Origin of the sequence: Legionella fallonii LLAP-10, from assembly GCF_000953135.1 — a bacterium.
Classification (GTDB): domain Bacteria; phylum Pseudomonadota; class Gammaproteobacteria; order Legionellales; family Legionellaceae; genus Legionella; species Legionella fallonii.
Genome location: NZ_LN614827.1, coordinates 3,003,299 through 3,060,969, shown reverse-complemented (window position 1 = coordinate 3,060,969; position 57,671 = coordinate 3,003,299). Strand labels below are relative to the sequence as shown.

The window sequence follows — 57,671 nt, the reverse complement described above, 5'->3', positions numbered from 1 at the left end:
TAAAGTTCCGTTTGCTCAATAGCTCGTTTGGTTGACTCCCGCGTATTTTCATCTTTATAGACACGGATAATTTCCAGCAGACCACCATGCATTAATGACAGTTTTTGTTGCCATTTTGCTGAGAGTAATAAAGCAAGTGGATTTTCAGTTTTGGCATTAAAAGGGCTAAGTAATACTGATAGTGCTTCTATTTCTTGATTTAAATAAAATTGCTGTTTTATCGTTTTAAAAATATCTTCTAATGTTAATTGTTCAACAACGTGCGCTGGATATATTTTTTTAGTCTCTACATTCATGGCTGAATTGCGAGCTATTTGGCTTAAATAACTGGCCTCATTGACTATCATATCTAAGGTGGGGTTCTGTAAATATTCATTAAGATAATCGTGGTAATACGTTTTATCTTGTAATATCTCATCTAAAAGCTGTTGGTCTTTTTTATCAATAGTGAAATTAGCTAAGGCGGCAATCGCTTCTGGATTGATAAGCCATTGTTCTAATCTTTGGCTGAGTACAGTCGCATTTTTACCGTAAACCTGAAATAAAGCTTTCGTAAATTTTATACGATTGGCTTGAGGAAGGAGGGGGTTAGCTAAAATGGCGATCAAGTCAGAAGCGGAGCGTATATAGTTAAATAATTGGCTTTGTTGTATGGGGGATAAATGCTCTAATCCCTTTTCATGAGTCAATAATTCTCTCGCTATATGATTGGAGTTTTCATGACCATCAATTAATTGAAATAATTCAGTAGGCTCAAGAACATTCATTAATACTGACAGTGACTGGATATGAACTGCTGATAGTTGGGGTTGAGTAAACAACTGCCGTGCTAAAAGAATTTTATATTCAGGTTTAAGCCAGGTAAATAGCACTATAAACTGGTCAGGATTAAATGCTTGAGGTGGACTAAATAAGATAAGTTGTAGTAGCTTTTGAAATAGGGGATTGTTCGCTAATTGAGGATCTAATTGTGCCGATTGGCAATTAATAAGTAAACGAACTAAGGGATGGTTATTGATAGAGACGGATTTAAAATCAAGGTTAGATAGCCATCTTAATACAGTTTGTGTAAATGCTTCCTCTTTACAAACTAATTGACTCCAGTTTGCGTCCTTTTCAATAAGCGAGGAGATTAAATTTATCATCAGCTGGTTTAATTCTGCAAAATTGTTGCTATTTTCTGCTTGCTTAACTAGTGTGTTCAGGAATTTTAAATAATTAACAATAAGTTTTTTATTAGCAAATTTAGAGGCAATAAGTGCCGTCTTTTCATCTAGAAGCAACGCTTGGAGGATGTAAAGGAGCATGTTATTTAAGTTAGTGGTTTTTAACTGGCTTAGGGTTGCTTGAAGAAATTGCTGTCTCCAGTCCTTATCTTGAGCGTGTATATAGTGCTGTAAAGCCAGTAATGGAACGTCGCAATTATTTTCAGTAGACAGTTGGCTGGTTATCTGGGCGAATGCGGCAGGGATAGCTAACGTTTTTTTCTTTAAAATCACGTCTAGTAACATGGTATCTGGCGGCAAAAGCGAGAGTATCTTCCCTAAATTGAGTTTTTGCGCACCATGTCTTTCGATTAGTGCATCCAACCAAATAGGAGCTTGTTGTTTTAGCTGAGTAGCCGGAGTATTTTTGATAAGCCAATACCAATGTGCCGGATCGAGTTGTGGCCAAAGTTCGTCAAATAAGACGTGACGTGTAACAAATAGATATGCGTGCTGACTCAATATAGGATTATTATTAGCATAACAAACATTCTCTAATAGTTTTTTTATAAAATTTAATTGTTCTTCCACACTTAATGTTTTCACCCATGCTGTCGCTTTTTTCCAATTAATTAGGGTGTCTGGGGACACGGAGTGGGCGAGAAGAATGATAAGCGACTCGGCATTTATATTAGGGGGTAATTCCTTAGTCTTAGCTATTCTTAACGAACCAAGATATGGCTCTTGCTGGAGATACTCCATTTGGGATACCTGAGTTGATACAGCATTAAAAAACTCAGGGCGAGGAGCTTGAGCTAGAGTAAAAAAGTCCTCTTCTTTATAATCTATTCCTGGCTTTATTAACTCCCAACACGCTTGCATTATTCCGGATAGATTTTTTCTACCAGTAGGTGTTCTATTGTTTTCTGTAGAATGTAAGGTACTAAATACCGCAGTCAATTGCTCCGGATGCGTACGAAAGTACGCTAACCAAATGAGTGCTATTTGCTGTAGCCTTTCTGTTTCAAATTCATAGCAGTTAAGTATCGCGTCCATTCTATGTTTTATTGCGTCTTCAGGACTAGTCCAGGTTACTAAAGAATACATGGTCGAATAATTGGTTGTTAGATGAGCAACACATTGTGGTGTTTCTAAAAGGACATCTACCAACTTTTTTACAAAGGCTTGTTGTGGCCATTGATTAATTAGCGCAGTGGGCTCAGGGTCTCGATACAGGCGTTGGCAAAAGATGAGTAATATTTGATTTATGGTTGATTTATATTGGCTATATGGGTGAGCATGAGTCAACAGATCCCCAATCAAATTAACTAATGTCTTATCATTCAATTGCGCAATGAATTCATCTAACAATTCTGGATGAATAACTGGGGTGTTCCTTAATAAATAAAATAACTGAGCATGGTTTTTAGGATGTTTAAATAGCTCTTTAAAACAGGATAAATAATTTTTATCTAATCCTTGAGCAAACATTGATACGTAGAGGGCTAATAAATCTTCATTTGATAGTCTGCCAAGGATCGATACAATAAGTTCAACCTCATTAGGATGCTCTTTGATAAAGAGCATGCAATGGGGAATTAAAAGGGCATTATTTCTGTTGACCTCTATTAGTGTTTGCAACCATTGGCTAATTAATTTGGGCGATGATAAATGCACTCTCATCACGTCAATAGCTAATTGCGCCGTGTATGTTGGTGATGTACTGACCATGACTGCTAATTGTTTCAATAATTTTTGCGGATCAAGCAGTTTATTAATGTGGGTGCAAAATAAACGAATAAAATCCGTAACTAACTCTTCATCAGGATAATGCCCCATTGGCCCTAATATAGTCATGCGTTTATGGAAGAACCCTAATTGTTCTATATTCATCCTTCTTAAACACAGTTGCCTTAAGGATTGATCTTTAATTTTAGAATGGATTAAGAAGTCAATCGCCATGCAAGACTCACTCTCGCTAGTGGCTTCAAGGCAGCGGGCAATGATATGGGCGTTTTTTGTGACATTGTATACATCATCTAAGAATTGTATTGATCTTGGTGTTGCATTGGGTTGTTGTTGGATGATTTTTAGATAGGCTTGGAACAACTCTTTTATCTCTTGTTCGGGAACTGTTGTGAGTGCGGCGGTTAATATTGATTCAATTTTTTTTATAAAATGAGAATCACTCCAATCATAACATTGGGGTTTCTTTAATAGCCTATAGATCAGTATTTTTTGTTGGGCTGGATTCTTTTCAATTTCAAGTAATTGTCCCATTAATAAATTGGCTAATGGGGGGGGATCATTTAACCTTGTCTGCAACATCAGTTCATTTTGCGATGCCTGTTGCGTCAAAAATGCAAGTAATTGTTGGTAGTTTGATGTGTATATATGATTTAATTTTTTCTGATTAGGGTATAATTTTTTTTCATTTGGTTTCGGTGTATTGGGTTCTGCTTGTCGGCGTAACTGAGCTAACAGAATGCTTTGTTCTTTTCCCTCTAATAATAAAAGCAGTTTTTCTATTTCTGATTGATTTAATAATATTATACGAGAAGTTAATAAAATATTGATTAAGGTTATTTGATGTGTTTTGTCACTCCAAGATAAAGAATGAATGTATTCAACCAATGTTTTTAAACAGGAGTAATTAAAATTATTGGCGTTTAGTAATCTCGAAAATAGAGCCTCAATCACTGTATTGGGTAAGCTGTTTAATATAGCTATTAATGGTTCATGTTGGTAATGTAACTCTATTCCTTTAACTAGAGAGGCTAAGGGTTGCTCCCATGCTGATGCTTCATTTGGTCGTTGACTTTTTAGGTCTTTAATGAGTAATTGGCAAGCATTTATATCTTTTTGGGATAAAGGTAAAACAAAATCAACCATGCGATCCTCCTTGATCCATAAGTGAACGGACTTTCTTGTAATCTCTTCATCCCGAAGAGATATAAGGCCGAAAAAAATAATTTAACCACCTATGTTTTAAATCACTTCTTTGGACTCAATAAATAGCATCCCTTGCATCATCGCCATTATCTGAACTATGACCTGATTTTGCAATTAGTCTAATAAGTAATGGTTGTAACCAGAATAACTGGTTGGAAAAAAAATTCAATAGTTGTTTTAAAATTGGTAAAGGACTGGCAGCAAGGGAATTAAAAACAAAGGGGTAGACCTTCGATAAGGGCTTTCGCTGTTAGCAAGGAATTCCAACATATTTGCAAAAACTACGTTTACTCTATATAAGCAAAGTTGCTTCATAGACAAAAGTAGCTGGTCCTGTAAGTCTTATTGAACCACTCGTTTCCGGCCAATCAATAATTAAATTCCCTCCAGGGAGCGTTACGGTGATTTGCTCTGCTAGATTATAGAATAAGCGGCCAATGGCTGCAGCCGCAACTGCGCCACTTCCACAGGCGAGGGTTTCGCCACAGCCTCGTTCATAAACACGTAAATTGATGTGATTTTGATTAATGATTTGCATAAACCCTGTATTGGTTTGCTCAGGAAATCGTGGATGTAGACTTATCTGTTGCCCTAAGAGTCCGACTGGAGCGGTTGTGATATCGGATACTAATAACACGGCATGAGGATTGCCTACACTGATGGCGTGAATGGAAACATGTTGATCGTGATTGAGTGTAAGAGAATATTCTGACATTTGCTTTTCAGCAATGAAAGGAATTTTTTCCGGTGTTAGCGCCGGAGTACCCATTTCAACACTGACGCTATTATCTTGATTAATATGCAATTCCATTTGAGTGGTACTGGTCGCTATTTTTAGTGTATTTTTGGTGGTTAAGCCATAATGCTTAGCAAAAAGTGCTAGACAGCGAGCACCGTTGCCACATTGTCCTACCTCGTGGCCATCCGCATTAAAAATACGGTAATTAAAGTCTATTCCATCTCTCCGACTAGGCTCAATGAGTAAGCATTGGTCAAAACCTATGCCTGTATTACGTATGGCAAGTGCGCTTATTTGTTCTGGAGTAAGATGTATCTTTTGATTAATGCCATCGATAACCATGAAGTCATTCCCTAAACCATGCATTTTTGTAAATCGTAGGCTCATTGTCCTTCTCTCTGATAGTTGTTATAAGTTCTCTTTGGGGGGTGTTTTACTGACTCAGCTTTTTCTGGCGAGGGCAGATATAAAGGCCCTTTTTGGCCACACGCCGTTAAACAAAAAAAAGCAACGCTGACTAGCAACGCTAATTTAATGCATCTCATTAAAGTAATCCTAAATTGATTATAGCCATTCGTCTTGTGCTCCTAATAAAGTAGCTTATGAAAGAGCTTATTACCACAATAAGGAAATGCTTGGTTGTTTTCATAATGACAGAAGGAAAGAGTAACTATAAATTTATTATATGAAATTTATAGTTAAGATCAAAAGTCATCACTTATAAATGGCAGGTAGGTCGTTCATCATCTTCTTCATCCTCGGCGAATATGCTATTATTGCGCTCATTACGTAGCATTTTTATAGTGTCATGTACCGTTTTCGTAAAGCGATAAGATGATTGAGGGAATATATAAAAGTCCTCATGACAGTCTAACGTAGCTCCCATATCGTTTTTTTCTGTCCAACTGAGAGCATAGGTTAGTAAATCAGGAATTGTACCTTCCCCACTATATTCTGGCGTGACACGAATGTGAATTTGCGCTGTCTTTTTATCAACAAGTGTTTTCCTGATAAATAATTCGATTGCTTCTAAGGTATTGTAGTTTGCAGCTGCAGTGGAGGGAACCATATTAATAATTTCTTCGGTAGAGTCCGCAACAATAAGATCTTGTGTGTCTCCCAAAAAATTAGCGATGAGGTGTGCCCAATGAATTGATCGGCCTCCTGTGGGGCTAATTTCTATCTCGTGAGCTCTAAACACGTCAGCGGCACTAGCCCCCATTATAGAGCGAGCGCTTTGCCGTCCTACTCCGATGCGATCGATAATAATCGGAAGGGTGGCAACATATTCAACTGGTTCCGCCCTCTTAACGAGTAAGTTGGAGAGATTCTTACAAATGTCGTCGCTTGAGACATCACTAACATTGACTCGCCCTTGTCCAAGTGATTTACCGTAAGGAGTTAAGTGCTTAAAGAGTGTATGTCTGTTGTTCCCTGTATGTATATTACATACAGGCCTTACTTTGCCTCCTCCGGGAGTTTGTCGCAACTCTAATCCAGGATATCTTTTTTCCGGTGTGGCACATGATAACGGAGTAATCCTTACTCCCTCGGTTTCAAGTTTTTCTGCTACCTCATCTTCAGCTGCAGTACTTTCATAAATTAGCGGATTAATACCACCATCATCTACATAAAATGAACGGATATTTCTGACTTGTGGTTTCGTTTCTATATATTTTCTTTTAACACTTCGCAGGGGACCTGAGGTATTTAAACCATCTAGCAATTGGTCACGACTGATTTTTCGTATAGTACATAATGCTTCGATGATAAATGAGTTCGTTACTTTCTTTCTGTTTTGTTGCTCAAATTTTGCAATGAAGGCATTCCATTCCGTTCGGGTAATAAATAGACTCTCTAATTGCCTTGTTTTTAAAATAGGATGATTTTGTAGAAATTGAGCAATTTTCATTGTGTTGAGCGATTGGGGTTCTTGAAGCGCAAGGATGATTTTTTCTTGATCTGCCGGCATTATATCTGGGGCGATTAATGCATTAAAAGTAAGGCGGATTTGAGCGATGGGGGTGCCACTATGACGAGCAAGAGCCTTGAGAAAACTCGTTCGTTTGGATTCATTTTTTTCTTGCTCATAGGCCTTACTGTAATCTAACCATTTTTGTGTGCTGATTTCATGGAGATAATCTTTTGGTACAAATTCATAGATAAGCGAATCTAGCATACGACAATACTCTAAAGGTTAAGTAGCCATTTTAATGTAATTTAAAGTGTATTCTTGGTATTATTGGGAAAGTTCTACTTAATAGCCTTTATTTAACCCCTTAGAACACATCGCTTCCTAAGAGCAGATAATTATATCCTAAGGAAGTTTTTTTAATTATACAGGACGATAATATTTTAATCACTAGTATTGCCCGACATAATTTAAAAATTTGGTTTATTATTGAGTAAATTTGAAACCATGAGGTAAGATATTGGTTTTTCAGTGTTTATTTGGTCGCTGTGATGAATGTTTGTTGTATCTTTTTAAGATACTAAACTTGCACTACTTTCATGCATTGGCGATAATTTGTTTTTTTGTGGAGACCTGGTTTTGAGCGTTTATATAAGTGAACCTAAAGAGCCGGCGCAAGCATGTGTCATTTGGATGCATGGTTTAGGTGCTGATGCTTCTGATATGGTTGGTTTAGCCGAACAATTGATGATAAACGATGTGTCGTTACGCCATGTCTTTATCGATGCCCCTTCGCGTCCAGTGACTTTGAATGGAGGCATGGTGATGTCTGCTTGGTATGATATTATAGGAGCGGAATTAGTCGATAGAGAAGACAAACAAGGAATAGAGCAATCAGAAGGATTAATTCGGCGAGTTATTGATGCACAAATACAAGATGGTTTTGAACTGGGGCGGATTATCTTAGCAGGATTTTCGCAAGGTGGAGCTATGGCCATGCATACTGCACTTCGTACTCCTGGCGGATTTGCTGGGGTTGTTGCCTTGTCAGCTTACTTGCCCTTGGCATCTGATACTAAGCCTGTATTAGACCTTAGTACTCCATTTTTTATGGGGTCCGGGCAATTTGATCCTCTTGTTACACCAACGTGGACACAGCAGAGTCGAGATTGGTTATTAGCTAATGGGTATGAGCATATTTCCTATCATCAGTATCCTATGGAGCATTCTGTTTGTTTTGAAGAAATAAAAGACCTTAGTCTTTGGCTTAGTAAGCAGGTTCAAGGAGTTTTACAATGACTACAGTAAGAAGATCACGAACAGTCTCTTATTCCTGTGAGCAAATGTACGGTTTGGTTAATGAAGTAGAGCTTTATGCAGAGTTTTTACCTTATTGTTTTGAGAGTAAAGTGCATCATAGGAATGTTGATGAAGTACAAGCCACTTTGGTAATTGGGGCCGCAGGCATGAGCAAATCATTTACCACGCGCAACTTATTACAAGAAAATAAAATGATAGAAATTCGTCTAGTTGATGGACCTTTTAGTCACTTAGAGGGATTTTGGCGCTTTGATGAAGTCGCAGGTGGATGTCAAATTTCTTTTGATTTGGAGTTTGAATTTGCGGGAAAGATATTTTCTATGTTACTAGGTCCAGTATTCGATCAAGTGACTGATAAAATGGTTGATGCCTTTTGCGATAGAGCTTTAGCTGTATATGGTAAAAGTTGAATTAGTGTATGTGCCTAAGGATAGGCCTGCGATACAGATCACAATGGATTTAAAACAGGGCACAACAGTAGCTCAAGCGCTAGCTGAATCTGGTATCTACAATCTATATCCTGAAACTAAAGACGTGTCCGTAGGTATTTACGCAAAGAAGGTGTCTTTAGATACCATCCTTAAAAATGGCGATAGATTGGAGCTATATAGACCTTTAGTATCGGATCCTAAAGAGAAAAGACGTCAGCTTGCGCGTGTGAAAAAATAGAATTCAATTAATGGCTCATTTTGATGGTTATGGGCTACGGAGTTACCTCCCTTTATTTTAATAGGACAATGATATTCATGTATAAAAATGAATCAATCATTGTCTTAATTTATCCAAAATATGATTTTACCTTACTCTCATGTGAATTCCATATGTTAATTAATTTTGTTTGACGCTATGATAAAGCATATTTAAGACAGGTGATTGAAATAATGGATTTATTTCTGCTAGTGTTGGTTGCTTTCTTTTTTTGTTTATGTTTTGTTCTAATTCTTTTTTTTGATTCTCTATCACGGAGTGATGAATGATTTTTTATATCGTTTGCGGAATAGTAACTGTGCTCTTAGGAGGGTATTTATTAACGGTGTTATTTAAGCCTGAATGGTTCTGATTAATATGCAGAAAGGACGCTGTAATGACTAAAATAAGTATTTTACAGATAGCTATATACTATCTGGTTCTTCTGGCCTTAGTTAAGCCTTTGGGTTGGTATATGGCGTGCGTCTATGAGGGAAAAGACTGTGCCATAGGCCGATTCATTTCTCCTATTGAGCATTTTCTTTATCGATGCTGTGGTATTGAGCCAGAGCGGGAAATGAATTGGAAAAGCTATTTATCAGCCATGCTGATTTTTAATCTTATTGGTTTTTTTGTTGTTTATTTGATTCAGCGTGTCCAGTTCTATTTACCGCTAAATCCGCAACATTTTTTTGCAACTTCCTCTGATCTCTCTTTTAATACAGCAATAAGTTTTGTGACCAATACTAATTGGCAATCCTATAGTGGCGAAACCACTATGAGCTATTTTACTCAAATGATAGCGCTCACAGTACAAAATTTCCTTTCTGCAGCGACAGGTATGTCTTTGCTCGTTGCTTTAATTAGAGGAATTGCACGGTGCGAAAGTACTAATTTAGGTAATTTTTGGGTTGATACCGTACGTGGCATACTTTACATCTTACTTCCTCTTTCATTGTTTTTAGCTATCGTTTTAACCTCCCAAGGTGTCATTCAAAATTTTATACCTAACCAAAAAATAAGCCTTCTTCAAGAAGGTAGCTTTTCGCAGGCTAAGCTCGATGGTTCAGGGCAAATTGTGAAAGATGAGCATGGTAATCCCTTGATGGAGTCCAAGAAAATAACAGAACAAGTGATTCCTATGGGGCCAGTGGCCTCTCAGGTGGCTATCAAACAATTGGGTACTAATGGGGGGGGCTTTTTTAATAGTAATTCAGCACATCCTTTTGAGAACCCGAATCCTTTAACCAATTTTCTTGAAATGTTGGCTATATTGCTTATTCCCGCTGCATTTTGCTACACCTATGGAATGATGGTTAGCGACAAAAGGCAAGGATGGGCATTATTTGCGGCGATGTGCATTATTTTAATTCCATTAACCTTTCTTGCTGTACATATTGAAATTAAAGGGAATCCTGCATTTAATGCTCTAGATGTTAGTCAGTCGAGCGATCATCATTTAGCTGCTATCGGAAATATGGAAGGCAAAGAAACACGCTTTGGTGCTGCTACTTCAGCAATTTGGGCGACCGTTACTACAGCAGCGTCTAATGGTTCTGTCAATGCCATGCTGGATTCATTTATGCCTATGGGTGGTTTTGTTCCGTTATTTATGATGCACTTGAACGAAGTCGTATGCGGTGGGGTGGGGTCTGGTTTATATGGAATGCTGATGTTAGCTATTGTGACTGTATTTATTGCCGGTTTAATGGTAGGGAGGACGCCAGAATATTTGGGTAAAAAAATTGAACCATTTGAAATGAAAATGGCTTCCTTAACTGTTTTAGTGATGCCATTAATCGTTCTTCTTTTTACGGCAATTGCAAGTGTCAGCGCGGCTGGAACTAGTTCGCTTGCTAATCCCGGTGCTCACGGGTTTTCTGAAATACTTTATACCTTTACCTCTATGGGGAATAATAACGGTAGTGCCTTTGCCGGACTCAATGCTAATACTTATTTTTATAATGTAGTTGGTGGTTTGGCCATGCTTATTTCGCGGTACTGGATTGCCATACCTACCCTTGCCATTGCTGGTTCTTTAGTGAGGAAAAAGAGGATTCCAAGTAGTTCTGGTACTTTGCAAACGTATACTCCATTGTTCATCATTCTCTTAGTTAGTGTAATCTTTATCTTTGGAGCACTTTCATTTATACCTGCACTAGCCTTAGGTCCAATTGTTGAACATCTTCTGCTTTGGGGGCAATATGGCCACTAAATTATCTTTGTGGGATTTTAATATTATAAGATCCGCCATAGGCGACTCATTTGTAAAATTGACACCGCGTCATCAAATAAAAAATCCGGTCATGTTTACCGTATATATCGGTTCTATTTTAACTACCATATTGTTTATTCAATCTTTAATTAGTCAGGGTGAAGCTCCGCCAGTATTTATTTTATCCATCACACTTTGGCTGTGGTTTACTTTATTGTTTGCTAATTTTGCGGAGGCTATGGCTGAAGGTAGAGGAAAGGCGCAAGCGCAGTCATTACGTAAAGTTCGCGGTGAAATTCAAGCAAAAAAATTAGCACATCCTTCCAAAACAGCAAAGTATATTTTAGTGAAATCTACCCTTTTACGGATGGGAGATATTGTTTTAGTTGAGGCGGGTGATTTTATCCCTAGTGATGGTGAGGTCATAGAAGGAATTGCTTCGGTGAATGAAAGTGCGATTACTGGGGAGAGTGCCCCTGTGATTCGTGAAAGTGGTGGCGATCGAAGTTCTGTTACAGGGGGGACACAAGTCATTTCAGATTGGCTTATCGTCCGAATTAGCTCAAATCCCGGAGATACCTTTTTAGATAGAATGATTAGTTTAGTTGAGGGAGCGAAACGACAAAAAACACCTAATGAGCTTGCTTTAACTATCTTGCTGGCGTCACTTACTTTTGTTTTTTTGCTTGTTTGTGCCACCTTACTTCCTTTTTCCATTTATAGTGTTAACACAACGGGGTCCGGTCATGTAGTTACTATTACTGTGCTCATTGCCTTATTTGTTTGTTTAGCGCCAACTACTATAGGGGGATTACTTTCTGCTATTGGTATTGCAGGGATGGATAGAATGATTCAGGCGAATGTAATCGCTTTATCTGGTCGTGCTGTTGAAGCAGCTGGAGATGTAGATGTTTTGTTGTTAGATAAAACAGGTACTGTGACCCTAGGCAACCGTCAAGCCACTGAGTTTATTCCTGCGGAAGGAGTCTCTATTGAGGAGTTAGCAGATGCTGCGCAAATCGCATCTTTAGCTGATGAAACACCGGAAGGACGCAGTATTGTTATTTTAGCTAAAGAAAAATATGGTCTTCGTGGCCGTGAAATTCATAAATTAGAAGCGACTTTTATTCCTTTCTCAGCTGAGACGAGGATGAGCGGGGCTAATTTGGCGGGGCGACAAATACGTAAAGGTTCTGCTGATGCGATTATGGAGTATATTAAAGAGCGGGGGGGGGCGTTTCCCAATTCAATACAAGAAAATGTGGAGCTTATTTCTCGTAAGGGCGGAACAGCTTTGGTTGTTGCTGAAGAAGCTCGAATCTTGGGGGTTATTTATCTCAAAGACATAGTGAAAGGGGGAATACGAGAGCGTTTTGCTCAGTTACGTCAGATGGGCATAAAAACTATAATGGTGACCGGGGATAATCCATTAACGGCGGCCGCCATTGCCGCAGAGGCGGGGATTGATGACTTTCTTGCTTGTGCAAAACCCGAAGATAAGTTGAATCTAATTCGTAAACTTCAAGATCAAGGACATTTAGTTGCAATGACTGGTGATGGCACTAATGATGCTCCTGCTTTGGCTCAGGCCGATGTCGCTGTAGCAATGAATACGGGTACCCAGGCGGCAAAAGAGGCGGGCAACTTAGTCGATTTGGATTCTAATCCAACAAAACTTATAGAAGTCGTTGAAATTGGCAAACAATTATTAATCACTCGCGGGGCATTGACAACTTTTAGCATTGCAAATGATATTGCTAAGTATTTTGCTATTTTACCTGCTGCGTTTGCTACAACATATCCTTTATTAAACGTATTAAATATCATGCATCTTGCAACACCTCAAAGCGCTATTTTATCAGCAGTTATTTTCAATGCCCTAATTATTATTTTTTTGATTCCCTTTGCTCTTCGGGGCGTTAAATATCGTAGTTTATCCGCTTCACGATTATTGCGTTCGAATGTATTAATTTATGGGATAGGAGGACTTATTATTCCTTTTATCGGTATCAAGATAATAGATCTATTGTTAGTGGGGCTAGGTTTGTATTCCTAAAGGATAAGATATGAAGAGATTACAGCTGGAAGTAAAAGACTTAAAAATAGCGTTGCGATTATTTTTTTTCTTGACGATATTGACTGGGATTATCTATCCACTTGTAGTTACTGGGCTAGCTCAAGTTTTCTTTCCACACCAAGCTAATGGGAGCCTTATCAAACAAGGCGATAAAGTCGTTGGTTCTCGGTTAATCGGGCAGTCATTTACTGAAGCAAAGTATTTTTGGGGGAGACCGTCTGCAACGAGTCCTTTTCCTTATAATGGTGAGAGTTCCTCTGGGTCTAATATGGGACCTTCCAATCCTGCTTTTATTAATCAGATAAAAGAGCGCGCTCAAACGTTTCGCCAATTTAATACCAATAAAAACTTATCCGTACCCGTTGAGTTGGTTACCGCCTCAGGCAGCGGCTTGGATGCAGAAATTAGTCCCTGGGCTGCTTTTTATCAGATCCCACGAATTGCAAAGGCGCGTCATCTGCAAGAAATAAGCTTAGCTCACTTGATTCATCAACACATACAACGCCGTACTTTGGGCATCTTAGGAGAGCCCCGCGTCAATGTATTGCAATTAAATTTAGCTCTTGATGAATTGGGGGCGCAACATGGGTGAGTCTCGTCCCGATCCAGAAAAAATTCTGCGTAAAGTACATGATGAGGAACGTCGGGAGCGACAAGGTAAGCTTAAAATTTATTTAGGGGCTGCTCCTGGTGTTGGCAAAACTTATGAAATGCTACGTGATGCTTTTGCTGAGCGGAATAAAGGTTTGGATGTGGTTATCGGTGTCGTTGAATCTCATGGACGGGAAGAAATAAAACATATGATGATGGATTTTGAAGTCTTACCACGCCAAGTCATTTATTATCATGAGAATAAATTAGAGGATTTTGATATCGATGCGGCGCTAAAAAGGAATCCTGGTTTAATCCTTATTGATGAGATGGCTCATACCAATGCTCCAGGGCAGCGTCACTCCAAGCGATGGCAAGATATAAAAGAATTACTTGATAGGGGCGTTAATGTTTATACAACGCTTAATGTGCAACATATAGAAAGTCTTAATGATGATGTCGCACAAATTATTCAAGCACCTATAAAAGAAACCGTTCCTGACTTCATGATCGATAGAGCGGATACCATTGAGTTAGTGGATATTCCTCCTGAGGATTTATTGAAACGCTTGCATGAAGGAAAGGTTTACTTTGCACAACAGGCAGAAATTGCGGCAGAGAATTTTTTTCGTATTGGCAATCTTATAGCTCTTAGAGCCTTGGCTCTACGTGTGACTGCCGAACGAGTGGGGGCGGAGGTTATATCATATAGACATGACAAGCATATAACTAAAATTTGGCCCACGAAAGAAAAAATATTAGTTTGTGTTGGGCCGGGTAATGAGTCCTTGAAGCTTATTCGTGCAGCAAGGAGAATGGCTACTAATTTACATGCAACGTGGATGGCCGTTTATGTCGATATTCCACGTTTAAGATCATCTGAAGAAATTAAAAACAAAGCAATTCAAAATTTACGTTTTGCTCAGCAATTAGGGGCAGAGACACGTTTTTTGTCGGGAACCGATATTGTTAAAGAGATAATGAATTTTGCTCATGAGCAGAATGTCACTCAAATTATGGTATGGAAAACAATTCGTACTCGACCCCGAGATTTATTTTTCCGTCATTTAGCCGATGAAATCGTTCGTTATAGTGGTGAAATTGATGTCTTTATTATGACGGGTACTCGAGAGCAGACAAAGCTAGCTAAAGAGTTTAGGACGGAACCAGAGGTTTTCTGGTCAACCTATGTTTCCGCTATAAGCATAGTCGCAGTGGCAACATTGATAAACTCTCTTTTATCCCCTTATGTACCCATGCTCAATTTAATCATGGTGTATTTACTCAGCATCATCATTGTATCTCTTTATGGGCAGCAAGGGCCTTCTCTTGTTGCCTCTCTTTTAAGTGTATTGGCCTTTGACTTTTTCTTTGTCTCGCCGACATATAGTTTTGCAGTTAGCGATCTGGCCTATATTTTCACTTTTGTTATCATGTTTTTTATGGCTCAAGTCGTTAGCTCATTAACTATTATGATACAGCGTCAAGCTGAGGCCGCGCGTTTTTCTGAGCAACAAGCGTCCGCATTGTATAAATTGACTCGCGATTTGGCGAGTACTCGAGGTACCGATAAATTGTTGGAAACAGGACTTCATTTTATTTCACAACAATTTGCTAATAAGGTAGTCATATTTTTTGCCGAAAATGGTCATTTGGTTTTTCGGGATAAAGCTCATAACTATGAGCCCCCAAGTCTTAAGGAGCAGAGCATTGCTCAGTGGGTTTATGATTTAGGACAGCCTGCAGGTTTAGGGACTAATACATTGTCTTCTGCAGAAGCGTTATATCTACCGTTAACCGGTGCGGAAAACTCTATTGGTGTTTTGCGCCTTGGTCCTATAAAGCAAAAAAGATTATTGACTCCTGAACAAATGCATCTACTAGAGGCCTGTACCAGTCATCTTGCTCTAGCTATAGAGGCGGAAAGAACTCATGAACAAAAAGGAAAATCGGCTTTGTCTCGAGATAAAAATTTTATGGATAATGCCTTATTACGTTCTATTGCTCATCAACTACGAGCCCCTTTGGCCGCGATTATGGTTGCCGCAAATAATCAAATTGAATTAGCTAACAAATTAAGTACTAACAAGATTAGATCATTAGGAAAAGATATTTATTTTGAATCAGAGCAATTAAGTCGTTTAATTAATAATTTCTTACAAATTACTTATCTTGAGTCTAGAGCTGCAAGAGTAAATAAGCAGCTTAACTCTTTAAATGATACTCTGAATACAGTACTGGAATTATCTCGTTTAAAACTTGGAGGTAGGACCATTAATATTAATATACCAGATGATTTTCCTGTTCTTTATTATGATAATGCGTTAATTCAGGATGTGCTTATTAATTTGATAGATAATGTGGTTCAATTGACCCCTAAGGATTATCCTCTTGATATTACAGCCGTTCAAAAGGATGCCCTAGTTGAAATAAGCGTGGAGGATAATGGGGCTGGGATCATGCCTGATGAGATGCATAAAGTATTTGAAAAATTTTATCGAGGACGAATGATAACCTCTGAGCGCGGCTTAGGGTTGGGGCTTACCATTTGTCATCGTATTATCAAAGCACATGGAGGTACCATTTGGGCTGAGAATCGTAAGCAGGGTGGAGCTGCTTTTCGTTTTACATTACCGTTGAAAATCAATCACGATCTGCCAGAAGTTTAGGCAAAAGCGGTTAAAGCTCCGTCTCTTTAATATACGTTTAATAGTGATACATTAATATATTGAGTCTCTAATGTTATTTATACTTGATGAGCTCGTTTCTGTTGTACAAAGAAATATGCGAGATCAAATTTAAATAATTAACACCTTAGCTCCAGGATTGGCTTTTACCCAATTAGCCACATACTCGATATGGTTATTTTTGCCAACAGCAATGCATCCACGCGTTGAGTTTGGTAAGTTGCTTAACCAGCTAAATAAACTAGATGACTGAGTTGGTCCATGGATCCCTACATCTCTACCTGTATATCCTGCCGCTAATTGCTTTGTAGTCGGATAGAGAATTGGAATAAAGACTTTAAATTGATTGGATTTTCTTGGATGAGCTAACCCATATAAACCAATTGGAGTTTTATTATCCCCCGCGTGTTTTTTACCGACACCTTTGTATCCTAGAGCTACTTTAAAGGTCTTAATTACAGTGCCGTGTTTACAAATATTTAAAATTTGCTTTGTGGTGTGTACATTGATTCCGTTTGATAAAGGACAAGTCGCAGTGCTAGCGAATAAAGCGACAGGAAAAAAAATAGAGATCATTAAATAAATTGCCTTTATTTTCATATAAGTAGACTAATATTATTAAAATTGGGTAATAATTATTCCATAATATTGCATTTATTCATAGGGGTTGGTAGGTTAAATCTTTCACCAACAGTCATAGCGAGAAAGCCTAATTGGCGCTAATTCTTTGATTTTAACTAGTGTTTTCGGAGGAGATCGCAACCATGATGCCTTGGTTCGAAGTCCATTTGAACAAGAATAAATATTAATAGAATCAGCAGATTGTGAGGTAACAATTTTGCCAATTACTGCCTAAAACAGTATAGTGCGGTCACAGTTACGTCATGTTTCCGTCATCTGCTTAGTGCACATGGCGAGTCATTGTTAAATAATGCTTACGAACTTGTAGTTAAAACTATTAAGCAAGAATAGGGGGTAAATGAAGAGTAATCATTGCGAGGATAAGCGTTATAATTTTTTTAGCTGCTAACTGGAAATTTAATTATCCTAAATTTGGCAGTGTAGTCATGGTTCGTAGTAGATTCAAGGATTATAGGCTTTTACTCTATCTTTACCCTCTTCTTTAGCAGCATAGAGTGCATGGTCTGCGGCCTTTATTATCTCTTCAATAGTAGCACCATGTTGTGGAGCTTCTGCTATTCCAATGGAAATGGTAATGTTCGGCAATGGCCTGTCTTTATAATAAGCCATTATATTTTTTAACTGCTCACGGAATTCATCCATTTTATTAACGGCATTATCTAAGGTGATATTGAGTAATACCACGACAAACTCCTCGCCACCAAAACGAAAAGAAATATCAGTTTCACGAAAATATTTAGTTAATAATTGCCCAAGTGATTTCAGCACCTCATCACCCGCCAAGTGACTATAAGTATCGTTAAATTGTTTGAAATTATCGATATCTAGCATGGCCACGCATAGTGTACTTTTCTTTCGTGCAATTCGAACTAATTCTCGCGATAAAAATTCATTTAAATATCGTCGATTATATAAGTTGGTTAATGGATCATGTAATGTGAGCTCGCTTAATGAGGCGCGTAAATTAATATTAGCTAACGCCAATTTAACAATATTGCCAAATGAAGTTGCCATATCCTGTTGGTGTTGTGTTAGTTTTTTACCTTTTGGTGCCAACAAATGAATTACGCCAATTAATTCATTTTGTACCATTAGAGGTAATGCAATATAGCCTCCTTCGGGGAGTGTTAAATAATGATTACAAGGTACTGCTTTTTGGGGATCTTCAACAAGATTAGTATTAGCTTCACGGATCGCAAAACAATCCATTGGAGAAAATAGCTTTGGTAATAATTGATCTTGTCCCCATTGAATTACGGTTTCCATTTGGTTGGACGACTTATTAAAAACAGATAAACCACCACTTAATTCAGGGAATAAGTCTTGTGCAATTAAATTGATTCGTGGATAAGCCTCTTCTCCTGTAACACAAATTTGCAGGGAGCGATTTAACTTATTTAATAAATTTTCATCATGTTCGAGTAGCTTTAATTCATTTAAAGTCTCCATCGTTTTCTTATTAAGTTGACGCATTTTTTCTTCATTTTGAATGCGATCACTGACATCTTTCATTTGCATAATAAAATTAATCGGCTGACCTTGGTCGTTTCGAATCAGTGAGGAACTTACCATGGACCAGATAATACTGCCATCTTTGCGGATATAGCGTTTTTCCAGGTGAGCAATACGCAATTCCCCATTGATGAGTTTACTCATGGCATCATTAGTCATAGCTATATCAGCAGGGTAAGTAATTTCTAACATGTTTTTGCTATGTAATTCATCATCCGTATAACCTAATATTTCTTGTAGCGTCTGGTTGGCATGTATAAATTTTCCTTCTGGCGAGACAATCGCCATGCCAATGGGGGCATTTTCAATAGTATTACGAAAACTTTCTTCGCTGCGCTTTAAATCAGATAAAAGAGTGGTACTGTATATTTGTAAGTAAATTGATTTTATTAATGAGTGATGAGCCGCAGCGGCGCTCAGGAGCATTACAGTAAAATAAAGCAAGGCAGCCGGCAATAGAATAGGTGACAGCGAAGGTAAAATAGACACGGATAAAAAGAGCATTACCAACCAAATTGGGATCATAAAACTAATGTAAGCTAAATGGAATGATATCAATTTAGATATTGGTGCTCCGAGCAAACCGGTGAGATATATAAAAATAACTAAACGAATAAGTGGATCTTCTACAAGGAGAAATAGTAATCCTCCTAAAGCCCACAAAATGCCTGATAGCAAATGATTCAGTATGAAATAATTTTCCCAAAATCGTCGATGAGGCAAATTACCTTGTTTTGTTCGTTGGCAATAATTAAGATAAAATATAGCTTTTAGTAGATGATTAAAAACGAACATCAACGTAAACCATATTGCCACAAAGCGAGGGTTACTAACTTTATTCCAGAGAATAGAAGCCAATAAGATAGCTGCAAAAAAATCACCAACGATTAAAGTCGAATAATTTTTATAGGCCTCGGTGACCAGTTCGTCTTCTATTTGTGATTGGGGAACACCTGGGAAGTCCATTTAAAATTTATCCTTATGAGGTATTTTAATTTAATTATAGCCTTAAGTTATTTACTGAAATTAAAATGTTTAGCGTTTGTCCCCATTTAGATTTTTACCTATAGGCTTATTCAGCAGATGTCCATATTCTGTAAAGGTGATAATGTATATTCAGAGATCTCATGTTTTCCATTATTAATTGATAGGCTTCGTTGCAAAAATGAATCGACTAAAAAAATCATAAGTTTTGGACATCTCTTAACTGTATTGAGCAAATGGTTCATCAATAAAAGACACTTCAGTACGTGTATCATACATCCAACTATTGAACTTAAACATACGCATGATTTCAAATCCTTTAATAGTAGCGTAAGCCGTTTTCATGGACTGAAATCCTCGGAATGGATTAATAAGGCTCTTAAGCTTTCCATGATCTGCTTCCAGACGATTATTACGATATTTTATTTGTAAGGCAATGAACACTAATTTTTGAATTTGTTCAATATTTTGACATTTTTTGTTGGTTTTATTATAATCCGGAATGCTTTTATTTTTAAACCTATTTTGAAATGAAAAAAGAAATGTCTACTCCAGCACCAAATTCCCAAACAAGTAATGAGCAGTTTGCAAAAGCTATACATGAGATTGTAATAAAAAAGGAAAAAAAATTTACCAAGTGTGAAAAATGGCTTGCTAATGATGCAAACATTAATAACAGATTTATGTTTCCAATCCACATGTATCTTAATCAACCAACCACTTCGAATGTAACTTATGAGTCAGCGTTAAGCTATGCTGTTAGAGCAAGAAGATTAGATTTAGTGACTTTTCTTTTAAGAAATAAAGCCGACCCTGAATCAAGAGATAATGCAGATAAAACTCCTCTCATGCATGCTTGTGGTAATGGTGTCGCTAACTCTGTATCTGGCCTTAAAAAATATTTTCCAATTATTCGTGAGCTTTTAAAATTTAAAGCCAATCCCAATGCCACTGATAAAGACGGGCGTTGCCCAATGTATTACACATTTTCAACTTTCCACAAGGAGTTTCTTAACGGTCAGATTGTGGCAGCTGAACTCATTGCAAAATTATTAGTTAATAATGGTTTTGCAGGCGAACCTACAAATATAATTAAAAAAATAGGCAATGTGATTTTGACGGATGGAAAGACCGAAGTAATCACGGCAGTTGAAAACATTTTAAACCCTCTACGACCTGCTATTGAGCGCAATAAAGCGTACACAGAAGGGGCATTGGTAGGTGCATTTGATAGAATTTTTCCAGCAGAGATATCTATGCATATTTCTACTTTTTTCGGTGGCTATGTTGGAAAAGCTGAAGGCATGAAAATTGCAGCAACGTGCAAAAATGCCAAATATTATGCAGAAGAAGCTCTGATAGGTAGCGAGCCGGAAGGATTAGAGGGATGGGATGAATTAGAGGAAGACCAACCAAAGAGAAAATGTGTCATGCAATAACATCAGTGTTACATAAGTACTATCAGTATAGGACTTAACTCGTTACTAAGAGTCTCATTCAGAAGTAGTTCAATATTTATTTAATTCCGTTAACTTTTGGCATGGGATTTTTTCTTCATTAGGGCGTAAGTTCCGGAGCACTAAGCCTTTTGTGACTATTTCTCAGGAACAAGTCGCGGCACGTAGGCGGTGGAGTGTACATAATATTTATTTCTTATTTTAGGCAGAATGAATTAGAGTAATAAATGAAACTTTCGTTAATCCAACTGAAAGATAGTCATTACTCCATAATCTTGCTTGAAAAGGATATTTACTATGAAAAAGGAAACAGAAAAAAAGGAAACGGCTCTAGTCTCTGGAGTTGCTCATTCGTATGCAACTGGCTGGCCAATTAATGGTGCAACGATAACAGTGATTGAAGATGAAACTATCAAATTGACGACGGATTCAGCAGGGAAATTTGGCCCTTTTGAATATCCTATTGGACAGCCTATAACTCTGGTTTTTGAAAAAACAGGTTCTCTTTGGTCAGGATATAAAACAACACAAACTTCCACGATGATTGTTACATCAGAAGGCTTCAATAATAAGGACTATCTAAAAAATATTACATTTCAAGTGCCATCCAACATAGTTTACAAATTCCTTTTTTTGGCTATGGGGGTAACAGAGAATCCTGAATTATGTCAGATTGCAACCACAGTGACCGCGCTAAATAAAACTATTGAAGATATTCCACAAGGGATTGCGGGGGTAACAGTAGAGATAACCCCGAAAATAGATAAGAATCCTTTTTATTTTGGTACAGTACCAATTCTTGATATAACAAATCCCTTTGTCAGAACATTAAGCGCTACAACAATGGACGGAGGGGTTGCTTTTCTCAATGTTCCTGAGGGTAAATATGTACTAGAAGCCCGAAAAGAGGGGATGACTTTTTCTCAAGTAGAAATTCAAGCTCGCAAAGGAGTTCTTGTAAATGCAAGTCCGCAGCGTGGCCTTACTCAGCAGCAAGAATTCAAGCCAAATTCTTATGTTTTTTTCCAGCCAGCGGACGCAACCGAAAATATTTGCATTTCAGACGAATACCAAGGAACTTTTGCTCTTGATAGAAACCATTAAAGATAGCTATCGCCATTTGATTACTAGTATCCATAGGATGGTGAAATTGCTTTAAAAGTTGCAATCGAAGGATTTATGTTTTATTGGCTATGATTTTATTTGGCTCATTCTCAATAACTACGTGGATAGTGCTTTTGTTAGGTGTTTCATGCTTCATGGTATGATCAAGCGCATTAGCGTAAGACTCAGAGTTGTTGAAAATGAGGTCTAACAATAAAAGAGTAGATAAGTACCGCTTAAGGTATGCTCCTAATAAGTTAATCCCATTACATAAACAACATGGATAAGGCCATTCCAAGCATCATTAAGTTTTCGGTGAGTGAAATAAATCCGAGAGGTACGTTACTGTCACCGCCAACACAGGCGCATTTCAGTTCACGTTTATCAATATAAACGGCTTTAAACACGGAAAGAGCGCCTGCGGTTCCGATGAATAAGGCAACTGGAATGGAAAGCCAATTTAAAGCACCTGAGATCATCAATATCCCTGCTAAACATTCAGTAAAGGGATAAATGTAGCAGTAAGGAATCCAGCGTTTAGCTAAGAGGTCGTAATTTAGAAACATCGTTGAGAAACTTTCGATATTCTGTAGTTTTAGCAGAGCAAGAACTGTCATGCTAAAGGCAATAAACCGGCTTAAAGCACCTGGCGCAAACGGGCTGCCAGAGAAAGCATAGCTTGTCGCCATTGCCATTAGCGCAGTAACTGCAAAAAGTGCAATAACTGGGCGATAACTTATCTCTTACTTTCTTTCCAAAGTGACGTCGTAAATCGTCATAACCACCAATTCGTTCACCGTTGATAAAGGTTTGCGGAGTAGTTTTTACATCGTGCTTTTCCTTAGGAAAATAAATGAACTCTTCAAGAAAAATCCAATCTATTAACGACATTCAGGAAAAGATTAAAAGTTGGGTCTGCAGTGTCGGCATAATCAAAAAATTACTGCGATATTCTTATAAATGATATTTCGTATAGCATATTTAAGATGTTAGTGGAGTCTCAACCTCGTGTCTCACAGAGAAGGTACTCTAATAGCTAGTTCAAAGTCTATTCTACGCATTCGAATCTAAAAACTCTTCCAGGGCTGATTGCGGCCTGTTTCCCATAAAATTGTTTTTCATATTATTTTTAAATGTGACAGGAACACCTCTAATAGCAGTACCACAAACATTTTCAAATTTATCATTTTCCAGTTGATAGAAAATCCAATCTCTGTATTTTTCTTTGTCAGAAACTTGTGCGTAAACTGGCAAAAAAGCCTTGCAGTGTGAGCACCATGATGCATGAACTAATAAGACCGTTTTAGGCATTGCTAAAGCAGGGCAATCTCTGCTAGTGAATTGTCTTAGGGTGGCGAAAGACAGGGTCGGAGTCAGCGTTATTAGAGATATAGCTAGCAACTTTGCTACATTTTGCATTTATTTCTTATTCTGGATTTTATTTCGATGAGAGATGATAAAGTATATGAGCGTTCAGATCAATTAGAAGGAAATAGCTCTATAAAGAGGGCAGGGAGCTTAACCCGCGGCGAATTTAATTCGTTAGTGCTACATTTAGAGGGGCTTGGCAGGTATTGCTTTGGGCTGAATGAGCTAATTCATCTAAATCAATTGCTTTAGCATTTATAATGGTCTAAGTGATTTTTATATTGCATTTTGTTGCAATAAAAGTACAATGTGATGCATAATTTTCATTGTCCATGAGTAGTAATGACATTCACTGTCTCTTCTAATCCAATTACCCCTGATTTTGAAGAGGTTTGCTCTCAACAATCGAAGAGTAAAAATGTTAAGGAGCAATTATTTCCTGCGAGAAAATTATTTTATTCGTTCTATCTCATAATAGATGCTAGTAAATTGTCCTTTAGTACAATTAGATATCTATTTGATATGTATTTTTCTAATACGGATGCCGCGACGCAAGCAATGCAAGAATGGATTAGTTCACCCGTTGGCTTCTCAACGATAATGCTCAGTACATCCTCATTTATTATTCTTTCTTTATTATCCAATCATCTTAAAGAAAAAGACAAAAATTACTTAATATTACTTTGGCCCTATGCTCGTGAGGCAATGAAATGTTTAAGGAACACCTACCGTGCAGTGCAAAGTACTTTGACCTTAATTTGTTTTTTGGATATGGGGGATCTGCGTAATTTTATTGTTTCTACTAGCCTATTATTAGGTGCCGCGGCTGTTCTTAATCGAGTTTGGTTTCGATCTATTGCCTCACAGCGTACAAAGATAATGGATGAAAATAAAAAGCTTTTAGCTGAAATACAGGCCGCTACAGAGTTAGATGAACTCAAAATTAGTCAGTTTATTAACCGTATACAAGTACAATCGCAGCAATTGAGAACACAATTATTGTGTTCTGCTCTAGTTAGCGGGCTAATTGATGGTTTAAATCCTTATATAGGTATTTTAATTCTTGGTTCTGTAACCCCTTCTTCGTTAGCAGTAATTACCGTTTTTTGTATTATCTATTTCATCGCGACTGTGGCAATCAAAATCTATGACGAACTTAAGACGCAAGAGCAATTAGAAAATCAGGAAAGAGAAATTCATCTTGCTTTACTTGAAAAGCAAAATCTCACTATTGGTCATAGACCGGTTATTGAAATCGCACCAACACCAATACTAATTAGCGGTTTAAAAAATGGAATGACGGGCTATAAATGCATCATGCTTACTATCAGTACCATTCTTTTTCTTTCTCCTATTAAATTTAAATCTATAGAACCTATCAATCGAGCTATATTAGGTCTTGGCTCATTATTCATTTTCTTAACTCACGCTTGTTTTTCCTCTTTTATGAGCCAAGTAAAATGTGATAAGGATCAAGTAATGAACGTTGACTCGTCCCTTTCATCGCCTTTAGTTCAGAGCGAAAGAGAGCTTGATTTAAAGACAACGGATGATTTTTGTAATACTAAGGCTCGAACATACACTGAGGTAGATAGGATAAATGGCGACTTGTTCCTTGAAGAGAAATCAGAGTTTTATTTGAAGAAGAACAGTGTGTTTTCTACTAATAAGAATGCTTTTTTTCCTTATAGGTCTAATGAGAATGAAATAGAGGTTTATCAACCTGCATTAAATGTAAGGGTTGGTCTTTGAGGGAACCGCTTAGGTCAGGATAATGTAAATTTTAAGTAATAATTCCTATAGGAGCCCCCAGCGAACTAGAGCTTCAGGGTTCCGCAGACAAGTAACGGAACCGTAAAGGGGATTATGACTCATTAATGCGTTGTACTTTATTTAGGGCTTATGCTCTACACGGGCTAAAGAACCTCTAGAAAAATATAGACTGACATGACGAATTTCTATGGGACCAGAACCTTTGCGCCAAGTGTAAGCATAATCCCAACGGTCATTATTAAAAGTTGGGCTGATGATGCTGGTGCCCATTAAGATGGCAACGTCATCTTTGCTCATCCCTATTCTTAAGCGTGATATTTTATCTTGTGGCAATAAGTTACCTTGTTGCGCTATACGCCGCGAAAAATCATAGGATGTACATTGTGTTAACGTTAAAGAGACTATAATAATACTAAAAAGAAGGGTAATTATTCGCATTTTTTTGCCTATGATGAAAAATTTCGCCATAATAACATGTCGTTTATTGAAAGACACCTGCAATCAGGTGCAAATCTATTTTAGTTAAGGAGTACCAGTGGAAGAAAGTAAGCAATTAAAAAATGTCGGATTAAAGATTACTTTGCCACGATTGAAGGTACTGCAAATATTAGAGCAATCCCACAATCACCATCTAAGTGCCGAAGGAGTTTATAAAGCATTATTAGAGACAGGAGAAGATGTAGGTTTAGCTACTGTTTATAGAGTACTGACTCAGTTTGAAGCAGCGGGATTAGTGTCTCGTCATAATTTTGAAGGTGGTCATTCAGTTTTTGAACTGAGCCAAGGACCTCACCACGATCATTTAGTTTGTGTCAAATGCGGACTCGTTGAAGAGTTTGTCGATGAAATAATTGAGCAAAGACAAAAGGTAATCGCAGAACGAGCTAATTTTAAAATGACAGATCATGCTCTTAACATTTACGGTATCTGTCCACGCTGTCTTTAGTAATTAACTACCAACGTGCAATGTAGCTTTTAGATTATACTTAATGATATTTAGGTATATAAGGATAGTGTTTATGTATGATGATATACGCGTTCCCTACCAAGTAGGTCAATTATCTTCTCTGCAACTTGGTGGCATCATCATGGATAACCAGTTGATTGCAGATGCGCCGGTCAATTTGGTTTTAAAAGCACTGAACCGGCATGGATTAATTGCAGGGGCTACTGGTAGCGGTAAGACAAAAACTATTCAAGTACTCAGTGAACAATTATCTTTACTTGGTGTTCCTTCTTTAGTGATGGATATTAAAGGAGATATTTCGGGGTTGGCAATGCCGGGTGAGGCAACTGAAGCAATGCTTACTCGGAGTAAATCATTAAATTTGGATTACGTACCACGAGGTTTTCCGGTAGAGTTTTTAACGTTAAGTGAGTCTCATTCTGGTGTTCCGTTGCGCGCAACAGTTTCTGGCTTTGGGCCATTACTATTCTCACGGATGTTGGGTATCAATGAAACACAAGAAGGTGTCGTTACCGTTTTATTTGAATATGCCAAAACAGAGCAATTGCCACTAATCACCTTAGCTGATTTGAAGAGCATATTACAATTTGTGCAAACTGATGAAGGAAAAGCAAAAATTGAGGCACAATTCGGTAATGTTGCTGCATCTTCCACGGGAACTATTATGCGCAAGATCATTGAGCTGGAAACTCAAGGCGGAGATGAGTTTTTTGGCGAACCCGCTTTTGATGTGGGGGATCTGGTGAGAGTAAATGCTCAAGGGTTGGGCATTATCTCAATTCTGCGTTTGTTAGATATGCAAGATAAGCCTAAACTATTTTCTACGTTCATGCTGAAGTTACTATCGGATGTTTACAGAAAAATGCCGGAGTTAGGCGATCCAGAAAAACCTAAGTTAATTTTATTCATTGATGAAGCTCATTTGATTTTCAATAATGCAAGTAAGGCCTTGCTAAGCTTGTTGGATACAATGGTAAAATTAATACGCTCTAAGGGTATTGGATTAATTTTTTGCACACAAACACCAAACGATATTCCAGAAAATGTGTTAAGCCAGCTGGGCTTAAAAATTCAGCATGCTTTACGCGCCTTTACTGCAAAGGATAGGAAAGCCATGAAATTAGTGGCACAAAACTTTCCTTCGTCAACATACTATCAAACAGAGCAATTGCTTACTGCTTTAGGAATAGGTGAAGCATTAGTAAGTGCTTTAGATGGCAAGGGCCAGCCGACCCCGTTAATTCAATGTATGGTGAGGGCGCCTGAATCAAGAATGGGGGTCTTGAGTGAGCAAGAATTAGCAAAAATTGTTGCTGTATCCTCGATCTATCCTCACTATAGTCAAAGACAAGAGCAACGCTCTGCCAAGGATATTTTAATGGAACAAAAATCAACGGTCATATCTGCTTCTGAAGTATCCAGTAAAGAGTCCAAGGCAACGTCTATGATTACCCTTGTCACCAAAAACACGTTATTCAGACAGATCGTTCGTCAATTAATACGTGATATGACCCGCGCATTGATGTCTCTTTTTACGAAAAAGCGTTAGATGTGTTTAGACAATATGGTGTTTCTCAAATAGGCTTGAGCTCTTACGTCGTTACCTGGGGATACAATTCGGAGAAAGCCTTATTAAAGCATCAACCTACCTATTTAGCTAAACAGCCAGAAGATCTGTTAACTATCTGCTTGGGCCTGCAAAGGAGTGAAAACCTTGATTTCGCTGGGCGCATCAAGGCTACCCTAGCTAAGTGAGTAGAAGCTTATTTTATAAGGAGCGACAGAACGCTCTTTATCAAAAGAGGGGAGCGGTACATCTCTTCTCTCCCTTAATTATAAAGGGAGAGAAGAAGAAAAAAATCAATTCGTTAATAAGTAACGCGTTGACGCTGTGTTATTAATCGAGGTTGATCGAGTAGGAATAGCTGCCAAGACCATCATAAGTAGTATCCAAATAACGCATACCGTTGCATGAAGCGCTAACTATTGGATGATTCATATATGGGCCATCTTTAATGTCTAGTACACACCAATGTTCTTGGTCATAAGCAACTGTCACATGAGCATAACCAGAGCGGCAGAAATAAGAGTCTCTAACAATGAAACTACGTGGTCCAACAATTTGCAATATAACATCTTGCTCACTAAAGCCACTAACGACATAGATGCCAGGATGTGATTGATCGCTTAAATGAAAATAATCCTTATAATCACACCACATTTTATTATCATTGGCATATGCATTCATCATAAAAACACTACTTGCAGCCAGTAATATCCATTTTTTCATTTGATGGTACCTTATTGTTGTTAGAACTAGAATGGCATTATAGGGAAACATTGTGTATGAAACAACCATGTTGTTTCTTTATTTCTTAATTTTTTTATCGATTTTATCTATGAGAGTCCAAAGTATTTAAGTTATTGTTTACAAATAATATTTAAATTACATGAACCGATGTTATATTGGACTTCTGTTCATGCTATTCATAGGCTGGTATCCTTAATTAAAAATCTGCCAGAAAAAGATTATGCTTAAAACACCTTTCGTTCTTCATCCCCTTATTGGTAAAGAAATACAACTTGAACCACTCGAAAAAGATCATTATGAGTTTTTGCGTTATGCAGCAAATGATGAACGTATCTGGATCTACATGCCGATGAAAGCTTATGGTGATTTTTTTGATAATTGGTTTAGTGAGACCTTAGTAAAACAAGAAAATGGGACGCAAATTACTTATGTTGTGCGGCGTTTATTGGATCAGCGTATTGTAGGTAGCAGTGCTTATTATGACATTGAACTATGTCATAAGCGCCTAGAGGTGGGATATAGCTGGTTTACTCCTGCTGTATGGGGAAGCAGGGTGAACCATGAGTCTTTGTGGTTATTGTTTCAACAGGCGTTTGAACAGTGGCAGGTTAATCGGATTCAAGTTGCAGCCGATCCTAAGAATAAGCGTTCATATAACACCCTAAAAAAATTAGGAGCCAAAGAAGAGGGTTTTTTGCGCCAACACATGATTCATCATCATGGGTTAATCACTGATACAGTTATTTTTAGTATTTTGGCTAATGAATGGCTCACGGTAAAAGAAAAATTATGGAATCGTATGTATAATAGTTAGTCTAATATTGATTGTTTTGCTCTGTATAATCAACTTTTAGGCTAAATAAATTAAAATTAGTTTTTTTATCATAGATATCAAGACCTTCTTTTTGTTTTAATTGACGGGTTAAATATAAAGATAACGGGAGGCCTATGATTTCTATAAATACTTTAAAACCCCACATATTAGTTATAAAAAAGAATAAATAATGGTTATCCATTAAGCCACCAAAGGCAATTATCCCAAAAAGCAGGCTATCAACGGCGGAAGCAATGCATGTTGAGGCAATAAAACGCATAGCCAATTTATTTCCAGAATAGTAAATCTTTAATTTTGCCATGAGCATTGAATTCAGTGGTTCGGAGCATAAATAACTGAGCGCCGAGGCGATGATAATTCTAATATTCATCGCCTGAATCTCATCGAACTTATGATTGTTCTCTAATGCATAATCAGGACTGGGTAGATGAATGATTATCTGTCCATAGAGAATAAAAACAGCATTGAATAGAAAACCACACCAAATCGCTCGACGAGCATGCTGGTATCCATAGACCTCGGTAATTAAATCAGAAAGAAGGTAGGTTAGGGGAAAAATTAATGTTCCTGCATCAGTATCCAGTGAAAAAATACGGATTAATCGCACGTCAAACCAATTGGCGAGAACAATCACCATACTATAGGAGAGTATTAAAAACCATAAAAATGCAGGTTGCGGTAATGAGACAGGTGTTTTTCTTGCAGCATTCATCCCAATCCTACTGAGTTAACTTGATATTATTTCTATATAAAATAACGGGATTGTATCAAGAAAGTGCTGTGATTCAACATTATTTTGGGATGAATATGGGCGGATTTTTTCTTGAAACTCATAGGAGGATCATACTGAGCTTATGATGATCCTCGGTTGTAAAATTTTCAATGAGATCTCATATTACCCTTTTCTTAAAGAGGCCCCTTGCGTGGCTGGTTCTGGTGGTATTGACGCTTTTCTTGTTTTTACTAAAGTAAACCAGCCTATAACCATAATGAGTAATAAACCTATAGAAACGAATGGTCTGATGGTAAACCAGGCTATAGCCGTCGCTATAAGCCAAACACTGGCGCCACATAAAAATGAAATTAACCCTGTTCCAAAGCCTACAATAGAACCTAAAAAAGGGAGAACATCTGCTAAAACAACTAATGGATTCATGATTAAGGAAAATCCTATGATGAGCATGGCTAATGCGACTGCCCGTAAAACCCAAGTCATGAGTTTGTTTTGGGCCTTCGCATCATCAATCATTTGATCAGAGGAATGTTGCCCTGTTGACAATAACATGATGTCTTCTCCAGCTGGTGCATGATAAGGCTGGAGTGTATTTCCTGTTTGTTGAGCAATAATGCTGACATCTTGAGGATAGGCGGCGGTAACTGCTATGCGCAGATCACCTGTTTCGGGAGTTTGTGAGTTTTGTCCTAGATACAATTCACTATTGCTTAATTGAACAGGTTTATTGGATTGTGATTTGAGTGACTCCTGATTTACTTGGGCTAAATTAACGGGTTGGCTCACATTGATTTGTCTAATAAGTTCTCCAGGAAGTATAAAGTCGCCTAGTGTTACTTTAGTGGCATATTGTAATTGGGATTGAATGGACATCGATGTAGGGTTTTGGTGTCCTGCTTGATCATGGAATGTTGAACTATCAATGAGATGATTAGACCAGACCTTATTGTAGGTATATGTTTTGGTTTGTTTTTCTGAACCACCTATTTGCTTTTCTGTTTTAGTTTCGCTATGTTCCTGCCATTGATACATTTCTACTTTACGATCTAGGTTAATGGCGGTGACTGTTATTCCCAATAATGGATCTACTAGTTTATCATTGGTAGTGGCTAAACCGCTCAAATAAACAACCTTTAAGTTATTTTGATTGTTAATTGGTGCCTTGGCGACGGGAGTGACTGCTTTTCGTGTTTGTTCTAGAGATTGTGCAGTATGTAAACTGTGACCTTCATTCCAGAAGATAAGTACAATGGCTCCAATAATTAAGGCAATTCCGACAAGAATACCAATAAGAGCATTTTTTAAACGAGTGAACCATGAGGTTGTTGTTATTTCTTCTGTCATAATAGGTTACTCCCTTAATTATAGGTGCCCTGCTAAATTAGAATCAAACCTCCGATAGAATGAGTAAGTTGCAAAGTTGAGCATTTCCTTATCCCCTTCACTATCACCATAAGCATAAATAATGGTATCAACGGTAGGTAGAATTTGTTTTATCTTATTTACTTTTTCGGGGCCATAACATGATGCACCTTGCAATTTTCCAGTTAATTTTCCTTGATAATCACTGGCAATTTCAGTACAAAGTACTTCAGTAAAACCATGAAGATCGCCCCAGGCTTTGATATATAAATCATAGGCTGCAGTGGCTAAAATACAAAGATGAGCATTGTCCTGATGTTCCTTCAGTTTTAACATCGCCTCAGCTCTCACATAAGATGGCAATTTTTTTAATGCGAAATCACGCCCTTTCTCTTGCAGATGTTCTTTCGATTTTCCTTTGAAAAAAAAATAGCATAACCAGTTGTTTAATTGATCGACGGAGATTATTTTGGTCATATAAAAAATCAGTATTGGTAATAGGATTGGCATGAGGTAATAAAACCGAACGGGATCGGTATAATGAAGAAATGCAAGAGTGGTATTTTTAGAGGTTAACGTTCCATCAAAATCGAAGATTGCTACAGTTTTTTTTTCCTTGGCTATTATCATAAAGTATCCATTTTTAGAGAATTTCCTGATTCAATTATGGACAATAAGATTAAATAAAGCCAATTTTATGTGAAAAATTTTGCCTCCTTAAGTTCGGTTACCCTGCTATTGTAATGGGAGTTAATAAACTGTGGTCTACAGCGCTGTGTTCGGGAGCTGTTTCATCGTGATTATTCATTTGTTGTATAAACATAAGCATGTTTTTACGTCCTTTGCTCTGCCATTCTTCGGCTAGAGATTTTTTTACCTCGTTATTTTCTTGTTTCGATGGTTCTATAGCAATGGTCGGTTCCTCGGTTTGTATTTCGTGTATTACTGTATCTTGGGTTGCAAATAATCCAAAGCGATTGGTCAGCTCAGTCATTTGAGGTTTATTATTTACTGCTTCTAATAAACCCTTGTAAAGGGCTTTCCTGGGGGGAGTATAAAGATAAAATGCTTCTAACAAAGTAATGAAACATTGCATCAAATAAGCAAAGCTAAAGTAATCTACTTGTTTATACGCTAATATTATTCTTTCAAAATTAGGGTTTTTAATCACATTAAAGTGCATTTGATCTAAACGTTCCTGAATAGTTAATTGCTCATTTTCGGCTATATCAATGAGTTTATTAACGTACTCAGATTTTCTTTCAAGAGTATGTTCATTTTCAAAAATCGAGTCGCTGCTGTTTGAGAGACTAAAGTAATTTTTAAATTGAGCTAAAGCAACTCTGACTGTATCTAAGTGATAATGTGGCGCAAAGTGGTCTTTTTCAAATAAGCCAATTTTTGTCTTCAGTAACGTTCTGACCGTCAGATTGATATCTTCAGCTGTTTTTGCCTGACTGATAATTTCTTGAGCAAATGTTAATAAATAATCTTTGAGTTTTCTACGATATTCTTTATCTGTATATTGTAATCCAATATGACGATTGCAGAGTACCTCCAACTGTTTGTTAAATGATTCTGTTGTATATTCTAGAATAAACTGCTGATCTTCTTTTTCCTGAGAGCCTTGTACTGCGGTAAGGTAAGTTAGTTTTTCTTTTGCAGTGCTTAATTGCATCTGATAAGTAGATTTTATCCCTAAATAATAATGATGACTGGCAATGAGCAATGAATTTATTTGATTTAATTTGGGCTCATATTTCGTGGTTCTTGCATTGAAGAATTCATCAAACTTATCGTTATCGGGATCATCGCTAGGTTTTAATCCTAGTTTTTTTTGTAGTTTCACTAACTTAGGCAATGCTTTTTTATATGCGTGTACTAATTTGCTCTGAGACTCATTGTATTCTGTATCAATAGTTGCCGATTGGTTGAGTGCATTGGCATGTTCTTTTATCAGCGTATAAAGGTGCTCTACGTGTTTGTAATTGCTATCTAATTTTTCTATATATTCTGTAGCACTCTTAATTTTTTTATCGGTTAGTTCAATTCTCTTAATGATAGGGGTTTTATCACAGATCAGATCGATATGTTTTTTGGAATGTAAACCAAGCGGATGGAGCAGTCCTTTATAATATTCATCAGTAACTTTTTTTAACGTATCAGATAATATTCCAAGCTTTAATCCTAATTTATCTTCCCATAAATCAGCCTCTATGAGCATTGGGGTAATAAATTCGGATCGCAACTTATCTAAATTATCCATCATTGTATCATGAGAGGTACTAATGAATTCATTGAGCTTATTAGTGAGATCTCGGTATAAACGATACATGGTGGGGGTTTGTAAGAACAGTTTAAAATAAGAGTCGGAGCTGTTAATTATTCGCTCTATTCCTATGGTGGAGTTTTTTGCATCTTTATGTAATTGCGTTAATTCCTCCGCCGTTAAATAGTTGCTGTTATTTAATGATCTGAGATGCTTAGGGAAAATAAAGAATGTATTAAGAGTATACCAGAGCCCATTATATTGGACTGCTTCGTCTCCGGTGGCTATCTCCTCGGGGCCTACTTTATAAGCGTCACCATGTTCTTGGATGGCTGCAAAGAGGGTTTGGGCTTTCTCTAGTAACTGACGACCTATAAGTTCAAAATGTGGGTCATGCGCAAGATCTTGCGTTAGTCTTATTATATTGTGAATATGCCCATAGGCTTGAAGTAAGTGATAGACGTATTTACTTTCATACTGACGATTTGTTAATTGTTCCAGTTCGAGAATGATCTCTTCTGCATGATACAAGGAATTAAACAGTTTTTTTATTGCCAGGACTTGTTTACTTTGAGCCAGTATTTGGTTTTCATCTTGTAATTCCGGAAAAGGCATGCCGTAGGGTTGAGGGGTTAGCTCAGTCTGCATGGATTGGTTCAACCTTGATGTGATTTGAAATACTGCAACCCTGAATTTATGAATAAATGTGGAATAATGGGTATGAGAAATGACATGATGCGCTCTATTTTCCCGATTAGTCTCATATGTTAATGGAGATGCTTCATTTTCGCTCTCATACTGTTCTTTTGCCCATCTCAAATAGGCTCTACTTTGCTTATTCCAATTCAAATCAACTTGGGTAAAGTAGGTTTGAAAATGCTCGTTCATTTTTGCAAAGATATTGCCAAGAGGTCTTTTAGGTATTTTTTCTTTATTAGATAGGGCATGTACTAATAAGCTGTCAAAATTTAATGCAGATGCTCGAAGTGTTTTAGGCATGCCATCGATGAAATAGGGCTGAAATAAATTATATAGGTTACGACATTTTGCTTTTATCTCATCGCTCAGTTTATCGAGATGAAGAACATCACCTTTGGTAGCTGCATCTGAGTTTAACAAGGTAATAAACTCAAGATAGGCATTTTTTGCAATCATAAATTTATTATGTTTATTTCTATACCATTGATATAAATCAAGAGCTTGGTCTGCTGTTAATTTTTCTTGATTAATTAATAAGTTATGCTCTGTTTCCTGCCTGAACTCTAATTCGGAAATGATGTTTGGTGGCAAATTAAGAGCTGTTGACTCATCAATAGTATAAACATTACTTTTTTCATTATAAGGGAACAATACTAAATTAGTTTGTTTTTGCACTGATTTGATTAGATCTGTATTTAGATCAATGTGGAATTCTTGGGTTGCAATTTTTTTGGAGATGAAGTGTTGTAGCTGGCTCTTTTTACCTAAAACAAAGCTGACATGATTAGCAGGAAGTGTACCTTTTGCCCAGCGCCACGGTCTGGATAAAAAAGAAGACCAGCTTTCTCCACCTAAAAGACTTTTAGTAACCAACTCATTAAAATCAGGATCAATTTGCAATAGATAAGGCTTGACCAGCTTATAATGTTTGACGAGTTGAGTTTTAATTTCTGTGGGCAATTGATGCAGTGCGAGATTTCTGTATTGAGGATCATCAAGTATGAGATAGAAATCGATAAAAGCCTCTTGGGCTTTTTTAATTTTAAACAGAGATTTATTGGCTGCATCAATGCGTTTGTAGGTACGCTCCAGCCGTAGGGCAAGAAAGCGTGAATCCTCTATGCTAAGTAACTCCTCTCCTTTGGCCTGAAAATCAACAAGATTAGAGACATAATAAATTAATGACTCATAATAAGGTTTGACTTTTTCCATTAGAGGAATAGACAAGGTGCCTGGTTGCAGCATGGCATTGTCTTCAATTTTATCAACTAGGCCAAATAACGTGGTTAAGTAAGAGTATTTTAACTGTGTTAAATTATCGCGAATAACGTCTTGAGACGACTCACTCAAATGCCCCACTTGTTTTAAGGCACTCATGGATAAGGTGATAATATTACTAATAATGTGAATATAATTTAAAACTTTAAATGAGAGAAATAGGCTATTACCCTTTAAATTTTCTAAATCATTCAATAAAGTAAATGCTGCATTTTGTAATTCTTCTATTTGTTCTTTATTAAGATTTGGCTCCTTCTTAATAATTTGCGATGAGTATTGCGAGATGTATTGGGTGAGTTTATCTATATATTCAGGCAACTCTGCGCTAAATTGAGTTAAGAGGCTATAATTCAAATCGCCACTGTTGGGCTGCATTTGTTCTATAGTAATTCCAGTAACTTCTCCCATCTTATAACTTAATGGAAAGTCTTTTAATTGCGCCGCTATTTCTTTTGTTTTAAGCGAATGTTTTTTAGCAAGGGCTTCTAGTTTGGTGATATAAGGAAGAATAAGAGCAAATTCTTCGCTAAACATATCTCTTATATCAATATCCATGTGAGTTAATAAATAACTCGCCTGGTATGCTTGATGAATGGTTTTGCGATACAGGAGTGCTAAATCGTTAAGACTACGGGGTAGAGTCCCTATATTTGCACTTATCTCAACATTTTCTAAATCCAAAAATGTTAAGCGGGCATGGTGCAGCGCGTTGATTATTTTTTTTATTTGGGAAATATTATCCGGATCGAGACTAAAATCGGTAAAAGGAATTCCCGTTTTATTAATTTCCTTGAAGTAAGGAGCAATTCGTGGATTAAATTTAGGGCTATTCAATGCTTCAAATATTTTCAAGTGAATTTTTTCAATTAACTTGGAAATCTGATATTCCTTAAATGATGCTATAAGTTCTATGTATTCTGAGATCATTGAATTGCCAAAACATGAAATGTCGATTAGTTTATTGGAAGAGTATTAAGTTACTAAGAATAAATCAATTTTAATAAGCTATCTGCTAAAATTATTTTTAGATTGTCTATTTTTTTATTATCCAACGTAATTGCTTGATTGGATTCTAGTTCTATACCGATGTATTCCATATCAGTATATTGTTTCCGCATCATGCGGGTAAAACCATCGCTGATACCTTTATAAGGGTAGTTCATTCTTATTTTATATTCAGGGGCTAATTTTTTAAGCTCGGCTCTCCATTGGCTAGCCAATCTTTTTTCTGAAGATCTTTGCGGATCATAAAGTATTCCTATATCGGCGTTACGTGCTATGCCGTTTAATATGGGAGTAAAACTATGAACAGACAGGTGCAATACTTGTGAGCCATGCTCAATATGGTGTTTTATTATGTCCATGGTTTGCAGACGAAAAGGCCAATAATAGTTATCCATTATTTTTTGTTTTTCCTCCGTAGATAGATTTTGGGTCACTTCAGAGAAACAACGTGGGTGATTTATACTTTTATTGCAATCGATAAGTAATCTAGTGCAGGTTGCTTTAATAAAATCACTAGGTATCTGCTTTGTTAGATATTCTGCTATGGTTAGAGCGCCAAAATCTATTCCTCTATGACTTGCTAAAAGCGGTTTAAACGAAGCAAATAAAGGAAGATACTGTCCTGGGACAGTATCAACGGCATGCTCACAACTAATGACTAAAGCAAATTTTTTCATTATGGCGTAAATTGTTGATTAGACATGAGGCAGTGAGCTAACTGATGATATATTTTTTGTAGTAATTTTCTATCCGCATTGTTGCTAATTGCTCGTAGAATGCGCTCACTTAAGTTGCCTTGACTTAAAATGAGTTCAAGCGCTACTTGTTGTTTAGGCTCTAATTCAGAACTTATTTTTTCTATAAGTTGGGACCAAACCTCTCTTAGGGTAAGTTCTCGGTGTGGTAATCGCCATTGATTCATTAATTCAGGGTCATCAATGCTTACGCTCAAACCCTTTTCTATGCTGCGATCAAATATTTGTTTTAGACGCTTAGTATCGCAAGGATTATCAAGATAATAATTAGAGGCGGTTTGCCAATACTTTAAAATAGCGCGTATGGCCATGGCAATGGCAATATCTGCTTCTACACATTCTTGGCTGTCTATAATCCGAATTTCGATCGCTTTATGGTCAAATTTGGGGATAGCTGCCCGTGAGTTTAACCATTGATGTTGTAATATGCCTTCTGGATCAAAGGGGCTAATGTCCTGATACATGGGCATAAGAATCTTTCGTTGATATTCTTCCTCTGAAGTAATAAATTCTGGGATAATGTCCCCACTAATAGAAGGAATACGTTGTTGATTGCGACTGTAAAAATAGAGTCGCGAGTCTAAGAAACCAGTGCTTCTTCCATCAAGCAGTGGGGTGCTGGCTGCAAGTGCTGGTAATAAAGGTAGAATTAGGCGAATCACGTTATGTAATTGGCTAAATTCTTGTTGATTGGCATAAGGTAGGTTGACATGCATGCTTTGCAGATTGGCCCAGCCATGTCCTTGGCAATTAAATATAGAGTCAAATTGATTGTAGATAGCATTACTACCATGGGGCCAACGCACTGTTTCGCTATGCGGATTCATCCATGGATGGGCGCCGGTAGGTAACAACAATAAATTATGTTCTGTAAGTAATGGTTGCAATTTAACGATGGTGTTTTGAAAGTGCTCGTGAATTGGAGCTGTTGCTGGTTTAGGGCCATTATTTTTTAACTCGAGTACATGCATCACCAGCTCATTACTAATTGCTATATCATCTAACTTAACTTCGTTGACGAGTTGGCCTGCCAATGCACTTAAAATAACATCACTTTTGGGTCGGACATCTAAGCTATCTTTATCGACCAACATATATTCTATTTCTATACCCAATACCGAAAAAATGGGAAAATTAGACATAACCATGCTTCCTGCGAATACGTTGTAAAAAGACATTCATAATTTGAAAGTATAAATTCTCACCTAAGATTTGATCTTCAAGACCATTATCTATATTTGGATTGTCATTAATTTCAATGACATAGTGCTTGTCGCCATAGCTTTTGATATCTACACCATACAAACCATCACCAATTAGGCGGGTACTTTTTAAGGCAATTTTTAGAATTGCTTCAGGTACCGCATGAATTGGCAACGTTTCATGATCTCCTTCTTTTTTCTCTTGAGCTCCGTGCCAATCATAAATCTGCCAATGTCCTTTTGCCATGAAATAGCGACAGGCAAAAAGAGGTTTATTATCTAGAATACCAATGCGCCAATCGAACTCGGTGGGAATGAAGGGTTGGATCACTACTAAATCAGAGGTTTTAAAAAACTGACTTAGAGATTTTTGGAGCGACTTCTCATCTTCAATCTTAACAACCCCATGAGAGAATGCGCTGTCCGGTTTTTTTAAAACACAAGGAAACTTTATTTTTGGTAGTTGCTCATCGTATTTACTAATAAATAGAGTTTCTGGCGTCATAATTTGATGACTGCTTAGCAGTTCTGCAAGATAAACCTTATTAGAGCATTTAATAATAGATTGAGGGTCATCAATGACTACCAAATTTTCTTGCGCAGCACGACGCGATAATCGATAGGTATGATGATTGACAGAAGTCGTTGCTCTTATAAATAAGGCATCATATTCCGCTATGGATTTGCTTTCGTTTTTATCAATAATATCGACATTTAATCCCATCTCTTCGCCACACGAGACAAAGAATTCAAGTGCTTTTTTGTTCGAGGGAGCATTAGGCTCTGTTGGGTCAACTAGAATGGCCAAATCATGAAAACGTTGTTTTTTACGCCATTGGTGAACCCTTTTTTTCGACAAATAATTTTCAGCTGCTTGGCGCATAAACTCCAGGTGATGTTCCGGAACATCGGAGAGAGATAAGGGGGTTAATGATTTAATACGCCACTGCTTTTTCTTTTCTAAAGTAAAACGGATTAATGGTAAGGGAAATAAACCATGCAATTGTTTCGCCAAGGTAGCATAGCGTTTAGCCATATTTTGGCCAAAATATAAGCTTAATATGAATTCATTCCCTTTTATATCATGCAGGCTATGCTGAATTTCTTCGTGAGTATCTTGTGATATGAGTTTAGACAAACTAACGTTTAATACATCTTGGATACCATGTACAGATGGTAGTGCTTTATGATCACGAGCCTGGGCTAGTAGTGAAACATAATAACCTATAGTCTGGTAATCGTAAGATTGGCAGAGATTGATCACTCGATAGGATTTACTCTGGTGATACTCATCAGCACTTAAGTAGTCTAGGGCATGTACTATAGGAGCGAGTTCACTTAAAAAAGACCAGCTTTTAATATTGTCAGTGACTATAACTGTTTGCATTTAGCTCTCTTTGGGTTCGATAATGAGTAAATTTGCATCGTAAGTTAGTACACCAAGCATAATAGAGTTAATCAAGCGGTTGATGCTGACTTTATAATAGTTATTATGTGATAGTGGATTTTGCGCGTGCGGATCGGCAATAACGACAAGTCGTTTTTTTTGATCATAACCACAAAGCACTACAAAATGTCCACATGGCGTACCACGAATATCATCGTAAACTGATTTGCCTTCCGGAGTAAAGTATTCGCGTGAACTACGATAGAGATAGGTGGCACTTAAGGCTGTTAAAATGGGAATTCCCCGTTTAAAATATTTTTTTAATAAGTCGACTTTCAATGAGTTCATGCTGATTGTGCCGCCTAATTTTAAATAATCTAAGTAAGCGATCGTTTCCTTGACAATATCTGGGTTGTTTTTATACTCCATTTGAATAGTGAGTTTATCGGTTAAAAATTGATTGTCAGTTTCATCATGATGAAACCAAGTCGGATCGAATATATTTAAGTTATAGCTATAAATCCGTGTTTGAAAACCATGCTGCAAAGCATGTTTTCCAAGCATAGGCCCTAGTGTCCCTCCAGATAATGATCTATCAACACTGTGAATAACATCGTTTAAGGATAAATCTAATCCATAAAATTTATAAATAGCATGCAAGCTGGTTGGACCACAGCTTTCATCATCTGGTTGGGATTGGATTTTTAGATCTATCATATCTTTGGGCCTCAAGATGGTGAGTATCTGCACTCATCATGTTTTTAACTTAGACTTGCGTAAATGTTTTGTCAAATTCGCAAATTTATATCCTGCATAAGAGAAATTAAGGCCGGTTAACGATATTTGTCAGAGGACCTCTGCAAACATACATCCAATCTTCGGAGCATCTCTTTAGGTTTCTTCCTGTAATGAGTTTTGAAAACACTCTTTTGTATCAATCTCCTGTCACTTTAATTGATAATTCCAGGATGAAATTGGCAACTTCTTCAGGTTGAGTAAGATAATTAGTATAGGCTTTAATGGTAATGGGTTTGTTAACTCTTTCTTTTGATGATTGAGATTCTTCAATCATCCCTTTAACCACCTCTCCTTCATTGCACACGAAATAGACATCAGATTCTGGTCTGCGTAAAAATTGAGCTTGAAAGGATTTAAAAACTAACGACATTTTGCATTGAGCAAGCTCCGCATGATAAAAACCATGTAACCCACCCGCTAAATCGGCCCCTACAGATAAGGCACCAAAGTACATAGAATTTAAATGATTTCGGCTACGTCGTCTTAATGGCAAACAGATGACTATTTCCTTTTCCGAAATTTTAATTAAACGTGGTTTCAAATAGCCTATCATGGCGACTTTAAAATGGCTAAAATACCAAAGAAAGAATTTAAAACGTGTTAGCGTTTTCATGTCTCATCCTTAATGTCTAAAAGAACCGCTCTCTTCTTGTTCCTTTATTCAATCAGAGTTTAGCCTAAGAGTACATATAATGTTGTCAACTTAGAGGATCAATCCTGCGTAGTCTAATTGTCGCCTGGTTGCTAGCAACCAGATTATGCTTACTCATCAAGAAAATAGTGTAGAGAGGATGTTTTGATCCTTTGCCAGACGGCTATGGGCTAATGGTTCGATCTACTTCTTAGGGTACTCCATTTTTCGTGAGAATTATATCATGGTAAAAAATCTATAGCAGAGCTATAATTTGTTTCTTTTTAAATCAAATATTGGATAGTATGCTTACTATTAGCATTCGTGGTGCAAGAACGCACAATCTCAAAAACTTAGATTTAGATCTTCCTCGTGATAAATTAATAGTCATTACAGGTTTGTCTGGCTCCGGAAAATCTTCTTTAGCATTTGATACTTTATATGCTGAAGGACAACGCCGTTACGTTGAATCTTTATCGGCCTATGCGCGGCAGTTTTTATCGATGATGGAAAAACCAGATGTCGATTCTATAGAAGGATTATCGCCAGCGATCTCCATTGAGCAAAAGGCAACGTCGCATAATCCTCGTTCAACAGTAGGAACAATAACTGAAATATACGATTACTTACGCCTTCTTTATGCGCGAGTGGGGGAGCCGCGTTGTCCTACTCATCATATTAATCTGAAAGCCCAAACTATTAGCCAGATGGTTGATCAGGTATTAACATTACCAGCAGACAGTAAAGTAATGATCTTAGCGCCAGTAGTTCGTGACCGCAAAGGTGAGCACGTCCAGTTACTTCAGCAATTGCAAGCACAAGGGTATGTTCGTGCGCGTATAGATGGAGAGCTTTGTGAGTTAGACTCGCCTCCCAAGCTGGGGTTACGTACCAAGCATACCGTAGAGATTGTCGTTGATCGATTTAAAGTAAGGGCGGATATTGCCCAGCGCCTCAGTGAGTCTTTTGAAAATGCATTGAACTTGGCAGATGGTATTGCCGTAGTTTCTTCCATGGATGGGGAGTTTGACGACTTGTTGTTTTCCTCCAAATTTGCTTGTTCGCAATGTGGATATAGCTTAAGTGAACTAGAGCCGCGATTATTTTCTTTTAATAATCCTATGGGAGCCTGCCCGTCATGTGATGGCTTAGGTGTGGATCAATTTTTTGATCCAGAGCGAGTAGTGCATGACGCTACCTCAAGTTTAGCAGAAGGTGCTATTAGAGGCTGGGATAAGAAAACTAATTATTATTTCAGTATGCTTGAGTCACTGGCAAAACATTACAAGTTTGATACGAATACCGCTTTTTGTGATTTATCCAAGGAGATACAGCAGGTCATTCTTTATGGTAGTGGGCGAGAAGTTATTGAATTCAATTATCATCGACCTAATGGCGGCTATATGGTGAAACACCACCCTTTTGAAGGAGTAATTCCTAATATGCAACGTCGCTACCGTGAATCTGACTCCAGCATGATTCGCGAGGATTTAGCAAAATATTTATCATCTCGCCCCTGCCAATCCTGTCAGGGTGCAAGGTTAAGGGAAGAAGCGAGGAATGTATTTATTGATGATAAAAATTTACCTGAAATTTGCTCTTACTCTATAGAAAAGGCCCATGAATTTTTTAAGGACCTTCATTTGCCAGGTTACAGAGGTAAAATCGCCACAAAAATCAATAAAGAAATTGTTGCGCGTTTGGGCTTTTTAGTGAATGTGGGGTTGGATTACCTGTCTTTAGCACGTAGTGCAGAAACGTTATCAGGAGGCGAAGCACAACGTATTCGTCTCGCTAGTCAGATAGGGTCTGGACTTGTTGGCGTAATGTATATCTTGGATGAGCCTTCGATTGGCTTACATCAACGCGATAATGATAGGCTGTTACATACCTTGATGCATTTGCGCAATCAAGGTAATACGGTGATTGTTGTCGAGCATGATGAAGATGCCATTCGTAGCGCTGATTTTGTGCTCGATATTGGCCCTGGTGCTGGAGTACATGGAGGAGCAATAGTTGCTAGTGGTTCACCGATGGAGGTGATGCAGAATCCGGCATCTCTAACCGGGCAATATTTATCAGGTAAGCAATCCATTGCTATCCCGGATACACGAATACCAGTTGATGCAAAACGCATGATTCATTTAAAAGGTGTGACATGTAATAATTTACAAAATGTTGATGTCAGTATTCCCTTAGGGTTAATAACCTGTATTACAGGTGTTTCTGGCTCAGGCAAATCAAGTTTAATTAATGATACCTTGTATCCTTTTGCTGCTAATATTCTCAATCGTGCTAGTTTAATGATGCCAGGATCGGTCAAAGAAATATCTGGTTTGGATGGCTGTGATAAGGTCATAGATATAGACCAAAGCCCAATAGGGCGCACACCTCGCTCCAATCCGGCGACCTATACCGGATTATTTACTTTTATAAGAGAATTATTTTCAGGGACTCCTGAGTCTCGGGCTAGAGGATACCAGCCAGGGCGTTTTAGTTTTAATGTTAAAGGGGGGCGTTGTGAAGCATGCCAAGGTGATGGCCTTATTAAAGTAGAGATGCATTTTTTACCTGATATTTATGTATCTTGTGATGTATGTCATGGCAAACGTTATAATAGGGAGACTTTAGAAATCCTCTATAAAGGTAAAAATATCCATGAAATTTTAGATATGACTGTAGAGGATGCATGCACCTTTTTTTCTGCCATTCCTTCGGTTGCTAAAAAATGTCAAACTTTGATGGATGTTGGCTTGTCCTATATCAAATTAGGGCAAAGTGCCACAACGCTTTCTGGTGGTGAGGCGCAACGTATTAAACTTGCCAAAGAATTATCAAAACGTGATACAGGACGTACATTGTATATTTTAGATGAGCCGACGACTGGATTACATTTTCATGATACCAAGCAATTACTGGCAGTATTGTTTCGCCTGCGTGAGCAAGGTAATACTATAGTTATTATTGAGCATAATTTAGATGTGATCAAAACCGCCGATTGGATCATTGATTTAGGCCCCGAAGGAGGAAGCAAAGGAGGTCATATCATTGCAACAGGTACCCCAGAAGATGTGGCCCGATGCCAGCATTCTTATACAGGGCAGTTTTTACAACCTATTTTATCTGCGAAGAGTGATAAGAAAAAGATTTTGAATGCCTGAGCAATCTAACGATTGGATTGCTCCAGTTTTTTGTTTTGTATAAAGTTCCTGATTTCATAATAGCTTTCTGTTAATTTTGCCATTTTCAAGCTATAACTTAAGTTAAGGAATCATCTATAGGATAAAAAATGGGAACTTTCTTTATCGTTATTTTGATAATAGCGGCATTAATATTCATTTGGGCTATTAGTGTTTATAACACGTTAATTGCCTTAATCGAGGCAATTAATAACAACAAAAAGCAAATCGATATCCAGTTGGATCGCCGTTTTAAAGTATTTGAGTCCTTGATTGCCGCAGTTAATAAGTATATGGACTATGAAAAAACTACTTTAAAAGACGTCGTGGCTTTACGTAATCAAGCTCAGGCAGCTAAAGCAGCCGGAGATGAACAGGGACGAATCGATGCGGAGAATAAAATTTCTCAAATTGCTTCGGGTATAAACATCGTCTTTGAGCAATATCCTGATTTAAAAGCGAATCAAAACGTATTGCAATTACAAGAGGAAATAGTCAATACAGAAAATAAGCTGGCATACTCCAAGCAAGCTTATAATGATGGTATTGAGCGTTACAATGCGAAGAAAAAATCTTTTTTAGAAGCCATAGTGGTCTCAATTTTTCCTGCTGCGCTGAATAAAGATTTTATCTATTGGGGGCTTCCTGAGGAGCAAATTCAGGCTAAAGAAGACTATACGGTTAAGTTTTGAGTATAGCATATGAGCATTTCAGATTATCATGCTTCAGTAGGGGATTGGCGTGAGCAATTAAAGAAAAATGAGCGTAAGACGCGTGGAGTCATTGCGCTCTTTTTTTTAATTTACCTTGCTGTAGGATTGATAGCCGATACGTTTATTTTACAAACTTTTTATACGCGTACCGCGCAAGTTCATTTGTCCCTTGAACAGTGCTTATATGCCTTAATATCGTTTAAGGTTGTTCCTTACGCTACTTTATTGATGGGAGGATTTGCATTAGTTTCCTTATGGATTACCTATGCTCTGTATGATCGGATTATGTTACTAGGTACCGAGTATCATGAGGTTACACCAGAGACAGCCCAATCGTTACAAGAAAAGCAACTATATAACGTTGTAGAAGAGATGAAAGTAGCTGCTGGGCTACAATATATGCCTAAGGTATTTATTATAGAAGCGGATTATATGAATGCCTTTGCCAGTGGTTATAGTGAACAATCCGCTATGGTTGCTATTACCAGGGGGTTAATGGTCAAATTAGATAGACAGGAGTTACAAGCAGTAATGGCTCATGAATTAAGCCATATTCGCCATCATGATATTAAATTAACTTTGATGGTTGCCGTATTGAGTAATATTTTATTAATTGTTGTCGATATATTATTTTATTCTGTTCTTTTCCGACGCGATGATCGACGTGAGGATAATCGATTGGTTATGGTCATTGTTGTTCTGCGTTATGTCCTTCCGATGATTACCGTGTTATTAACCCTATTTTTAAGTCGAACTCGGGAGTATATGGCTGATTCAGGTAGCGTTGAGTTAATGCGTGATAATGAGCCCATGGCGCGGGCATTATTGAAGATAAGCGATGATCATCAAGTCAATGCAGAACAGTATGCCCAAGAATATGGAAATACTGCTCATGAGCAAGTAAGACAAGCATCTTATTTATTTGATCCGTCAGATATAGATCCGGTGAAATCATTAAACAGTGCTTTTTCAACGCATCCATCAATACAACAACGATTAGCTGCTTTGGGCTTTAAGTTCAAAGCGTAATATTCGTTTTAGGCTCACTCGCGTAATCCTACTCCTTTATTCAATAAGATCATATTGATTGTAGTTAATACAACCAGCATAGCGCAAATAATGCTCATAGCTAAAAGCATGCTAACTTCTTGCTGCCCAATCATGGCATGTCTTAAAGCATTGACCATGTATAAGATGGGGTTCAGTAGTGAAATTTTTTGCCAAAACTCTGGAAGCATGTTGGTGCTATAAAACACTCCTCCTAAATAAGTGAGGGGAGTTAAGACGAAGGTTGGCACCAGCATAATATCATCGAAATTACGAGCTATCATCGCATTAGTAAAACCTGCTAGGGAAAACACAGCAGAAACCAGTAATACAACTAATAAAGTCAGAGGTAAATGAGTTAACTCTATGGTTAAGAAAAAGCTGGCGATGAGAAAGACTAAAATGGCAACGATTAATCCTCTTAGTACCCCTCCTAAAACGTACCCTAGTAATAGTATGCCGGGATGCATAGGGCTGATTAACATTTCCTCTATACTTTTTTGAAAACGCACACTGAACATCGAGGTGGATACGTTACCATAGGAGTTTACTATCACCGACATCATAATGAGTCCGGGGGCGATAAACATTGGATAACTGACTCCTTGTATCATGCCTATGCGTGGCCCAATTAAACTGCCGAAAATTAAAAAATAGAGTGTCGTGGTGATTACTGGAGGTAAAAAAACTTGGCTGGCAATGCGGAACATGCGGACCAATTCTCGCCTAACTAGCGTATAAAGTGCAGTGATTTGTTGTTTAGTGGCCATTTTTGATGAGATCCAGAAAAAGCTCTTCCAAGCGGTTCGTTTTATTTCGCATGCTTTGGACATTAATTTTTAATTTTGTTAATACAGCAAAAACTTCGTTTAGGCTGAGATCATTATCAACTCGTAGTTCAAAAGTATTGGCGTCAATAAGGATTGTTTTAAAGGGAGACATATCTGGCATGACGTCTATAGGCTGCTGAGTGTTAAAAATAAACGTCTGATGATGCAGTGTTTGTAATAACTCCTTCATCGATGTATTTTTAATAATTTGTCCTTTATCGATAATGGCAATATTCTTGCAAAGTTGCTCTGCTTCTTCCAAATAATGAGTTGTTAAAATAATGGTAGTACCTTCTTGATTGGTTCGAGTTAAAAACTCCCACATACTACGTCTTATTTCTATATCCACGCCCGCAGTTGGTTCATCAAGAATAAGCACTTTGGGCCGATGAATTAATGCACGAGCTATCATCAGTCGGCGTTTCATTCCACCAGATAAGTGTCGTACAATGGAGGATCTTTTATCCCACAGCCCTAATTGTTTTAATAACTCCTCCGCTCTCGGCAAAGCATGTCTTCGACAAATTCCATAATAACCTGCTTGGTTCAATAGAATTTGGATGGGATTTTCGAATATATTCAAATTGACTTCTTGAGGTACAAGACCAAGACATGATTTAGCCTGTTCTGGTTCATTATTTAAATCATGACCATGAATTTTGATACTACCGGAGGTTTTATTTACTAAAGTAGTGATTAGTCCTATAGTTGTTGATTTTCCCGCGCCATTAGCTCCTAATAAAGCAAAAAAATCGCCAGTATTTACTTGTAAATCAATACCTTTTAATGCGTGAACTCCATTGGCATAGGTTTTAGATAATTGTTTAATATCTAAGGCATACATAGACATTTCGATGAAGTAAAAGAGGTATTATACACCATAATTTGGATTGAGCAGCCGACCTTTTATACATAAATATTTATTCTGCGCTGGGTTGTTTCTCCTCATCGGCAATGGCTATGGTTTAACGTCTGGTTATATCCTTTCTAAAGGCATCTCGGAAGAAGACGTTTTCATCCACCCAGCGATGCTGTAACGTGGGTGGTGAGTAATACAGACCTCATGGGGTAGCTCACTATTAAAGCAAACAAAACGGTTTTCTAAAGGTAGAATATTTTCAATGGATTGATCCGCTTGGTTGTACAATTTTAATTCGCCACCAAAATCTGCTTGCCACTGCTCATTTAAGTAATAGACGCAGGATATTTTTCTAGTTTTCTTTGTAGCAAATTGGTCAATATGTTTTTTATAAAATGAGCCTGGCTGATAGACGGCAAAATGAGTTTCGAACTCTGCTAATCCTAAGAATAAAGAACGATTGAGAATGTGAGCCACGCTAATCGTTTTTTTTAAATAAGCTTGTACTGCCGGCTCCGTTGAGTCTTCATTTAACCAGCATATAGCATCTGTTCTGATGGTGTTATTTTGTTGTGCCTGAACCTTTGGGCCAATTTTTGCATTTTTGAATAAACCTTGGTGTTGCATGTCACAGGCGAGGTGGCGTAAAGAACGACAGTGTTCTAATTCAAGAAAGCCATCAATAATATGAAAGCCGTTAGTACAGAGATTATGGGTAATTAGTTCGCTATCAATCAAGGTGAATACCAGAAATACATATTGAGGTGAGGAATTTTACCTTAAGACGGAGTGCTTGCAAACGTTCTTTGTCTTTAGTTTGCGTGTGATTAAAAGGGCGTATTCACTTGTAATCACACTTCCGTTGCACAATGACAAAGAATGTCTATTGTAAGTTTCTAGTCTTTTCAGCAGTAATCATTGTTTTTTGAGGCGTTATCTCAACAAGGGGCAACGGCTGATGATGAGTTGCATTGAGTAGCTTATTGGCCCACGCTATAGCTAAAGCCGAAATAATTAGTGTTAGATGAATAATCACTTGCCACATTACTGAGAAATTGCTTAATTTAGTGGGATCAATAAAAGTGCGAAGCAGATGTATTGAGGAAATGCCGATTAGTGACAATGCTAATTTGATCTTCATGGCTCCAGCATCTAAATGATCTAACCATTCTGGAGTGTCTGGATGAGTACCTAAATCGAGGCGCGAAACGAAAGTTTCATATCCCCCCATGACAACCATAATCAATAAATTGGCTATCATCACGACATCAATTAAATCAAGAACACCAAGCATAATATGGGTATCGTCAAAGCCATTAAGATGAACAATCAATGCAAATAATTCACGTATAAAGCGATAAACATAGGCGGCAAGTATGAGAATGAGGCCTAAATATAAAGGGAGTTGTAGCCATCTTCCCATGAAAATGATTGAACTAATGTTTTTTTTCACGTTGTTCATTTTATATCCGATAAATAGTGTGAAATAGAATAGTAAACGTTCTGTTAACAATTGTTAACACTTCGTTGTTCACTTTTGTCAATTTTAGTTCATTGGATACTCGAGCATCTCCTTTTCTTTAGGATGATAAGAGAAATAATGAATACGTTAAAATTTTTAAAAGTAGATCATATTTTGTGATGAATGGTGATATTCTGTAAGGATGGTCCTAGGATTTATTTTATTCACAGTGAGCGTCTAATTGTGTAAAGAAAGGGATGGATGTATCTATGGGATGGAAAGATCGTTTTTGGTCAGCTTATGGTACAGTTGTTGACACCGCTATTGATATTACCGCAAAGACATTGAATACAGTTGGCTCGCTTGCTTGTATGGCCGGAGGGGCTGGTTTTGCTATGTCGTATGCTGTAGATGAAACTCTTAGTGCCACCTATTCTGCTTCAGGAAATGCTCTCGGGTCAGTGGTGCTTCAGGCTGAGTTGCATGGTTTCCCCTATGCGATAAATGAAACCATATCTTTTCAAGATTTTCTTCAGCATAGTGATGGCACTACTTTTAATTTGAAGAATTATTTTCCTCCTGACACCATTAAAATAGCAAGTGCGATTTTATTCTCCTCTGGTACCGCTTTAAGGCTCTTGGGAGATAATATAAAACAATGGCAACAAGGGAGGGTTGATACGTTATACTTTCGACAGCATCATCGAATTGACGTTTCCCCTCCTGCAATCAAAGAATATTTGCATGCAAGTGCCAAATCAATCACCGGTTCTCTATCTTATGGCTGTTTAAGCTCTGCAATAGTTGGCAAAGTATTTAACGCAAGAATTAGTCCTGCGGAATACAGTGTTACTTATCCTCTCAATGGGACTCATCGTGCTAATGGCACGTATTATCAGGGTCCAGTAAACGAACTTCCTATACCCGTAGATTATTTTTTTTCGAAGAATATATCGATTGATTTTTTTGCTCAGCCTTTCTTAGTTACAGTAGGAGCAAGGATTAATGCAATGATTAATGCCTCTTATGGTGGAGGATTATTTTTACAACCTGCATATGATCAAAAAGAAAGTCCCGTATTAATTCCGGGAGTAATCGGTGGTGGCGCTCTTCTGGCAAATAGTATTTTTTCTAGAAAAGTAGTACAACTGCGCGATGAGAGGATCCTAAAGGCTGTTGACGATGCGGGCATCTATCTCAGAATATAAAATAGTGTCCTTGTATGTGCTCGGCTCTATCAGGGAGCGGGGGCGTATTTGGCGAGTCAGCATGAGGCCTGAGTGTATGCTTATTTTCTTGATGCTTTACCCTCTAAAAGATATTGATAGTCTCGCCATTGCGGCATAAACTGCGTCATCAATGCATAAAAGCGCTGATTGTGACTGGCTTCTAATAGGTGAACGAGCTCATGAACCAGAACATACTCAATGCAAACTAATGGTTTTTTTATTAGATTAAGATTGAGCCAAATTCGTCGTGCACGCGTATTACATGAACCCCAGCGAGTTTTCATTTTCTTTATCCCCCACTGGGCTACGTGCACCCCTATTATTTTTTGCCAGTATTGAATTAAATCAGGTACTATTATATTCATTTCATGCCTATACCACTGATCAATGAACACTTTTATCTGTGCTTGTGAATGATTAGGGGAAATAGAGCAATGAAGCAGCTCCTCTTTAATTTCAATGTGGCAAGGACCATGATGTTCTTCAATAATCAACAAATAGTTCTTGCCCTTAAATGCTATAGATGCGCCGGTTTGAAATAGCTCCTCTTTGAACGATGAATTTTTTCTAATACGCTCTCGTTGATAATATATCCACTCGCTTTTTTCCTGTAGATGTTGGCGAATAAAGCGATCACTTATGTTCATAGGGACACTTAGTTTTACCAAGCCATCTGGTGGATAAATTCGTAGGTTCATGTTTTTAATCGGCTTTTTTACCACTTCTATGGCTATACCATCAATTTCAATGATCATAAGGGGGATTTTGATTACAAAGTTATCACATTATATAGAATAAATAAAAATTGGTCTAAGAAAATAGCATAGGCATCATGGCTGCTGAGCTTCATTCAAACTGAGCGGTGATTAACGTTTAAGTCAAGTCACTAAACTAATCAATACCGTGATGTGGCCAATTTTTCTTGACCACGTCTAGCCCCTATGAGGAATTAACGCTCAGCACCTTCGCATGGACTATCAACATATTCACCATTAATATCCAATACCATATTGACACTAGCTCGTTGATAACGAGTTAAAATATCATATTGTTGTCTGGTGATGTAACCGTAAGAGTTTCCGCAATAGACTAAAGAACTTGTTGGTTTGGCTTTTACACGAACTGGAATATCACAATCCCAACGGAATTTAGTTAAATCACAATTAGCAAAAGTCACGCTGATCGGTAAAAGAAGTAACAACAGGGTGATGTTCCATTTATTATTCATTTAAATCTCCACCGTTATTATTATTGTTTATCCTAAGTATAGGACAACAATTGAAAGGACGAAGGATTTCAACTGAAATTTATAATACATTTTTTTATATAATTTATGATATAAATTAGTTAGTTAGATTTCAGGATGAAATGGACATGCTTTCCTCGAGTAAAGAATATCTACAGGCCCTTCGCGAGGGAAAATATCTTCTTTTTTTAGAGTGGCCACAATTTATTGCGGCACATTATTGCAAAGAGGTTTCAACTCAAGATGCTGACGCCACTGTCATCTTGTTGGTTTATGAGTGGTTGAATAATGGTTATTGTGAAGAGGACGCTAAAAAAATAGCTCTTTTATGTGCTGTTAGTGATCTTCCCGCTAAACCCATAAGAGGTACTATAGATTACTCGCTTACAGCAATTTCAATAGCAGTTTTCCAATGTATGCTTTATCAAAATGAGAAGTTACAGGAGCTGTTTCTTTGCAAAGAAACATTGGATATGGAACAAGTTATTGCTGTAGTAGATACGGTGATGAGCGGAGTAGAAAAACTATCTTTCGAAAAGATGTTGGCCAAGCAACAAAGTGTTTTTTATTCCTGGGTTGCCGCTATTTCTCGCGAGGATGCTGAGTCAGTACATTGTCAAATTAGCCCTATTGCCAAGCGAAGATACATAACAGAAGAGTACAGTTTACAACTTGGAGCCACTAAGCAGGTTGGTGATCTATTAAAAAATTCGCGTCTAAGTGTGGTTAAAAGATTGGCTCGTTATTTGAATGAACAGAGTGAGTTGACCGAAGAGGTTCATCTGGAAATTACAACTTATGTCGCTAAAATTAAGGAATTGCAGCCTGCTGGTTTTGAAAAAGAGTACTTACAAGCTCTATTAGCACCTTCGCTATTAGAGAATACTTGGGAAATAGTAACTAATATTGGGCTGAGTTTCTTTAAGTTATTACAATCTACTCCATCCCCTCCTGTTGTGGTAGAGCAGCACGAAACTAAGAGAGGGATAAAGTAAATAGCAAGAAGAGTTTTGAACTTGAGAACTGGGGGGGGTATTTTTAAGTGTTAATTATCGTGCTTCATGAGCAAGCAGTGATTCTTTATAGGTGAGGGCTTGAGGACTTCCCATATAACCACCTAGATCATTTTTTCCTACAACACGATGACAGGGGATAAATAATACTAAAGGATTACGTTTACAAGCTTGTCCCACTGCTCGTGGGCTACTTTGTAGTTTTAATGCCAACTCGCCATAAGTTAGGGTTCTACCAACTGGAATTACTAATAAAGCATTCCAAACTTTTTGCTGATATACACTTCCTTGAGGTTTTAGTGGCAATTGGAAGCGATGATGGGGATCGGCAAGATATGAGTCCAACTCATTGTTAATTAGCTGAGTCAATCCATTTGACGAAGAAGATATTGATGCATGGGTAAATGAGGCTTTATAAATAAAATGCTCATCATATGCTATTTCGATGTTACCAAAAGGGGTAGCAAAAACAGAAATGATGAGCTTTTTATTCAAGAATTAATCGCCTTTTTTTCCTGCTAATTTCTCTTTGATTCGAGCTGCACGGCCAGCCAAGTTGCGTAAATAATACAATTTAGCACGACGAACATCGCCACGTCTTTTAACGGTGATGCTATCAACAATTGGACTATAAGTTTGGAAAACACGCTCAACACCCACATTATGGGATATTTTACGAACAGTAAAAGCTGAGTTTAAGCCACGATTACGTTTTGCTATAACAACGCCTTCAAAAGCCTGTAAACGCTCACGGGTACCTTCAATTACTTTTACTTGAACCAGAACAGTGTCACCTGGACTGAACTCAGGAATTTCCTTGCCTTGCATTTGCTCAGCATTTAATTGGTCAATAATATTAGTCATGGACTACTCCTCAAATTGGTTTATCCTCAACAGGAATCACCGTGTTCGCATTTAAACTCAACAAGCAATTGCTTGTCTGTTTCACTTAACTGTATTTCTTCAAGTAAATCCGGGCGTTTAAGCCAGGTTTTACCAAGAGATTGTTTTCTACGCCATCTCTCAATATCTCTATGGTTACCGCCTAATAAAATTGGTGGAACCTCCAGCCCGTCGATACTCGCGGGACGCGTATAATGAGGGCAGTCAAGCAAACCATTCATAAATGAATCTTGCTCTGCAGAGGCTAGATGCCCAAGACTGCCGGGTATTAAGCGAATGATCGCATCAATAAATACCATAGCAGCTAGCTCGCCACCGCTTAAAACAAAATCACCTAACGACCATTCTTCATCCACATGCTGAATAATGATTCGTTCATCAATTCCTTCATACCGTCCTGCAATAAAAAGCAGGGGCTGTCTTTCTACAGCCACTTTATTTAAGTCATTCTGTCGAATCACCTTACCCTGGGGGCTTAAGTAAATCGTCTTGCAGTTGCTGGGCATTTGGCTTTGTGCCTGTTTTATAGCCTTATGCAATGGTTCATACATCATCACCATTCCTGGTCCGCCGCCATAGGGCTTGTCATCGACCTGTCTATAAGGTCTGGATGCCCAATCACGAGGGTTCCAGCAGTCTATTTTAGCTATACCTTGTTCAATCGCTCGACCAGCAACACCAAAATTCAAGCTCTCTAGTATTTCAGGTATTAAACTAATTATTCCAAAATGTAGCAACACTAAAAATCCACATCCCAGTCAACAGTAATGACTTGTTGGCTTTCGTTAATTTCAATAATAAATTGCTCAGGCAAATAAGGAATTAAATGTCTTTTTTCACCTTGCACTACTAAGACATCATTTGCACCAGTAGGCATAATTTCTGTGACAACACCAAATGATTCTCCCTTTGGGTTTACCACCTTCATGCCAATTAACTGATGCCAGTAATATTCACCTGGTTCAAGAGCCGCAAGTTGCTCTTTTTTTATCGCTATTTCAACATTAGTGAGACTCGCGACCATCTCACGTTCAGGGTAGCCCTCTATTGTTGCTATTATGGCTTTGTTATGAACCTCTACAGATAATATTTTTATAAGCTGCCACGTATTATTTAATAAAACATGCCAATCCGTATAGCGCAAAATATTATCTCGTGGTTCAGTAAAGGATTGAACTGTAATAAATCCTTTAACACCATGAGGTCGGCCGAAACGGCCGATTACCACCCAATTCGCTTGATTACTCACGTGATTAAGCAGCTGACTCAGTTTGTTTATTAAATTCTTTGACTAGTGCAGCCACGCGATCTGATAATTTTGCACCTATTTTTTGCCAGTGACTTAATTTTTCTGCTTCGATGTGAAGACGAACTTCTTGTCCACGTGCGATAGGATTAAAATAACCAATACGCTCAATATAACTACCATCGCGGCGCTTGCGGCTGTCAGTAACAACTAGGTGATAAAAAGGACGCTTCTTTGCGCCACCTCGTGATAAACGTATAACGACCATTGTTTTCCTCTACTTTAGAGTGGTTACATAAAAATGCCGTGTATTGTACGAAAATTAACTCGACATGTGAAGTAATTCTTACGAATTATTTTTAGGGGTTGCTGATATTTCTCTTATTTTAATCGAAGCATTGTGTTTTTCTCCATGTTAGATGCTCACATACTGCACTAAGACACTTAAAAAACAAGATGTTACCCGAATAAACTAGCGAAACCGCAACAACTCCTGCCTATTTTAAATCATCTGGAAATAAACCTTTCATTCCAGCCATTCCGCCAAGCCCCCGCATCATTTTTTGCATTCCGCCAGGCTTGGTAAATTTTTTCATCATTTTCTGCATTTGTTCAAATTGCTTTAATAATCGATTTACATCCTGTATTTGAGTGCCAGAACCTTGCGCGATACGTCTTTTACGGGATCCGACAATTATTTTGGGAATACGTCGCTCTTTTGGAGTCATTGAATTAATAATTGCTACAGTTTGAGCTAAAGCTTTATCATTAACTTGTTTCATTGCTTGTTGTGGCATTTGATTCATGCCTGGTAGCTTGCTCATCATTCCAGCAATTCCACCCATATTGTTCATTTGTAGCAATTGTTGCTTGAAATCTTCCAGATCAAAGCCTTTACCTTTTTTTAATTTATTAGCTAGCTTTTCACTGGCTTTTTTATCGGCTTTATCTTCAATTTCTTCTATTAAGGTAAGGATGTCTCCCATACCCAATATTCGTGAAGCAATACGTTCTGGATGAAAAGGCTCTAAAGCAGCTATCTTTTCACCACTACCAATGAATTTGATCGGTTGACCTGTAATTTGCCGAACAGACAGCGCAGCCCCACCTCGCGCGTCACCATCTGTTTTGGTAAGAATCACCCCTGTTAAAGGTAACGTTTCATGGAATGCTTTAGCTGTATTAGCTGCATCCTGTCCTGTCATGCTATCAACAACAAATAGAGTTTCAATCGGATTAACCGCTTGATGTAATGCTTTAATTTCGGCCATCATGTCTGAGTCAATATGCAGGCGTCCTGCTGTATCGATAATCAGAACATCCATAAATTGTTTTCTGGCACTATCCAGCGCTTTTTGCGCTATTGCTATCGGCTGCTCGTTGAGTTCAGCTGGGAAAAACGCAACATCAATTTGCTCTGCTAAAACCTGAAGTTGTTGTATTGCTGCTGGGCGGTAAACGTCCACACTAACTAGCATAACTTTTTTATTTTCGGTTTCTTTTAAATAACGCGCGAGCTTTGCAGTACTGGTTGTTTTTCCTGAACCTTGTAATCCTGCCATTAAAAATACAGCAGGTGGCTGTGTTTTAAGATTGAGTTCTGCTCGCTCATCACCCATTGTATGAATTAATTCATCATGGACTGCTTTGATAAAGGCTTGGTCGGGATTTAAGCTAGTTAATACTTCTTGGCCCAGAGTCTTTTGTTTTACTTGCTCTATAAATTCTTTAATAACAGGCAGAGCTACATCAGCCTCAATTAGTGATAGTCTGACTTCACGCAAGGCATGTTGTATATTGTCTTCAGTTAAGCGCCCTTGACCTCTCAAATTTTTAAAGGTACGAGTCAAGCGTTCGGTTAAATTGTCAAACATATTTAATAATACCTGAAAAAATATGCACTATAGCACAGAGCAGTGAAGTTATGCCACTTATGAGCTTATTAATGAATAATTTTAGTAATTAACAGGCAACTATTTAGGTTCCATGTCCTTCTTTTCTGTGCTCTGTATCCGTATTATTGTGTTGTGCAGGTTATAATTGTTGAACCCTATTTTTAAGGAAGAATGATGTATAAAAGCATAAAAGTTTTTTTCTTTTTCTTGATAATAAACCATAACTCTTTTTCTATGAATGCAATAACGAAGTTATTCACGTCAACGAGTTATAATTTCACGCCCGGCCAAACGTTGACATTAGTTAATAATACTTCTAAGACGATTACTGCCATATGTCAAGTGACTGTTGTTACAAATCAAATTCACAGTATATCAATGAAAGTACTCAACGGGAGTGGCCAAATTAATGGTACTAGTCTTACGAAGGGGCAAACGTTGGTACAGACTGTTTATAATACTCAGGTGATTCCTGTTACTGCAAATTCTGGTGCTAAGGCTGAGTTTACTAATCTAGGGCCGTATATAGTGAGCGCTTCTTGTTGGTGAAATGGCTTTCATCTCTTCATAAGGTGTATAAAACATGGAAGTT

51 protein-coding genes and 3 pseudogenes (2 of these 54 running past the window's edge) are annotated in these 57,671 nt (G+C 37.7%); 22 read left to right on the top strand and 32 right to left on the bottom strand.

Features of this window, described 5'->3' with window-relative positions; all coding sequences use genetic code 11:
- The 4 genes from LFA_RS12625 to LFA_RS12615 form a co-directional block, all read right to left on the bottom strand.
- Positions 1 to 4,097 carry the 5' portion of a hypothetical protein gene (locus tag LFA_RS12625; RefSeq protein WP_045096518.1) on the bottom strand. It extends 4,216 nt beyond the left edge of the window, so the window shows 4,097 of its 8,313 coding nt (coding positions 1–4,097); its start codon is at positions 4,095 to 4,097; the stop codon falls past the left edge of the window.
- Positions 4,098 to 4,449: 352 nt separating this feature from the next.
- On the bottom strand, positions 4,450 to 5,283 hold the full coding sequence (gene dapF / locus LFA_RS12620; protein WP_045096517.1) for a diaminopimelate epimerase: 834 nt from the start codon (positions 5,281 to 5,283) through the stop codon (positions 4,450 to 4,452).
- The gene (lptM, locus tag LFA_RS19890; protein ID WP_157010362.1) at positions 5,280 to 5,441 is read right to left on the bottom strand and encodes an LPS translocon maturation chaperone LptM; all 162 of its coding nucleotides are present in this window, start codon (positions 5,439 to 5,441) and stop codon (positions 5,280 to 5,282) included. The genes dapF and lptM overlap by 4 nt, the downstream gene beginning before the upstream one ends.
- Positions 5,442 to 5,614: 173 nt before the next feature.
- Complete coding sequence (locus tag LFA_RS12615; protein WP_045096516.1) at positions 5,615 to 7,075, bottom strand: hypothetical protein; 1,461 nt, start codon at positions 7,073 to 7,075, stop codon at positions 5,615 to 5,617.
- Positions 7,076 to 7,459: 384 nt separating this feature from the next.
- Here LFA_RS12615 and LFA_RS12610 point away from each other — a divergent pair, with 384 nt between their 5' ends.
- The 8 genes from LFA_RS12610 (at position 7,460) to LFA_RS12580 (ending at position 16,367) form a co-directional block, all read left to right on the top strand.
- Positions 7,460 to 8,107, top strand: a complete 648-nt coding sequence (locus tag LFA_RS12610) for an alpha/beta hydrolase (protein ID WP_172653497.1) — start codon at positions 7,460 to 7,462, stop codon at positions 8,105 to 8,107.
- Entirely contained in the window at positions 8,104 to 8,538 is a 435-nt protein-coding gene (locus tag LFA_RS12605) for a type II toxin-antitoxin system RatA family toxin (RefSeq protein WP_045096515.1), read from the top strand. Before LFA_RS12610 ends, LFA_RS12605 begins: the two co-directional genes overlap by 4 nt.
- Positions 8,525 to 8,797: an RnfH family protein gene (locus LFA_RS12600; RefSeq protein ID WP_045096514.1), complete on the top strand. Its 273-nt coding sequence runs from the start codon at positions 8,525 to 8,527 to the stop codon at positions 8,795 to 8,797. The genes LFA_RS12605 and LFA_RS12600 overlap by 14 nt, the downstream gene beginning before the upstream one ends.
- Before the next feature lie 304 nt (positions 8,798 to 9,101).
- The gene (gene kdpF, locus LFA_RS20635) at positions 9,102 to 9,188 is read left to right on the top strand and encodes a K(+)-transporting ATPase subunit F (protein WP_084602175.1); all 87 of its coding nucleotides are present in this window, start codon (positions 9,102 to 9,104) and stop codon (positions 9,186 to 9,188) included.
- A 24-nt stretch (positions 9,189 to 9,212) separates the two neighbouring features.
- On the top strand, positions 9,213 to 11,030 hold the full coding sequence (gene kdpA / locus LFA_RS12595) for a potassium-transporting ATPase subunit KdpA (protein ID WP_045096513.1): 1,818 nt from the start codon (positions 9,213 to 9,215) through the stop codon (positions 11,028 to 11,030).
- Positions 11,020 to 13,086 carry a potassium-transporting ATPase subunit KdpB gene (kdpB, locus tag LFA_RS12590; RefSeq protein ID WP_045096512.1) on the top strand — a complete coding sequence of 689 codons (2,067 nt, stop codon included), beginning with the start codon at positions 11,020 to 11,022 and terminating at the stop codon, positions 13,084 to 13,086. Before kdpA ends, kdpB begins: the two co-directional genes overlap by 11 nt.
- A 10-nt stretch (positions 13,087 to 13,096) precedes the next feature.
- Entirely contained in the window at positions 13,097 to 13,699 is a 603-nt protein-coding gene (kdpC, locus tag LFA_RS12585) for a potassium-transporting ATPase subunit KdpC (RefSeq protein ID WP_045096511.1), read from the top strand.
- Positions 13,692 to 16,367: a sensor histidine kinase gene (locus tag LFA_RS12580; protein WP_045096510.1), complete on the top strand. Its 2,676-nt coding sequence runs from the start codon at positions 13,692 to 13,694 to the stop codon at positions 16,365 to 16,367. Before kdpC ends, LFA_RS12580 begins: the two co-directional genes overlap by 8 nt.
- Before the next feature lie 129 nt (positions 16,368 to 16,496).
- Here the strand turns inward: LFA_RS12580 and LFA_RS12575 are convergent, their stop codons facing one another.
- Complete coding sequence (locus LFA_RS12575; RefSeq protein WP_045096509.1) at positions 16,497 to 16,985, bottom strand: L,D-transpeptidase family protein; 489 nt, start codon at positions 16,983 to 16,985, stop codon at positions 16,497 to 16,499.
- A 288-nt stretch (positions 16,986 to 17,273) separates the two neighbouring features.
- Here LFA_RS12575 and LFA_RS20360 point away from each other — a divergent pair.
- Positions 17,274 to 17,357 (top strand): annotated as a pseudogene (locus LFA_RS20360) (hypothetical protein); the annotation flags it as partial.
- A 111-nt stretch (positions 17,358 to 17,468) separates the two neighbouring features.
- Here the strand turns inward: LFA_RS20360 and LFA_RS12570 are convergent.
- Positions 17,469 to 19,505 carry a diguanylate cyclase gene (locus tag LFA_RS12570; protein WP_045096508.1) on the bottom strand — a complete coding sequence of 679 codons (2,037 nt, stop codon included), beginning with the start codon at positions 19,503 to 19,505 and terminating at the stop codon, positions 17,469 to 17,471.
- Between the two features lie 237 nt (positions 19,506 to 19,742).
- Positions 19,743 to 19,952: pseudogene (locus LFA_RS19525) on the bottom strand (DDE-type integrase/transposase/recombinase); the annotation flags it as partial.
- Between the two features lie 113 nt (positions 19,953 to 20,065).
- On the opposite strand from LFA_RS19525, the gene LFA_RS12565 reads away from it, so the two are divergent.
- Together LFA_RS12565 and LFA_RS12560 are read left to right on the top strand one after the other, a co-directional pair.
- The gene (locus tag LFA_RS12565) at positions 20,066 to 20,962 is read left to right on the top strand and encodes an ankyrin repeat domain-containing protein (RefSeq protein ID WP_045096507.1); all 897 of its coding nucleotides are present in this window, start codon (positions 20,066 to 20,068) and stop codon (positions 20,960 to 20,962) included.
- Positions 20,963 to 21,277: 315 nt separating this feature from the next.
- Complete coding sequence (locus tag LFA_RS12560; protein WP_052673963.1) at positions 21,278 to 22,084, top strand: peptidase associated/transthyretin-like domain-containing protein; 807 nt, start codon at positions 21,278 to 21,280, stop codon at positions 22,082 to 22,084.
- 266 nt (positions 22,085 to 22,350) lie between these two features.
- Here the strand turns inward: LFA_RS12560 and LFA_RS12555 are convergent.
- Together LFA_RS12555 and LFA_RS12550 are read right to left on the bottom strand one after the other, a co-directional pair.
- Positions 22,351 to 22,927: pseudogene (locus LFA_RS12555) on the bottom strand (MauE/DoxX family redox-associated membrane protein); the annotation flags it as partial.
- A gap of 210 nt (positions 22,928 to 23,137) precedes the next feature.
- Positions 23,138 to 23,503, bottom strand: a complete 366-nt coding sequence (locus LFA_RS12550) for a thioredoxin family protein (protein ID WP_045096506.1) — start codon at positions 23,501 to 23,503, stop codon at positions 23,138 to 23,140.
- 291 nt (positions 23,504 to 23,794) lie between these two features.
- Between LFA_RS12550 and LFA_RS12545 the strand changes: the two genes are divergently transcribed.
- Complete coding sequence (locus tag LFA_RS12545) at positions 23,795 to 25,204, top strand: hypothetical protein (RefSeq protein ID WP_045096505.1); 1,410 nt, start codon at positions 23,795 to 23,797, stop codon at positions 25,202 to 25,204.
- A gap of 141 nt (positions 25,205 to 25,345) precedes the next feature.
- Here LFA_RS12545 and LFA_RS12540 read toward each other — a convergent pair whose 3' ends face one another.
- Positions 25,346 to 25,693 carry an outer membrane protein assembly factor BamE gene (locus tag LFA_RS12540; RefSeq protein ID WP_045096504.1) on the bottom strand — a complete coding sequence of 116 codons (348 nt, stop codon included), beginning with the start codon at positions 25,691 to 25,693 and terminating at the stop codon, positions 25,346 to 25,348.
- A 67-nt stretch (positions 25,694 to 25,760) separates the two neighbouring features.
- On the opposite strand from LFA_RS12540, the gene fur reads away from it, so the two are divergent.
- Positions 25,761 to 26,171 carry a ferric iron uptake transcriptional regulator gene (fur, locus tag LFA_RS12535; protein WP_045096503.1) on the top strand — a complete coding sequence of 137 codons (411 nt, stop codon included), beginning with the start codon at positions 25,761 to 25,763 and terminating at the stop codon, positions 26,169 to 26,171.
- A 73-nt stretch (positions 26,172 to 26,244) separates the two neighbouring features.
- Positions 26,245 to 27,741, top strand: a complete 1,497-nt coding sequence (locus LFA_RS12530) for a helicase HerA-like domain-containing protein (RefSeq protein WP_045096502.1) — start codon at positions 26,245 to 26,247, stop codon at positions 27,739 to 27,741.
- A 348-nt stretch (positions 27,742 to 28,089) separates the two neighbouring features.
- On the opposite strand, the gene LFA_RS12520 is transcribed toward LFA_RS12530, so the two are convergent.
- Positions 28,090 to 28,482, bottom strand: coding sequence for a hypothetical protein (locus LFA_RS12520; protein WP_045096500.1), 393 nt, complete (start codon positions 28,480 to 28,482; stop codon positions 28,090 to 28,092).
- A gap of 241 nt (positions 28,483 to 28,723) precedes the next feature.
- Between LFA_RS12520 and LFA_RS12515 the strand changes: the two genes are divergently transcribed.
- A complete protein-coding gene (locus tag LFA_RS12515; RefSeq protein ID WP_045096499.1) occupies positions 28,724 to 29,317 on the top strand; it encodes a GNAT family N-acetyltransferase in 594 nt (197 codons plus the stop codon).
- Between the two features lies 1 nt (position 29,318).
- Here the strand turns inward: LFA_RS12515 and LFA_RS12510 are convergent, their stop codons facing one another.
- From LFA_RS12510 to LFA_RS12470, 9 genes are all read right to left on the bottom strand, one after another.
- Positions 29,319 to 30,050 carry a queuosine precursor transporter gene (locus LFA_RS12510; RefSeq protein WP_045096498.1) on the bottom strand — a complete coding sequence of 244 codons (732 nt, stop codon included), beginning with the start codon at positions 30,048 to 30,050 and terminating at the stop codon, positions 29,319 to 29,321.
- A 183-nt stretch (positions 30,051 to 30,233) separates the two neighbouring features.
- Positions 30,234 to 31,415, bottom strand: coding sequence for a TMEM43 family protein (locus LFA_RS12505; protein WP_045096497.1), 1,182 nt, complete (start codon positions 31,413 to 31,415; stop codon positions 30,234 to 30,236).
- Between the two features lie 18 nt (positions 31,416 to 31,433).
- Positions 31,434 to 32,063 (bottom strand): HAD-IB family hydrolase, encoded by a 630-nt coding sequence (locus LFA_RS12500; protein WP_045096496.1) that lies wholly within the window; start codon positions 32,061 to 32,063, stop codon positions 31,434 to 31,436.
- Positions 32,064 to 32,160: 97 nt separating this feature from the next.
- Positions 32,161 to 36,606, bottom strand: a complete 4,446-nt coding sequence (locus tag LFA_RS12495) for a protein SdhA (protein ID WP_052673962.1) — start codon at positions 36,604 to 36,606, stop codon at positions 32,161 to 32,163.
- Positions 36,607 to 36,659: 53 nt separating this feature from the next.
- Entirely contained in the window at positions 36,660 to 37,361 is a 702-nt protein-coding gene (locus LFA_RS12490) for an N-formylglutamate amidohydrolase (protein ID WP_045096495.1), read from the bottom strand.
- Positions 37,361 to 38,581: a glutamate-cysteine ligase family protein gene (locus LFA_RS12485; RefSeq protein WP_045096494.1), complete on the bottom strand. Its 1,221-nt coding sequence runs from the start codon at positions 38,579 to 38,581 to the stop codon at positions 37,361 to 37,363. Before LFA_RS12485 ends, LFA_RS12490 begins: the two co-directional genes overlap by 1 nt.
- Positions 38,574 to 40,028: a RimK family protein gene (locus LFA_RS12480; protein WP_045096493.1), complete on the bottom strand. Its 1,455-nt coding sequence runs from the start codon at positions 40,026 to 40,028 to the stop codon at positions 38,574 to 38,576. The genes LFA_RS12485 and LFA_RS12480 overlap by 8 nt, the downstream gene beginning before the upstream one ends.
- A complete protein-coding gene (locus LFA_RS12475) occupies positions 40,029 to 40,745 on the bottom strand; it encodes a C39 family peptidase (protein ID WP_045096492.1) in 717 nt (238 codons plus the stop codon).
- 217 nt (positions 40,746 to 40,962) lie between these two features.
- Complete coding sequence (locus LFA_RS12470) at positions 40,963 to 41,439, bottom strand: PaaI family thioesterase (protein WP_045096491.1); 477 nt, start codon at positions 41,437 to 41,439, stop codon at positions 40,963 to 40,965.
- A 323-nt stretch (positions 41,440 to 41,762) separates the two neighbouring features.
- Here LFA_RS12470 and uvrA point away from each other — a divergent pair, with 323 nt between their 5' ends.
- The 3 genes from uvrA (at position 41,763) to htpX (ending at position 46,378) form a co-directional block, all read left to right on the top strand.
- Positions 41,763 to 44,618 carry an excinuclease ABC subunit UvrA gene (uvrA, locus tag LFA_RS12465; RefSeq protein ID WP_045096490.1) on the top strand — a complete coding sequence of 952 codons (2,856 nt, stop codon included), beginning with the start codon at positions 41,763 to 41,765 and terminating at the stop codon, positions 44,616 to 44,618.
- A 128-nt stretch (positions 44,619 to 44,746) separates the two neighbouring features.
- Complete coding sequence (locus LFA_RS12460; RefSeq protein WP_045096489.1) at positions 44,747 to 45,328, top strand: LemA family protein; 582 nt, start codon at positions 44,747 to 44,749, stop codon at positions 45,326 to 45,328.
- Positions 45,329 to 45,337: 9 nt separating this feature from the next.
- A complete protein-coding gene (htpX, locus tag LFA_RS12455) occupies positions 45,338 to 46,378 on the top strand; it encodes a zinc metalloprotease HtpX (protein WP_045096488.1) in 1,041 nt (346 codons plus the stop codon).
- 14 nt (positions 46,379 to 46,392) lie between these two features.
- On the opposite strand, the gene LFA_RS12450 is transcribed toward htpX, so the two are convergent.
- The 4 genes from LFA_RS12450 to LFA_RS12435 form a co-directional block, all read right to left on the bottom strand.
- Positions 46,393 to 47,166 carry an ABC transporter permease gene (locus tag LFA_RS12450; RefSeq protein ID WP_045096487.1) on the bottom strand — a complete coding sequence of 258 codons (774 nt, stop codon included), beginning with the start codon at positions 47,164 to 47,166 and terminating at the stop codon, positions 46,393 to 46,395.
- The gene (locus LFA_RS12445; RefSeq protein ID WP_045096486.1) at positions 47,156 to 48,070 is read right to left on the bottom strand and encodes an ABC transporter ATP-binding protein; all 915 of its coding nucleotides are present in this window, start codon (positions 48,068 to 48,070) and stop codon (positions 47,156 to 47,158) included. The genes LFA_RS12450 and LFA_RS12445 overlap by 11 nt, the downstream gene beginning before the upstream one ends.
- Before the next feature lie 132 nt (positions 48,071 to 48,202).
- Positions 48,203 to 48,823, bottom strand: a complete 621-nt coding sequence (locus tag LFA_RS12440; protein ID WP_045096485.1) for a 2OG-Fe(II) oxygenase — start codon at positions 48,821 to 48,823, stop codon at positions 48,203 to 48,205.
- Between the two features lie 145 nt (positions 48,824 to 48,968).
- Entirely contained in the window at positions 48,969 to 49,547 is a 579-nt protein-coding gene (locus LFA_RS12435) for a TIGR00645 family protein (protein ID WP_045096484.1), read from the bottom strand.
- 269 nt (positions 49,548 to 49,816) lie between these two features.
- Between LFA_RS12435 and LFA_RS12430 the strand changes: the two genes are divergently transcribed.
- Positions 49,817 to 50,755 carry a hypothetical protein gene (locus LFA_RS12430; RefSeq protein ID WP_045096483.1) on the top strand — a complete coding sequence of 313 codons (939 nt, stop codon included), beginning with the start codon at positions 49,817 to 49,819 and terminating at the stop codon, positions 50,753 to 50,755.
- Positions 50,756 to 50,835: 80 nt separating this feature from the next.
- On the opposite strand, the gene LFA_RS12425 is transcribed toward LFA_RS12430, so the two are convergent.
- Positions 50,836 to 51,531, bottom strand: a complete 696-nt coding sequence (locus LFA_RS12425) for a M48 family metallopeptidase (protein WP_045096482.1) — start codon at positions 51,529 to 51,531, stop codon at positions 50,836 to 50,838.
- A gap of 194 nt (positions 51,532 to 51,725) precedes the next feature.
- On the bottom strand, positions 51,726 to 52,004 hold the full coding sequence (locus LFA_RS12420; protein ID WP_045096481.1) for a hypothetical protein: 279 nt from the start codon (positions 52,002 to 52,004) through the stop codon (positions 51,726 to 51,728).
- Positions 52,005 to 52,150: 146 nt separating this feature from the next.
- Here LFA_RS12420 and LFA_RS12415 point away from each other — a divergent pair, with 146 nt between their 5' ends.
- Entirely contained in the window at positions 52,151 to 53,017 is an 867-nt protein-coding gene (locus tag LFA_RS12415) for a helical bundle domain-containing protein (protein WP_045096480.1), read from the top strand.
- A gap of 54 nt (positions 53,018 to 53,071) precedes the next feature.
- On the opposite strand, the gene LFA_RS12410 is transcribed toward LFA_RS12415, so the two are convergent.
- The 6 genes from LFA_RS12410 to ffh form a co-directional block, all read right to left on the bottom strand.
- The gene (locus LFA_RS12410) at positions 53,072 to 53,530 is read right to left on the bottom strand and encodes a methylated-DNA--[protein]-cysteine S-methyltransferase (protein WP_231865841.1); all 459 of its coding nucleotides are present in this window, start codon (positions 53,528 to 53,530) and stop codon (positions 53,072 to 53,074) included.
- 3 nt (positions 53,531 to 53,533) lie between these two features.
- Entirely contained in the window at positions 53,534 to 53,899 is a 366-nt protein-coding gene (gene rplS / locus LFA_RS12405) for a 50S ribosomal protein L19 (protein WP_045096479.1), read from the bottom strand.
- Positions 53,900 to 53,925: 26 nt separating this feature from the next.
- Positions 53,926 to 54,678 (bottom strand): tRNA (guanosine(37)-N1)-methyltransferase TrmD, encoded by a 753-nt coding sequence (trmD, locus tag LFA_RS12400; protein WP_045096478.1) that lies wholly within the window; start codon positions 54,676 to 54,678, stop codon positions 53,926 to 53,928.
- The gene (gene rimM / locus LFA_RS12395; RefSeq protein WP_045096477.1) at positions 54,678 to 55,187 is read right to left on the bottom strand and encodes a ribosome maturation factor RimM; all 510 of its coding nucleotides are present in this window, start codon (positions 55,185 to 55,187) and stop codon (positions 54,678 to 54,680) included. The genes trmD and rimM overlap by 1 nt, the downstream gene beginning before the upstream one ends.
- A gap of 4 nt (positions 55,188 to 55,191) precedes the next feature.
- Positions 55,192 to 55,452 (bottom strand): 30S ribosomal protein S16, encoded by a 261-nt coding sequence (rpsP, locus tag LFA_RS12390; protein ID WP_045096476.1) that lies wholly within the window; start codon positions 55,450 to 55,452, stop codon positions 55,192 to 55,194.
- A 229-nt stretch (positions 55,453 to 55,681) separates the two neighbouring features.
- Positions 55,682 to 57,058: a signal recognition particle protein gene (gene ffh / locus LFA_RS12385; RefSeq protein WP_045096475.1), complete on the bottom strand. Its 1,377-nt coding sequence runs from the start codon at positions 57,056 to 57,058 to the stop codon at positions 55,682 to 55,684.
- A 192-nt stretch (positions 57,059 to 57,250) separates the two neighbouring features.
- Between ffh and LFA_RS12380 the strand changes: the two genes are divergently transcribed.
- Both LFA_RS12380 and ankG read left to right on the top strand, forming a co-directional pair.
- A complete protein-coding gene (locus LFA_RS12380) occupies positions 57,251 to 57,628 on the top strand; it encodes a hypothetical protein (RefSeq protein ID WP_157010358.1) in 378 nt (125 codons plus the stop codon).
- A gap of 34 nt (positions 57,629 to 57,662) precedes the next feature.
- Positions 57,663 to 57,671, top strand: partial view of a Dot/Icm T4SS effector AnkG/AnkZ/LegA7 gene (gene ankG, locus LFA_RS12375; RefSeq protein ID WP_052673961.1) — the start only. The gene runs 1,512 nt beyond the window's last position; 9 of the gene's 1,521 nt are visible here — the first part of the coding sequence; its start codon is at positions 57,663 to 57,665; the stop codon falls past the right edge of the window.

Excerpts from the sequence above, each read along its gene's own strand:
- dapF (WP_045096517.1), bottom strand. The coding sequence starts at position 5,283 with ATGAGCCTACGATTTACAAAAATGCATGGTTTAGGGAATGACTTCATG.
- lptM (WP_157010362.1), bottom strand. The coding sequence starts at position 5,441 with ATGAGATGCATTAAATTAGCGTTGCTAGTCAGCGTTGCTTTTTTTTGT.
- LFA_RS12615 (WP_045096516.1), bottom strand. The coding sequence starts at position 7,075 with ATGCTAGATTCGCTTATCTATGAATTTGTACCAAAAGATTATCTCCAT.
- LFA_RS12605 (WP_045096515.1), top strand. The coding sequence starts at position 8,104 with ATGACTACAGTAAGAAGATCACGAACAGTCTCTTATTCCTGTGAGCAA.
- LFA_RS12600 (WP_045096514.1), top strand. The coding sequence starts at position 8,525 with ATGGTAAAAGTTGAATTAGTGTATGTGCCTAAGGATAGGCCTGCGATA.
- kdpF (WP_084602175.1), top strand. The coding sequence starts at position 9,102 with ATGATTTTTTATATCGTTTGCGGAATAGTAACTGTGCTCTTAGGAGGG.
- kdpA (WP_045096513.1), top strand. The coding sequence starts at position 9,213 with ATGACTAAAATAAGTATTTTACAGATAGCTATATACTATCTGGTTCTT.
- kdpB (WP_045096512.1), top strand. The coding sequence starts at position 11,020 with ATGGCCACTAAATTATCTTTGTGGGATTTTAATATTATAAGATCCGCC.
- kdpC (WP_045096511.1), top strand. The coding sequence starts at position 13,097 with ATGAAGAGATTACAGCTGGAAGTAAAAGACTTAAAAATAGCGTTGCGA.
- LFA_RS12580 (WP_045096510.1), top strand. The coding sequence starts at position 13,692 with ATGGGTGAGTCTCGTCCCGATCCAGAAAAAATTCTGCGTAAAGTACAT.
- LFA_RS12575 (WP_045096509.1), bottom strand. The coding sequence starts at position 16,985 with ATGAAAATAAAGGCAATTTATTTAATGATCTCTATTTTTTTTCCTGTC.
- LFA_RS12570 (WP_045096508.1), bottom strand. The coding sequence starts at position 19,505 with ATGGACTTCCCAGGTGTTCCCCAATCACAAATAGAAGACGAACTGGTC.
- LFA_RS12565 (WP_045096507.1), top strand. The coding sequence starts at position 20,066 with ATGTCTACTCCAGCACCAAATTCCCAAACAAGTAATGAGCAGTTTGCA.
- LFA_RS12560 (WP_052673963.1), top strand. The coding sequence starts at position 21,278 with ATGAAAAAGGAAACAGAAAAAAAGGAAACGGCTCTAGTCTCTGGAGTT.
- LFA_RS12550 (WP_045096506.1), bottom strand. The coding sequence starts at position 23,503 with ATGCAAAATGTAGCAAAGTTGCTAGCTATATCTCTAATAACGCTGACT.
- LFA_RS12545 (WP_045096505.1), top strand. The coding sequence starts at position 23,795 with ATGACATTCACTGTCTCTTCTAATCCAATTACCCCTGATTTTGAAGAG.
- LFA_RS12540 (WP_045096504.1), bottom strand. The coding sequence starts at position 25,693 with ATGGCGAAATTTTTCATCATAGGCAAAAAAATGCGAATAATTACCCTT.
- LFA_RS12530 (WP_045096502.1), top strand. The coding sequence starts at position 26,245 with ATGTATGATGATATACGCGTTCCCTACCAAGTAGGTCAATTATCTTCT.
- LFA_RS12520 (WP_045096500.1), bottom strand. The coding sequence starts at position 28,482 with ATGAAAAAATGGATATTACTGGCTGCAAGTAGTGTTTTTATGATGAAT.
- LFA_RS12515 (WP_045096499.1), top strand. The coding sequence starts at position 28,724 with ATGCTTAAAACACCTTTCGTTCTTCATCCCCTTATTGGTAAAGAAATA.
- LFA_RS12510 (WP_045096498.1), bottom strand. The coding sequence starts at position 30,050 with ATGAATGCTGCAAGAAAAACACCTGTCTCATTACCGCAACCTGCATTT.
- LFA_RS12505 (WP_045096497.1), bottom strand. The coding sequence starts at position 31,415 with ATGACAGAAGAAATAACAACAACCTCATGGTTCACTCGTTTAAAAAAT.
- LFA_RS12500 (WP_045096496.1), bottom strand. The coding sequence starts at position 32,063 with ATGATAATAGCCAAGGAAAAAAAAACTGTAGCAATCTTCGATTTTGAT.
- LFA_RS12495 (WP_052673962.1), bottom strand. The coding sequence starts at position 36,606 with ATGATCTCAGAATACATAGAACTTATAGCATCATTTAAGGAATATCAG.
- LFA_RS12490 (WP_045096495.1), bottom strand. The coding sequence starts at position 37,361 with ATGAAAAAATTTGCTTTAGTCATTAGTTGTGAGCATGCCGTTGATACT.
- LFA_RS12485 (WP_045096494.1), bottom strand. The coding sequence starts at position 38,581 with ATGTCTAATTTTCCCATTTTTTCGGTATTGGGTATAGAAATAGAATAT.
- LFA_RS12480 (WP_045096493.1), bottom strand. The coding sequence starts at position 40,028 with ATGCAAACAGTTATAGTCACTGACAATATTAAAAGCTGGTCTTTTTTA.
- LFA_RS12475 (WP_045096492.1), bottom strand. The coding sequence starts at position 40,745 with ATGATAGATCTAAAAATCCAATCCCAACCAGATGATGAAAGCTGTGGT.
- LFA_RS12470 (WP_045096491.1), bottom strand. The coding sequence starts at position 41,439 with ATGAAAACGCTAACACGTTTTAAATTCTTTCTTTGGTATTTTAGCCAT.
- uvrA (WP_045096490.1), top strand. The coding sequence starts at position 41,763 with ATGCTTACTATTAGCATTCGTGGTGCAAGAACGCACAATCTCAAAAAC.
- LFA_RS12460 (WP_045096489.1), top strand. The coding sequence starts at position 44,747 with ATGGGAACTTTCTTTATCGTTATTTTGATAATAGCGGCATTAATATTC.
- htpX (WP_045096488.1), top strand. The coding sequence starts at position 45,338 with ATGAGCATTTCAGATTATCATGCTTCAGTAGGGGATTGGCGTGAGCAA.
- LFA_RS12450 (WP_045096487.1), bottom strand. The coding sequence starts at position 47,166 with ATGGCCACTAAACAACAAATCACTGCACTTTATACGCTAGTTAGGCGA.
- LFA_RS12445 (WP_045096486.1), bottom strand. The coding sequence starts at position 48,070 with ATGTATGCCTTAGATATTAAACAATTATCTAAAACCTATGCCAATGGA.
- LFA_RS12435 (WP_045096484.1), bottom strand. The coding sequence starts at position 49,547 with ATGAACAACGTGAAAAAAAACATTAGTTCAATCATTTTCATGGGAAGA.
- LFA_RS12430 (WP_045096483.1), top strand. The coding sequence starts at position 49,817 with ATGGGATGGAAAGATCGTTTTTGGTCAGCTTATGGTACAGTTGTTGAC.
- LFA_RS12425 (WP_045096482.1), bottom strand. The coding sequence starts at position 51,531 with ATGATCATTGAAATTGATGGTATAGCCATAGAAGTGGTAAAAAAGCCG.
- LFA_RS12420 (WP_045096481.1), bottom strand. The coding sequence starts at position 52,004 with ATGAATAATAAATGGAACATCACCCTGTTGTTACTTCTTTTACCGATC.
- LFA_RS12415 (WP_045096480.1), top strand. The coding sequence starts at position 52,151 with ATGCTTTCCTCGAGTAAAGAATATCTACAGGCCCTTCGCGAGGGAAAA.
- rplS (WP_045096479.1), bottom strand. The coding sequence starts at position 53,899 with ATGACTAATATTATTGACCAATTAAATGCTGAGCAAATGCAAGGCAAG.
- rpsP (WP_045096476.1), bottom strand. The coding sequence starts at position 55,452 with ATGGTCGTTATACGTTTATCACGAGGTGGCGCAAAGAAGCGTCCTTTT.
- ffh (WP_045096475.1), bottom strand. The coding sequence starts at position 57,058 with ATGTTTGACAATTTAACCGAACGCTTGACTCGTACCTTTAAAAATTTG.
- LFA_RS12380 (WP_157010358.1), top strand. The coding sequence starts at position 57,251 with ATGATGTATAAAAGCATAAAAGTTTTTTTCTTTTTCTTGATAATAAAC.